47 protein-coding genes and 2 pseudogenes (2 of these 49 cut by a window edge) are annotated in these 57,671 nt (G+C 43.8%); 17 read left to right on the top strand and 32 right to left on the bottom strand.

Features of this window, described 5'->3' with window-relative positions:
* The 6 genes and pseudogenes from G541_RS0101505 to G541_RS0101475 form a co-directional block, all read right to left on the bottom strand.
* On the bottom strand, positions 1-1,939 hold the 5' portion of the coding sequence (locus tag G541_RS0101505) for a BglG family transcription antiterminator (RefSeq protein WP_027826249.1). The gene continues 83 nt to the left of window position 1, outside the view; the window shows 1,939 of its 2,022 coding nt (coding positions 1-1,939); its start codon is at positions 1,937-1,939; the stop codon falls past the left edge of the window.
* 791 nt (positions 1,940-2,730) lie between these two features.
* Positions 2,731-3,123 (bottom strand): annotated as a pseudogene (locus G541_RS09145) (IS30 family transposase); the annotation flags it as partial.
* A gap of 254 nt (positions 3,124-3,377) precedes the next feature.
* The gene (locus tag G541_RS09920; RefSeq protein ID WP_051174521.1) at positions 3,378-5,894 is read right to left on the bottom strand and encodes a MiiA motif-containing surface protein; all 2,517 of its coding nucleotides are present in this window, start codon (positions 5,892-5,894) and stop codon (positions 3,378-3,380) included.
* Positions 5,895-5,918: 24 nt separating this feature from the next.
* The gene (locus G541_RS10580) at positions 5,919-6,134 is read right to left on the bottom strand and encodes a YSIRK-type signal peptide-containing protein (protein WP_035162605.1); all 216 of its coding nucleotides are present in this window, start codon (positions 6,132-6,134) and stop codon (positions 5,919-5,921) included.
* A 74-nt stretch (positions 6,135-6,208) separates the two neighbouring features.
* Positions 6,209-9,295: a mucin-binding protein gene (locus G541_RS09130; RefSeq protein WP_081654758.1), complete on the bottom strand. Its 3,087-nt coding sequence runs from the start codon at positions 9,293-9,295 to the stop codon at positions 6,209-6,211.
* A gap of 425 nt (positions 9,296-9,720) precedes the next feature.
* Positions 9,721-10,332 (bottom strand): sugar O-acetyltransferase, encoded by a 612-nt coding sequence (locus G541_RS0101475; RefSeq protein WP_027826247.1) that lies wholly within the window; start codon positions 10,330-10,332, stop codon positions 9,721-9,723.
* Positions 10,333-10,453: 121 nt separating this feature from the next.
* On the opposite strand from G541_RS0101475, the gene G541_RS10110 reads away from it, so the two are divergent.
* On the top strand, positions 10,454-11,701 hold the full coding sequence (locus G541_RS10110; RefSeq protein ID WP_081654757.1) for a GNAT family N-acetyltransferase: 1,248 nt from the start codon (positions 10,454-10,456) through the stop codon (positions 11,699-11,701).
* A gap of 214 nt (positions 11,702-11,915) precedes the next feature.
* Here G541_RS10110 and G541_RS0101465 read toward each other — a convergent pair whose 3' ends face one another.
* From G541_RS0101465 to G541_RS0101445, 5 genes are all read right to left on the bottom strand, one after another.
* A complete protein-coding gene (locus tag G541_RS0101465; protein ID WP_009552533.1) occupies positions 11,916-12,680 on the bottom strand; it encodes an ABC transporter ATP-binding protein in 765 nt (254 codons plus the stop codon).
* The gene (locus tag G541_RS0101460; RefSeq protein WP_027826245.1) at positions 12,677-13,573 is read right to left on the bottom strand and encodes an ABC transporter permease; all 897 of its coding nucleotides are present in this window, start codon (positions 13,571-13,573) and stop codon (positions 12,677-12,679) included. Before G541_RS0101460 ends, G541_RS0101465 begins: the two co-directional genes overlap by 4 nt.
* The gene (trpX, locus tag G541_RS0101455; protein ID WP_027826244.1) at positions 13,570-14,562 is read right to left on the bottom strand and encodes a tryptophan ABC transporter substrate-binding protein; all 993 of its coding nucleotides are present in this window, start codon (positions 14,560-14,562) and stop codon (positions 13,570-13,572) included. Before trpX ends, G541_RS0101460 begins: the two co-directional genes overlap by 4 nt.
* A gap of 300 nt (positions 14,563-14,862) precedes the next feature.
* The gene (locus tag G541_RS0101450; RefSeq protein ID WP_027826243.1) at positions 14,863-15,270 is read right to left on the bottom strand and encodes a hypothetical protein; all 408 of its coding nucleotides are present in this window, start codon (positions 15,268-15,270) and stop codon (positions 14,863-14,865) included.
* Positions 15,271-15,314: 44 nt separating this feature from the next.
* Positions 15,315-16,709: an amino acid permease gene (locus G541_RS0101445; protein WP_027826242.1), complete on the bottom strand. Its 1,395-nt coding sequence runs from the start codon at positions 16,707-16,709 to the stop codon at positions 15,315-15,317.
* 115 nt (positions 16,710-16,824) lie between these two features.
* Here G541_RS0101445 and G541_RS0101440 point away from each other — a divergent pair, with 115 nt between their 5' ends.
* The gene (locus G541_RS0101440) at positions 16,825-17,577 is read left to right on the top strand and encodes an alpha/beta hydrolase (RefSeq protein WP_027826241.1); all 753 of its coding nucleotides are present in this window, start codon (positions 16,825-16,827) and stop codon (positions 17,575-17,577) included.
* 183 nt (positions 17,578-17,760) lie between these two features.
* Here the strand turns inward: G541_RS0101440 and G541_RS0101435 are convergent, their stop codons facing one another.
* The 3 genes from G541_RS0101435 to adhE all read right to left on the bottom strand — a co-directional run bounded on the left by G541_RS0101435 (position 17,761) and on the right by adhE (position 23,556).
* Complete coding sequence (locus G541_RS0101435; RefSeq protein ID WP_027826240.1) at positions 17,761-19,389, bottom strand: peptide ABC transporter substrate-binding protein; 1,629 nt, start codon at positions 19,387-19,389, stop codon at positions 17,761-17,763.
* 22 nt (positions 19,390-19,411) lie between these two features.
* Complete coding sequence (locus G541_RS0101430) at positions 19,412-20,308, bottom strand: proline iminopeptidase-family hydrolase (protein ID WP_027826239.1); 897 nt, start codon at positions 20,306-20,308, stop codon at positions 19,412-19,414.
* Positions 20,309-20,976: 668 nt separating this feature from the next.
* Entirely contained in the window at positions 20,977-23,556 is a 2,580-nt protein-coding gene (gene adhE / locus G541_RS0101425; RefSeq protein ID WP_027826238.1) for a bifunctional acetaldehyde-CoA/alcohol dehydrogenase, read from the bottom strand.
* Positions 23,557-23,800: 244 nt separating this feature from the next.
* Between adhE and G541_RS0101420 the strand changes: the two genes are divergently transcribed.
* Positions 23,801-24,382, top strand: a complete 582-nt coding sequence (locus G541_RS0101420; RefSeq protein WP_027826237.1) for a L,D-transpeptidase — start codon at positions 23,801-23,803, stop codon at positions 24,380-24,382.
* A 223-nt stretch (positions 24,383-24,605) separates the two neighbouring features.
* Here G541_RS0101420 and G541_RS0101415 read toward each other — a convergent pair whose 3' ends face one another.
* From G541_RS0101415 to G541_RS0101395, 5 genes are all read right to left on the bottom strand, one after another.
* Entirely contained in the window at positions 24,606-25,535 is a 930-nt protein-coding gene (locus tag G541_RS0101415) for a DMT family transporter (RefSeq protein WP_027826236.1), read from the bottom strand.
* 172 nt (positions 25,536-25,707) lie between these two features.
* Positions 25,708-27,381: a 1-deoxy-D-xylulose-5-phosphate synthase N-terminal domain-containing protein gene (locus G541_RS0101410; protein WP_027826235.1), complete on the bottom strand. Its 1,674-nt coding sequence runs from the start codon at positions 27,379-27,381 to the stop codon at positions 25,708-25,710.
* A 311-nt stretch (positions 27,382-27,692) separates the two neighbouring features.
* The gene (locus tag G541_RS0101405) at positions 27,693-28,871 is read right to left on the bottom strand and encodes an MFS transporter (RefSeq protein WP_009552557.1); all 1,179 of its coding nucleotides are present in this window, start codon (positions 28,869-28,871) and stop codon (positions 27,693-27,695) included.
* Between the two features lie 276 nt (positions 28,872-29,147).
* A complete protein-coding gene (gene thrB, locus G541_RS0101400; protein WP_009552559.1) occupies positions 29,148-30,011 on the bottom strand; it encodes a homoserine kinase in 864 nt (287 codons plus the stop codon).
* Positions 30,012-30,028: 17 nt separating this feature from the next.
* Positions 30,029-31,306: a homoserine dehydrogenase gene (locus G541_RS0101395; RefSeq protein WP_027826234.1), complete on the bottom strand. Its 1,278-nt coding sequence runs from the start codon at positions 31,304-31,306 to the stop codon at positions 30,029-30,031.
* 138 nt (positions 31,307-31,444) lie between these two features.
* Here G541_RS0101395 and thrC point away from each other — a divergent pair, with 138 nt between their 5' ends.
* Positions 31,445-32,938, top strand: a complete 1,494-nt coding sequence (gene thrC, locus G541_RS0101390) for a threonine synthase (protein ID WP_027826233.1) — start codon at positions 31,445-31,447, stop codon at positions 32,936-32,938.
* A 101-nt stretch (positions 32,939-33,039) separates the two neighbouring features.
* Here thrC and G541_RS0101385 read toward each other — a convergent pair whose 3' ends face one another.
* Complete coding sequence (locus G541_RS0101385; protein ID WP_027826232.1) at positions 33,040-34,239, bottom strand: MFS transporter; 1,200 nt, start codon at positions 34,237-34,239, stop codon at positions 33,040-33,042.
* 259 nt (positions 34,240-34,498) lie between these two features.
* Between G541_RS0101385 and G541_RS0101380 the strand changes: the two genes are divergently transcribed.
* On the top strand, positions 34,499-35,410 hold the full coding sequence (locus G541_RS0101380; RefSeq protein ID WP_027826231.1) for a DNA/RNA non-specific endonuclease: 912 nt from the start codon (positions 34,499-34,501) through the stop codon (positions 35,408-35,410).
* A gap of 157 nt (positions 35,411-35,567) precedes the next feature.
* On the opposite strand, the gene G541_RS09120 is transcribed toward G541_RS0101380, so the two are convergent.
* The 4 genes from G541_RS09120 to G541_RS0101360 form a co-directional block, all read right to left on the bottom strand.
* Positions 35,568-36,107: an O-acetyl-ADP-ribose deacetylase gene (locus G541_RS09120; protein WP_009552571.1), complete on the bottom strand. Its 540-nt coding sequence runs from the start codon at positions 36,105-36,107 to the stop codon at positions 35,568-35,570.
* Positions 36,108-36,246: 139 nt separating this feature from the next.
* Complete coding sequence (locus G541_RS0101370; protein WP_009552573.1) at positions 36,247-36,570, bottom strand: heavy metal-binding domain-containing protein; 324 nt, start codon at positions 36,568-36,570, stop codon at positions 36,247-36,249.
* 167 nt (positions 36,571-36,737) lie between these two features.
* Complete coding sequence (locus tag G541_RS0101365) at positions 36,738-37,676, bottom strand: Dyp-type peroxidase (RefSeq protein ID WP_027826230.1); 939 nt, start codon at positions 37,674-37,676, stop codon at positions 36,738-36,740.
* 165 nt (positions 37,677-37,841) lie between these two features.
* Complete coding sequence (locus tag G541_RS0101360; RefSeq protein WP_027826229.1) at positions 37,842-38,657, bottom strand: hypothetical protein; 816 nt, start codon at positions 38,655-38,657, stop codon at positions 37,842-37,844.
* 802 nt (positions 38,658-39,459) lie between these two features.
* On the opposite strand from G541_RS0101360, the gene G541_RS09915 reads away from it, so the two are divergent.
* The 4 genes from G541_RS09915 (at position 39,460) to G541_RS0101340 (ending at position 41,304) form a co-directional block, all read left to right on the top strand.
* Positions 39,460-39,744: a GNAT family N-acetyltransferase gene (locus G541_RS09915; protein WP_009552579.1), complete on the top strand. Its 285-nt coding sequence runs from the start codon at positions 39,460-39,462 to the stop codon at positions 39,742-39,744.
* 15 nt (positions 39,745-39,759) lie between these two features.
* On the top strand, positions 39,760-40,218 hold the full coding sequence (locus tag G541_RS0101350; protein WP_009552580.1) for a nitroreductase family protein: 459 nt from the start codon (positions 39,760-39,762) through the stop codon (positions 40,216-40,218).
* 235 nt (positions 40,219-40,453) lie between these two features.
* Positions 40,454-40,906 carry a LytTR family DNA-binding domain-containing protein gene (locus G541_RS0101345; protein ID WP_027826228.1) on the top strand — a complete coding sequence of 151 codons (453 nt, stop codon included), beginning with the start codon at positions 40,454-40,456 and terminating at the stop codon, positions 40,904-40,906.
* A 17-nt stretch (positions 40,907-40,923) separates the two neighbouring features.
* Positions 40,924-41,304: a DUF3021 family protein gene (locus G541_RS0101340; RefSeq protein WP_009552584.1), complete on the top strand. Its 381-nt coding sequence runs from the start codon at positions 40,924-40,926 to the stop codon at positions 41,302-41,304.
* A gap of 96 nt (positions 41,305-41,400) precedes the next feature.
* On the opposite strand, the gene treC is transcribed toward G541_RS0101340, so the two are convergent.
* Both treC and treR read right to left on the bottom strand, forming a co-directional pair.
* The gene (gene treC / locus G541_RS0101335) at positions 41,401-43,065 is read right to left on the bottom strand and encodes an alpha,alpha-phosphotrehalase (protein ID WP_027826227.1); all 1,665 of its coding nucleotides are present in this window, start codon (positions 43,063-43,065) and stop codon (positions 41,401-41,403) included.
* Positions 43,066-43,074: 9 nt separating this feature from the next.
* Positions 43,075-43,800, bottom strand: a complete 726-nt coding sequence (gene treR / locus G541_RS0101330) for a trehalose operon repressor (protein WP_027826226.1) — start codon at positions 43,798-43,800, stop codon at positions 43,075-43,077.
* Positions 43,801-43,976: 176 nt separating this feature from the next.
* On the opposite strand from treR, the pseudogene G541_RS09110 reads away from it, so the two are divergent.
* A pseudogene (locus G541_RS09110) lies at positions 43,977-45,906 on the top strand (PTS sugar transporter subunit IIABC).
* A gap of 86 nt (positions 45,907-45,992) precedes the next feature.
* On the opposite strand, the gene G541_RS0101320 reads toward G541_RS09110, so the two are convergent.
* Positions 45,993-46,451, bottom strand: a complete 459-nt coding sequence (locus tag G541_RS0101320; RefSeq protein ID WP_009552592.1) for an 8-oxo-dGTP diphosphatase — start codon at positions 46,449-46,451, stop codon at positions 45,993-45,995.
* Between the two features lie 238 nt (positions 46,452-46,689).
* Here G541_RS0101320 and G541_RS0101315 point away from each other — a divergent pair, with 238 nt between their 5' ends.
* From G541_RS0101315 to G541_RS0101300, 4 genes are all read left to right on the top strand, one after another.
* Complete coding sequence (locus G541_RS0101315) at positions 46,690-47,304, top strand: WxL domain-containing protein (protein WP_027826225.1); 615 nt, start codon at positions 46,690-46,692, stop codon at positions 47,302-47,304.
* A 21-nt stretch (positions 47,305-47,325) separates the two neighbouring features.
* Positions 47,326-48,357 (top strand): WxLIP family cell surface protein, encoded by a 1,032-nt coding sequence (locus G541_RS0101310; RefSeq protein WP_027826224.1) that lies wholly within the window; start codon positions 47,326-47,328, stop codon positions 48,355-48,357.
* Positions 48,358-48,367: 10 nt separating this feature from the next.
* A complete protein-coding gene (locus tag G541_RS0101305; protein WP_035162627.1) occupies positions 48,368-50,044 on the top strand; it encodes a hypothetical protein in 1,677 nt (558 codons plus the stop codon).
* Between the two features lie 251 nt (positions 50,045-50,295).
* Positions 50,296-51,561, top strand: a complete 1,266-nt coding sequence (locus tag G541_RS0101300) for a solute carrier family 23 protein (protein WP_009552600.1) — start codon at positions 50,296-50,298, stop codon at positions 51,559-51,561.
* A 161-nt stretch (positions 51,562-51,722) separates the two neighbouring features.
* Here G541_RS0101300 and G541_RS0101295 read toward each other — a convergent pair whose 3' ends face one another.
* Positions 51,723-52,085: a DUF488 domain-containing protein gene (locus tag G541_RS0101295; protein ID WP_027826222.1), complete on the bottom strand. Its 363-nt coding sequence runs from the start codon at positions 52,083-52,085 to the stop codon at positions 51,723-51,725.
* 67 nt (positions 52,086-52,152) lie between these two features.
* Here G541_RS0101295 and G541_RS0101290 point away from each other — a divergent pair, with 67 nt between their 5' ends.
* Positions 52,153-52,782 carry a DNA-3-methyladenine glycosylase gene (locus G541_RS0101290; protein ID WP_027826221.1) on the top strand — a complete coding sequence of 210 codons (630 nt, stop codon included), beginning with the start codon at positions 52,153-52,155 and terminating at the stop codon, positions 52,780-52,782.
* A gap of 51 nt (positions 52,783-52,833) precedes the next feature.
* A complete protein-coding gene (locus G541_RS09910; protein WP_081581120.1) occupies positions 52,834-53,364 on the top strand; it encodes a GNAT family N-acetyltransferase in 531 nt (176 codons plus the stop codon).
* 78 nt (positions 53,365-53,442) lie between these two features.
* Here G541_RS09910 and G541_RS0101280 read toward each other — a convergent pair whose 3' ends face one another.
* The 4 genes from G541_RS0101280 to agaB are packed head-to-tail and all read right to left on the bottom strand — an operon-like array spanning position 53,443 to position 56,760.
* Positions 53,443-53,886 carry a PTS sugar transporter subunit IIA gene (locus G541_RS0101280; RefSeq protein ID WP_009552608.1) on the bottom strand — a complete coding sequence of 148 codons (444 nt, stop codon included), beginning with the start codon at positions 53,884-53,886 and terminating at the stop codon, positions 53,443-53,445.
* A gap of 29 nt (positions 53,887-53,915) precedes the next feature.
* Entirely contained in the window at positions 53,916-54,719 is an 804-nt protein-coding gene (gene agaD, locus G541_RS0101275; protein ID WP_027826220.1) for a PTS galactosamine transporter subunit IID, read from the bottom strand.
* Positions 54,709-55,512, bottom strand: coding sequence for a PTS galactosamine transporter subunit IIC (gene agaC / locus G541_RS0101270; protein ID WP_009552612.1), 804 nt, complete (start codon positions 55,510-55,512; stop codon positions 54,709-54,711). The genes agaD and agaC overlap by 11 nt, the downstream gene beginning before the upstream one ends.
* A gap of 33 nt (positions 55,513-55,545) precedes the next feature.
* On the bottom strand, positions 55,546-56,760 hold the full coding sequence (gene agaB / locus G541_RS10105) for a PTS galactosamine transporter subunit IIB (RefSeq protein ID WP_081654756.1): 1,215 nt from the start codon (positions 56,758-56,760) through the stop codon (positions 55,546-55,548).
* 217 nt (positions 56,761-56,977) lie between these two features.
* Here agaB and G541_RS0101260 point away from each other — a divergent pair, with 217 nt between their 5' ends.
* Positions 56,978-57,671, top strand: the 5' portion of a protein-coding gene (locus G541_RS0101260; RefSeq protein WP_051012840.1) for a DeoR/GlpR family DNA-binding transcription regulator. Its footprint extends 74 nt past the window's final position; only the first 694 of its 768 coding nucleotides appear in the window; its start codon is at positions 56,978-56,980; its stop codon lies off the right edge, out of view.

Below are 57,671 nucleotides of genomic sequence, written 5' to 3'. Positions count from 1 at the left end.
GGGATAGTAATTTGGTTAGGCTAGCCAATGCCCGTAAGTGCGCGTCATTGTCTACCGCCGCCAAACAGATAAAGAGATTAACTGGGTGTTTTTCATCATCTAAGAGGTTGACATCGTTGGTTAGTTTCAATAATGCCATTCCCACTTCGTTGACCCCATCTTCAGGTCGGGCATGCGGCATCGCCACATGATCCCCGATATTGATGAAGGGCCCGAAATTCTTCACCTTATCAATCATACTATCGATATAACGGGCTTCGATCTTCCCTTGTTTAAGTAATGGTTGGGCGCTTAACGCGATTGCGTCCTCCCAGGATAAATCGTGGTTATCAACCACTTGAATTGTATCTGCGGTTAAAAGTTCTGCTAACATCGGTCGTGTATCCTCCTCTCGTCTTAGCCACTGGGTCATGCGTTTATTTAGCACTTTATAGAGTTTCTCTTTATTAACTCCAGGTTTAAACTCGATATATGGTTCCAAAGCGCGCACGATTTCGGCAACGTTTGGCAATGACATCCCCGGAATAAACCAATCTTTTTGGACCCGATTGAGGAGCTCGTTTTTTTCGAGCTGCGACATGATCGGGCGAACAACATATAGTTTTTTGGTTGTTTCTACCTTGATGGTTGAAAACAAGATGTCATAATCATCTGGCGCAACTGTTTCTAAGTCTGCCACAGTTGTCGCCTTTTTAAAGTTAATCGTCGGAAAAAGGCGGGCCAGTTCTGTCTGTAAGATCAGTGATGAACTTACTCCGTTAGGACAGATCACATACGCAGTTAAGTCTGCCCGCGGTGCGTTAGCACTAGCACTCATCAACGCCCCACCAAATAGGATAGTGAATAAAGAAACCTCTGCTTCTGGGATTTCCTTACCAGTCAGGTGCCGCAGTGGCCCTAATGACTTATCAGTTAACCGGTAGATTGCAGCGTATTCATGCTTGATGCTTGCTACTGCCACATTATCTACCTGAATCCCATGTTTGATCCGAAAATAAGCCGGTACCAAGTGACTGAAGATATTGAACATCAGCTCCCGGTAATTAGTAAACTTGATTGCCGCCCGTGATTCAAAATCATTAATGATATTAACCACACACTGCAACAGGAAATTAAACTCTTCATCCTGAATCTTGCCTTCACTGATTGTGATCAGATAGATCGCAAAAAGATTAATCTCATTGAATTCAATCTTAGGCCCAAGCAATGCCGTTAGCGTTGCTTGACTGGTCTGGTAGGCTGTTACTTTCTGCAGGTCAACTGCCTCATCGTGATATTCAAGTTCAAAATGATTAAACCTCTTCCAAGTCAACGCCGTAGCAATAACCATCCCTGCTTCGCGACTTGGAACCAACTTTAAACCATCTTCCGCCATCTTTTGGGCCAACGTATCTTTGATCCGCGCCACAAAATCAAACGGATAGTTCTCTCCTAGCCAATAATGCAATAAAGCATGACAATTTTTCTGTGTCAGGAGTGCACTCACATAGTTCCAGGCGATCAGCCTGATTGTGAGTTCAACTCCCCGAACATAAAATCCCTCCTTACGGTCATAGGCCAACTCGATTCCTTGATTTGCTAAACTTTGCCGCAACACCTTGATGTCGTGGAGAACTGTTCCTTTAGAAACATTTAATAATTGCTGAAAATAGAATACTGACAGGTGAGTAAAGTTTGAATAGGCAAATAGGTAGATAAGTTTCACCCGTTCTTCTTCATTAAAGACCAGTTCATTTAGTTCGACATTATCAAAGAACCTGAGCCACTCAACAGTAGTGACAGACTTCAACTTGAAGGAAAGACCCGAATCCTCCGTGATCCAGGCAGCCAAATCTCGTTGGATAACCTGGGGGTCAGCCCCCGTAATCTTAGCTGCCTGTGTATACGTCACTGGCTCACGCGTGTAATTAGCCAGCAAGTAATTGTACTTGTAGTTCATTGCCCTTCCTCCTACGTTTACATCTTACAATGTATCCCCTTACATTTTTGGTGCAGTTGGGTACAAATTCCATTTAGGAAATCGCTTTCTATTGTACCGAAGTCATTTAACAGAATTTTTTACATATGCTTTAATAAAAATTAAACGTTTTTTGTTTCATACTTCCCTTAGCTGTGATTCAATATCCTACAAACCATTTACTATAATAGAGGAAGCCTAATGAATCGGATAAAAGAAAGCATTAATATTAATTTATTACTTCTATCAATAAGTTTAGGATCATTTATAACAGCAATATTAATAATTATATCTCCTGTAAGTAAAATCCACTTGCCGAAAACACTTAAATTGTTTTTACGAATCATTCTCACTACTAGCATAGATAATTTAATTCGCGCAACAATTCTCATGCTAATTGGTTTATTCATATTGTTTATTTTAGCTATTACAGCTACTAATCAAACTTTGTATTTTTGGTGGATGATAACTGGGATCATTTCTTTTTTAAGCATACTAATCTTGGAAACTAGAAGTATATACATAATCTTAAATGCTGCATCTTATCTTGGTTAACTTTTACAAATGTTATGGTTAACAGTTCAATTATACTTCTGGATACTATGTGATTCTGAAAAAATTTTAGCAAAATTAACTTTTATTTGGGAAATTCTGGTTGTAGTTCTTGGATATATCCTTAAATAAGTGGGGGAGTAATATTCTTCAACAATTAAGTAAAGAGAAATCATTTATTATATTTGTTAATAGCAGATTACAATAAATAACTTGAACGATTATTGTTGTAAACATTCCAAAAAGACTTCAATCGGCGTACGCCAATTAAGACATTTAAGTGGTTGTGCATTTAAATGCCAGTTGATCTGAATTAGTTCTTCGTCACTAATAGTTTCTATTGATCTTCCTTTGGGAATGAAGCGGCGGAGAACACGATTGCGATTTTCATTACTGCCTCTTTCATGCAGAGAATATGCATGAGCAAAATAGACTTTCACCATGGTTTGATCTTCGATTGTTTGATAACCAGCAAATTCTTTACCATGGTCAACCGTTAGTGTCTTTAGCCTATCTTGAAGCTGGTTGGCTAAAGATAAGATAGTTCGGGTCATTGAGGAACTATCCCAACTTTCAAGACGTCTAACAACCGTTAAACGACTCTTGCGTTCAACTTAAATTCTACAATCTGCCATCTTGAAATAAAAAATTCCTCATCCATTTTCTGGATGAGGAATTGCCCTTCACCAATACGGTTTGACAAAGAGCCAGAAAAATGCCTTCCGAGTATGCTAGATGAATTTTCTATTTCATCTGTATACTCAGAAGGCATTATAACCGAAATTCTGAACGGTTCTTTTATTCAAAGGACTTATGTCACAGCCCCTTTTTGTGCCTCTTCAGACTAGTGAGTTATTCTGACTAACTACTAATCTTCTTTTCTCTTCTTGCTGCCGAGGCCAAACAAACCAAGTAAGCTCAGCATGATCAAGCCCAAACCTGTTGCCGCAGTAGCTGAAGCATCTTGCTCACCTGTTTGTGGCAACTTCTTCGCTGTCGTATCAGCGGTTGCTCCTTGAATCGATGCTGTCGTTCCTTGACCGTTATTCTTGGCATCACCAGCGTTAGCAACGTCACTTCCTTGCTTGGTTACCAACTGGCTTCCTAGAATAACGTCCTGGGAGCCATCAGGATAAGTGATCGTAGCCGTACCATCATTACCAATAGTTACCTGAGTCCCTTCTGGGAACTGGCCCTTATTGGCATTTTCGATACTTTCCTTAACCTGTTGCTTCTCTTCATCAGTCAGGTTATTTGGATCCTTGACTTCAACCTTAGTCCCTGGAACTGTTGGATTAGTCTTATCGGCATCTTTCTTAGCTTCGACTACCTGGTCACCAGGAATCGTATCCTGGGAGCCATCTGGATAGTTGATTGTGACTGTCCCATCATCGGCGACTGTGACTTCCGTCTTCTCTGGGAACTTATCTTTATTGGCTTCTGTGACCTTGCCTGCCACTTCTTTCTTTTCGTCATCAGTCAGCTTCTTTGGATTATCAACCTTGGTCGTGGCTGGACCCGTTGGATTAGTCTTATCGGCATCTTTCTTAGCTTCGACTACCTGGTCACCAGGAATCGTATCCTGGGAGCCATCTGGATAGTTGATTGTGACTGTCCCATCATCGGCGACTGTGACTTCCGTCTTCTCTGGGAACTTATCTTTATTGGCTTCTGTGACCTTGCCTGCCACTTCTTTCTTTTCGTCATCAGTCAGCTTCTTTGGATTATCAACCTTGGTCGTGGCTGGAACCGTTGGATCCAGCTTTTCAGCACTAGTCTTTTTGACTACATACACATATTCATCGTGATGATCAATAGTATATGTTCCAGTTACAGTATTTGCTTGATTGGTCGCCAAATTATAGTCCGTTGGTAAATTGACATTATAATTATACTTTTCTCCCAATTTACCACTAATCTTATCTGTTGCTACTTCTTCCCCATCTCCCGGCACAAAAAGAGAATTTTTACTCCCAGTTACATCGATATAATGAACTCTAACTTCAGACTTATCTTCACTACCATCCTTTGCATAATAGTAAACAATACCATCATTAGTTGATGTAATCTGATTTATATATGTGTACCATTTTCCATGCGAAATAAACGACATGCGATCGTTAACATTTAACTTGTTCCCCAAGTAACGTGTCGTATTATTAAGCACTTCACCATCATAATACGCAGTAACTCGAACCAACCCTTGAGCGTCAATTACTGTTTGCTTTATAACTACATGTTTATCAAGTCTAAAATCATACGATTCACCCACTTTATATGGGGAGATATATCCTGTGGTCTCTGGCGATTTTTTCAATGTATATCCATCAATAGTTGGTGCCTCTCCGGTAATTGTGTATTTCTGATAAGCAACACCTTCAAAAGATTTTGGCACTGCAATTTCGTCTCCCGTTGCTTGATCAATATAATGAATCGTAGTTGTCATTTTCGTTGGTATTGGAGTCATCACAAAGCCATTTCCCATTGAAGCTGGGTCTCCCTTAATTCCGGTATTGTGACCATATGCAAAACCAACCACCATGCCATATATATTATCGCCTTTTTCGATCCCATCAAGATCAATTGAAGCACTAGTCCCATCATAATTAGTAAAAATTGGAGTATGAGTAGTTCCACTATACTCAACCTTCTTTGATTCACCAGGTGCTACCACTGCTTCTTGTATAGTTTTCTTTCCAGTATGCAAAATTGTTACATATAAACTATTATCATTCAAATTATTTGAGCGGGCCAACAAATGGATAGCATGGTAATGTTCATTATAGTTAGCAACACCGGCAAAGTAGTATCTCCCGCTCTCATCGTTGGCAGTGTGGTTTTGTAAGATTTCCTTTACTATTGCTGTTGAAGAGTCCTGATACCACTTCAGGTTATTGTATACCCAGTTATCCGTGGGCTTATTACTTATCTCCGTTAACATGGGCTGGGAATCCAGCTTAATGTCTTGGTTTGACATCGGTAAGCTAGTCAAGGCTTCTTCATTGTTACTTGTGGTCACTAACGAAAAAGAATACCAAGGTAAGCTAGTCGAGGCTTCTTCATTGTTACTTGTGGTCGGATCAGTACTAGTTGGATTTACTACTGACGTAGTTTCTGTAGTATCCTTAGCATTGTTAGCTGGCTGCACTGCTTTGTCATCATTAATTGGAGCAGACTTATCCATACTATTTGATGATCCTACATTTGTGTTATTGGTTGATGGTACTGTCTCTTCATTGTTGGTTGAAGTAGCTTCTTTATCAACATTATCTGATGCTGTTGTGTCAGCGCTGTTGATAGAAGTGGACCCACTATTATTATTGGTCGCTGGCACTACACCTGTCTTATTGACTAAAGTCTGCTTATCATCATTGGTCGCTGGCACTACACCTGTCTTATTGACTAAAGTCTACTTATCATCCAAATTTATCGACGCCGTGCTGGTATCCTTAGCAGAGATTGCTGTTGTATTTGCCGAAACCTTAGTTTGGTCGATCAAAACATTAAAACCAAAAATTGTCACACCAAGAAGAACAGAAGCTACACCCACATTAAGTTTACGCAAACTATAACGTGGGATACGTTTTGTTTCTTTCCACATAAAATGATTGTTTCGTCCAGTCATTATAGATTCCTCCCTAAATTATTTCACACAGCATCAATGATCTGATGTGCTTCAATTCAAATTGACTTTTAAAATTACTGTCTCTCACGTTTCTTCCAGCCTAAACCTAACATCCCGAGTGTAGCTGTTAAGACGCCTAAGATTCCTAAGCGGTTTTCAGCTTCTCCAGTATGTGGCAACTTTTGAGCCTGAGCTGATTGAGCTACTGGCGCTGGAGCTTGGCTCCGAGTATTAACCGTTACATTGTCCTTGCCAGTTTTTGTTACCTGCTCTACGGTTTGTGGCTTTTGGCCCTGATCGTTAGTTTGTGGCTTTTGGCTTTGATCGTTAGTTTGTGGCTTTTGGCCTTGATCATTGTTTTGCTCTGGCGTAGTTGGCTTGTTAGCCGCGTAGTTGATCTCAACCGTTGTGTCTTGAGTATCTTTAGTAACTGTTGCTTCTTCGACTTGGGCCACGTCTGGAGTGTATCCCTTAAATTCTGGAGCTGAGTATGTTTCCCACTTAGCAGCAGACCATTCACCCGTAGATTTGATTTCCCCAGTAGTTGCGTCAAGAATCACTTCCCGTGTCAATGTTGCTTTTTGGATAACTGTTTGGTCAGTTCCGTTTGGCGCGTGGACAATAATTGTTCGAGTAATGTCCTTGGTTTCTTGCTTAACATCATCGACATAAACCTTGCGACTATCCTTAACTACTCGCCCATCAGCATAAGTATGACTGTAAGTGACAGTGTATACCCCCGCCTTAGTCAAGTCGACCTTATCAGCCGCAACAGCTGTAGCAGCCCCTGGAGCTTGGTATTCATAACTAATATCCACGTCCGTCTTTGGCAGCTTTTCTAGTTGATCGCGCGTCTTCCGCTGTCCTGCGTCATCAGCAGCATAAATCTCATCAATCATTGAAGTGGTGTCCCATGGCTTAGCATTTGGATCTGCCACATAGTGTTGATCCTTATTTAAAATAATAGCAGGCACAGCTTGAACTTGGATTACCCAGATAGATGGGTCATTCAAGACAGGTCTATCATCATCAACACGTTTTGCCAGTGGCAGGGTAACGTATGCATAGAATGGCATTTCCTGAGCTTTACCGTTATTGTTAGCATACTTGACCGTGTAACCATGGTTAGCAAAAATTTCTTGAATTTTGCTTAGGTCAATAAAGTATTGCGCAGAGCCATAAACAACCGGTGGTAAGTCCCCTTTTGGTAGTGAATCCATATTGAATGATCCCTTAAAGGTTGGGAAGTTACTAATTTTAAGGGCATCCCACCCATTTGGCATATCTTTGGAAATTTCCTTAACGAGCTTCCAGTCTGATTGACCAGGTTGTTCCCCCATGAACTCAGTCGGAAGCAAGACTACCTGCTTAACCTCGCTTAAGTCCTTCTTCACAGTTGTAAAGTAGAGTTTAATCCCATTGGCAAAGTTACCTCCACCATAATCGTTAACCTGTGGCGCAAAGGTTAGTGAATGAACCCGATCAGAAAGTTGCCCAATGTACTTAATCGGGATGACAAATTCGATTGTATCATCTGGTTTAAAGGCAGTCCCCGTCATGGAAATTTGCGTAGCCTTATCCCCAGAACCATTGTGGGCCTTAAGGTATTCTGCCCAGCCACTGTAATAGTTACCACCATCACCAGTACCGTTGATCCCCCAGCCATAAGACCAGCCTTGCTGACTCTTCAATTGTGGACCATTAGCACCAAGACGGCTCGTATCAATCGCTACAGTCTTGTTATCAGCAAAGTTGAACCACAACCCGGAACCAACTTCCTTGTCACCATTGTGGTAAATCAAATGGTATTCCAGAGTGTTTGGATCAATCTGATCAACATTGATGATCGACTCAGACTTATTATTAGCAGTTACATACCCAGTTACATAAGTCTTACCGTCTTTCCCCTTAGCTGTGTAATAAGCAATAACCTGGCCATGTGCCATCTTGTGCCAATCTGAAGCAGTAAGCAACGGATTATTGTAGACAACCGTAGTAGTTGTTGCCTTATCGGTTGTTGGCTTAGCTGGTGTTTCAATTTGAGCTGGATGTAATTCAATGAAGTCAAATCCCATATTAGCATTTGGCTGCCCGTAATCTACAACTTGAACATTGTTAAATTGCTTTGTGCCATCAGTTCTACCAATATATTTTAGGGGAACGGTTAATGCGAAGTTAGTCCCGGCCTTTAAATTGTTGCCAATTTTAAGAGCATTTATCTTACTCATATCTTGGCCTTCACTAAGCCATTCATCATAGGTTTTGTACTTCCCCCATCCTGGTGTTAACGTATAGGCTACTTTTTCACCTGTATCTGTAGTGAAAGTTAGACCATCCTTACCAATTCTACTGGTATCTAGTCGGAGCCAGTCTCCCCAGTTTACAATGAAATTTTGAACCCTATCCTTTAACACCTGATATTCAATATGTAATTCCAGGCTATTAGGATCCATCCGATTAGTATAGATTTCTGAATAAAGGCGCTTCTTAAAGTCTGCATAAGAACTGACGTAAATCTTTTGGTCAGTCCCCTTAACGGTAATGTAGACCTGGGCCCGCTCATTAGGTGTTTCGAGCCAATTTTTAGTCAAACTATCCTTATCATTACTGATAACCGTATTGCTCGAATTATCCGGTGTTGTTGGGTCCGGACTTGTCGTTGTGGTTGCTGGCGCCGCTGCCGGTTTTACGTTCTTTTGAACTACAGCTGGTTTTGCCGGTTGGGCCGGTGTTGTTGTTTGGTCACTAGCTTTATTTGTGCTAGTTGCGGCTGCTTTATCTGCTGGTTGTGCGGTGTTAGTTTGCGTATCCGCATTAGCCGCTTGCTGATTGTTTTGTTTAGCCGCATTGTCAGCTGATTGGACTGGCGTTGCAGTAATGTCTTTTTCAACTCCAGCTGTGGCAGTTGTGGTCGCAGCACTGGACCGCAATGTGTATTCCGATCCCTGTGTTACTGTATCTTTACTATCCGCCTGCGCTGTAGTGCTTGGTGTAGTATCACTGGCAACCGTGTTAGCTGATACTGCATGGTTGCTGTGCAGTAGGAAAGTAGTTCCTAATAAAACTGAAGCTACCCCTACAGACAACTTCCGTACGCCCCAACGTTGTTTTTGATCAGCAGCTTTTTGCTGATATAGTTGATGGTTGTTTTTTGAAACCATATCTGTTCCCCCTAACCAATATGTGCCTAGAAATCACTAAAAATTTAGGAATATTTTCCCACTTTTAGCGTACCCTAGATAAAAATAATTTGAACGATATCAAAGTATGTATTGCTGTTTTTCTTTGAAAAATTCTTAAATACCGCTCATAATTTTAAAAATACACCCTAATTTTTAAAAAATCAAAAATTTTGCCTCAAAATATTTTTATCTATAAACTACAATTGTAATCCTTTCTTGACTCACTAGTGCACCCACTATCGGGACAACGTTTGCGAAAAACACTTCACTAATATATGCATATATTATGGTATGCATAACATAAAAGTTACCCCGTGGCGAAAAATGCAATAAAAAACCACGAAGTTCTTTTCCGTGGAGCTTTTACTGCTCTCAGGATTAGAATCGTGGTTCCTTTTCATTACTTAATATGGCCAATCGGCTAAGCGGTCAGCTTCAGTAATCGTCCGCACAACCCGGGCTGGAACACCCAATACCAAAGAATTAGGGGGCACGCTCTTGGTAACTACGGCCCCAGCACCAACCACACTGCTAGCACCAATTGTCACCCCACCCAGGACAGTAACATTGCCCCCGAGCCAACAGTTGTCTTCGATCGTAATCGGAGCACCGTATTCATAGTCAAGCATCTTCCCCTGCCATTCACGGACATTCCGTTGTTCCGGAAGTAACGGGTGCTGGGGCGTCAAGAGACTGACGTTAGGGCCTAACATGACATTATTGCCGATCGTAACGGGACAAGTATCAAGCACGGTTAAATTGGTATTAGCATAAAAATAGTCACCAATCGTTGTAAACTGCCCATAGTCAAAGTAGATTGGGCCTTGGAAATAAACATTTTGCCCGTGTTTTCCTAGTAATTGATCAACAATTGCATTCCGCTGTTCACGGTCAGTGTCATAGAGTTGGTTGAAGTCATGACACAGGCGGTGACTTCGCCGTGAAAATGCGTGAATTTCGTCTGTTGCTGGCGTATACGGTTTGCCCGCCAGCATATTCTGGGTATTCTCTTCCATTACTTTCACCTCATTAGTTAATGATTATTTCTTCCTAATCCTAACATGGTTCACTGCTCCTGCCCATCCGGGCTGATTTCTTGTATACTAAGAACAAAGATTTTTCTAAGGAAGTGTTTTTTTGGCAACTATCCAACTCCAACTTAAGCCAACCCTTGCACCGAAAATTGCTGCTGAAGCGCAGCGCTTTTGTGCCTGGCTCAATGAAATGATCCCCCTTCCTGCCGACATCAAGCTCATTATCAAGGGGGACTTCACTTCAGCTACCACCCTCGTCAACCTTATTGCCCTCCAGGTAATTGCTCGTCGTGACACCTTAATGCACTCTGAAGCACTCTTTACCCCAGGGGAAGTCTGGACTTTAGCTGACGAATTACTCTACACCTATCAAGAAGATTATCCTGACTTTGAAGCAACTGCTGATATTCCGGCTGAACTGACCCCCCAACCAGCACCAATTTGGGTCCAGGTTGATCCAGCCATAACCAACGACGCCGTTAGGGCCGAATTGTACCGAACCGTCCAATGGTCTGAAACAACCGACCCTAGTATGCGGCCGATCACGGTTAATTTTTCCGCAACTGAACCGACTGCGGTTACTTTGCCAACTAACTCCCAACAGGACCTCCAGCTGACGGTAGCCGTTAACGCTCAGAATCTTGACCACACGCGGGTGGCCTTTTTCCAAGCCCTTGAACGCTACCGGGCATGGTTACAGGACCAGTTCTTTGGGACAACTGACCTTACAGTAGAAGAAAATGAAGCACTGATTACTGAAGGGGCTAATGAGAGCTTGGCAGAATATCACCACGCTTTTGCGCACGCCCTTCCCGCCCAGGGCGTCTATTTCCCGCCAACAGTTACAACCGAACGCTTAGTGTTGCGGGCTTTCAGCGAAGATGATGCGCCTGAGTTATATGAGCTGGCTAAAGACCCGGATATCGGCCCAATCGCCGGCTGGCCGGTGCATACTTCTGTGGCTAACAGCCGTGACAACATTACCGACTTTTTGCAAATTGAAGGCACCTATGCGGTCACTAACCAGCAATCGGGCAAATTACTCGGAGCCGTCGGCTTAAAATTAGGTGAAGATTCTGTCTCCCACTATGATGATGAACCTGAACTCGGCTATTGGATTGGCAAACCATACTGGGGCCAAGGCTTGATTCCTGAAGCGTCCCGCGCTTTAATCGATCTTGCCTTTAAGCAGTTACATTTCAAAGCCATCTGGCTCTGTCACCGCGCTGACAACCCGCAGTCAGCACGGGTTGCAGAAAAACTAGGCTTCACTCCCGTTTCAACCCGCCAGATCAAAGATCTTACTGGGAAGCTTGTTCCCGACGTAGTCAATGTATTACGGCATAAATAAAACAAATAACTATTAACAAAAAGAAACACTGGACAGAATTTTGTTCAGTGTTTCTTTTTTGAAAAATTTTTGGCACACCCAACCGTCCTTAGTCGATGAGACACGCAATATTGTACAATATGTGCTCTTGGGGCCTTTTATTAGGCTAAAAAAACTCCTGGCAGCACATATTTTACGATATGCCGGGTAGCAAAGAAAGCAGGTTACCTGATCTTCAATCGGCAAAGTAGCGCAAAATTTCTTTTTCAGTTAGTTGTTGTTTGGCTTCGTCCCGCACATCCAGCACGACTTGACCAGCATTCAACACCAATAGGCGGTTCCCATATTTCAGAGCATCTTTTAATTGGTGGGTGATCATGATACAAGTCAATTTCTCCTGGGCCACAACATCATCGGTTAACTGTAACAGGTCGCGACTGGTATTGGGATCAAGTGCTGCAGTATGTTCGTCCAGAAGTAATAGTTCTGGTCTTTGAATTGTTGCCATCAAGAAGCTCAATGTCTGTCGTTGGCCCCCAGACAAGTCCCCCACAAATGTTTGCAGTCGCTCTTCCAACCCGTTTGGTAGTTGGGCCACCCGCTCCTTAAAGGCGGCCATCTGCCCTCTAAGATGACGCATCCGCAATCCACGCCGTTGCCCCCGCTTGGTAGCTAACAGGAGGTTTTCAGCCACCGTCATCCGGGGCGCAGTTCCCAGCTTAGGATCTTGAAAAACCTGGGCGATAAACTTTGCCCGTTTGACTTCGGACATCCCCGTCAAGTCCCGCCCTTGGAGTAAGACCTGGCCACTGGTCGGCTGCAGGGTTCCATTGATTACGTTCAAGAGTGTCGATTTGCCCGCACCATTAGTTCCTAGTAAAGTAATAAAGTCTCCCGGCATAATTTTCAGATTAATATCTTGAAGAATAGTTTTTTCTTCTTTAGTACCAAGATTGACCCGGGTAGAAATATTTTTTAGTTCCAATAACGCTTCACTCATGGTCGTTCAACCCCCTTGTGCAGTAATTGTTTCACGTGAAACTTTGCTTGCAATAACGGTAACATCAGGCAAACTGCCAAAATCACCGCGGATAACAACTTAAAATCATTGGTATTGAAGCCTAATTGAAGAACTGCTAATAGGATCAGCCGGTAAAGAATACTCCCGACGACCACTGCTACTAACCGGGTTGTCAAACTTAATTCGCCATAAGCTACTTCACCAATGATGATTGCAGCCAGGCCGATAACAATCGTCCCAATCCCCATATTAACATCTGCATAACCACCATTTTGTGCTAGTAAACCTCCGGCTAGGCCGATCAACCCATTGGCTAACATCAAGCCTAAAATCTTCATTATATCGGTATTGATTCCCAAGGACCGAGCCATCTTTTCATTATCACCCGTGGCAATAAACGCCTGACCCAAATCTGTGTTTAAGAATAAAGCTAGGCCCACGATCGCCACCACTGCTACGACCAACCCCACGATAACACTAGCGAACCCCTGCGGAAGTTGCTGTAAACGCGGTAAATTCAGTAGGGTTGCCCGGTTAAGTAAGCCGACATTGGCTCTGCCCAGAAGACGCAAGTTGATGGAATATACCCCGGTCATGGTCAGGATTCCGGCCAATAAGATCGGAATGCGGCCCTTGGTATAAAGCAAACCTGTTACCAAACCCGTTACCATTCCCGCCCCACAAGCCAAGAGGGTTGCTAAGAACGGATTAACGCCATGAACTAAGGCTTCGACACAAACACACGCCCCAAAAGGAAACGTTCCTTCCACCGTCATGTCTGGAAAATCTAGGATGCGAAAAGTTAAAAACAAGCCTAAGCCTAAAATCCCCCATAATAATCCCTGTCCAATCGTCGATGTTACCATACTCATTGGATAATCTCCCCTCTCTTTTCTGCCGCGTCAACATACCGCTGTGGAATTGTCAGTCCTAGCTTCCGAGCTTGCTTGAGGTTGATTGTCGTATCAACTTTTTTAGTCTGTTCAACTGCCATGGTTGCGGGTTTTTCCCCGCGAAGAACTCGGGCAACCATCTTCCCGGTCACCACACCCATATCAAACTGACTAGAGCTAATGGTTGCCACACCAGCGGGCTTCATCATCGTTGCTACTGCAGGAAAAAGCGGAATCTTTGCCCCATCAACTGCTTTAGCTAAGGTCATAATCCCGGAAGCAACTGTATTATCTGTCGGCACATAAACTGCTTCGACTTGGCGCACCATGGTTTCTGCTGTTTGACTGATATCATTGGTTGACGTGATGGTGAAGGATTTTACGGTTACGCCATGGGCTTCCATCAATTTTCTGAATTCCTGGTATTCAGCAGTTGACGAATCATCACTTGATGTATGCAGGACACCAATTGTTTTCAAATTTGGCATAATCGCCCGGATCATTGCAACCTGCTGCGCGACTGGTTCTTGTTCTTTAGTTCCCGTCACTTTGCCTCCAGGATGTTGCAAGCTTTTTACCAAGCCTGTTCCTAATGGATCACTGATCCCCCCCATAACTACCGGGGTTGCCGTAGTTTGGTTAGCCAACGCCTGGACGGCAGGGGTCGCAATTCCCACCGTTACACGGGCATTTTTGTTCATAAACTTATCCGCCATTGATTTGAGGTTACTTTGATCGCCCTGGGCATTTTCAACGTCCAAGACCACGTTTTTCCCATCAACATACCCTTCTGCTTTCAACCCGGCAATAATGCCTTTCCTGATCTGGTCTAGCGCCGGGTGACTTAGGGTCTGCAAGATCCCCACAACAGGTCGCTTTTGTTGGGCAGTTTGGGCCTGGTGTTCACTGACAAAAGCAAACCCCAATACACCTAACAAGACAATGATGGTTGTAATTAATCTTTTCACTATTATCTCCCCTTCTTTTAAATCTCTTCCTGACCAGATCGTGGTATAGAAAAAGGCACCACCCTTTTACTGCAGGTGATGCCTAAAAAGCAAAACCCGCACGGGTAACATCCGTGCGGGCATGAAGATTTACCGGCACAGATACGATCTGGTGGGTCGTATCTGCGCAATGCAATACAACCCTAGTGCCGGCTTTGCCAACGATAGTTTACTTGTGGTTGTAAATTATTCATGGTAAATCTCCTTTCCGAATAAGAATTATTTTGAGTATAAGCTGATTCTTAGTCCCTGTCAACCAACTTAATCACTAATTTTACGCTTCTGCCACCGATAATAGGCTTGGGCAAAAATAAAGTAAGCCAAGACCATTACCAACACAGCTGCCCCGTTTTGAAGCATATTGGCTGAATCATGAAACGGAAAATAATATCCGCCTAAGTATAGTAACGCCGCCAGAACTTTCCCCATGTTGTTGGCTTCCAACTGGAGTAAAGCTTCACGTTTATTGGCGGTTAATTGAGTTCCCTGTTGCAGACGGTAACCGTGCAGTATCACTCCGTTTTGTAAAGCAAAACTCAAGTCCACTAACACGATAAATGCAGTGTAGATGTTGAGCCGGTAAATGCTCGTTCCGAGCACTACCAAGTCCAACAATAGCATCAGCCAATTGTACCGTGGTGTAAGGATCGCTTTAATTCTATTGTTCACTCTAATCCCCTATTTCTTAAATGTATTATAGTCTTATTCTATCATTAATCCGCCCTACTGCTCCGCCGGCGCGTCAACATGTAGTGCCCTGATAATAACAACAGGAACACTGCTCCGACCGTGACTGAAACCCGCGTTTCGGGATTGATGAACATAAAGACAACGATCAAGACTAAAAAGACGATCGCAATGTAGTTAGATAGCGGATAGAGGGGCATCTTAAAGGGATGGTCTGCCATTGCTTCTTGGTTCTGCCGCCGAAAACGCAGTTCTGACAGTAAAATCACAAACCACGGCACCATCCCTGGAAGCACGCTTGAACTGTACACAATCACAAAAAGATTCCCGGCTGTTTTACTCCAGCTTGTCACTACTAGGTTCAAAATAAAACCAATGAAAATCCCCGCCGCAATCGCATAAATTGCAACATTAGGAACTAAATGCTTAGATAGCTTTTTGAAGACCGCTGGAGCTTCATGATCGTGGGCCAATTTGAACAGCATGCGACTAGCGCTATAAACCCCAGAGTTCGCTCCTGACATAGCTGCTGTTAGGACCACAAAGTTGATAATCCCGGCGGCTGCAGTGATTCCCACTTTGGAGAAAGTCTCCACAAATGGTGAGCCAACTGCCTTAAGCTGATTCCATGGGTAGATTGTCACGATCACAAAGATTGCTCCGATATAAAAGATCAAGATCCGCCAAACGATGGACTTAACCGAAGCCACGATTGCATGCTTCGGTTCAGCCGCTTCGCCAGCAGTAATCCCGAGTAGCTCGATCCCTTGATAGGAACCCACAATGATCGACATCGAAAAGATAAAGCCCTTGAGACCACCAGGGAAAAAGCCACCATGACGCCAAAGGTTCGCTAAGCCCAGTGGGTGCCAGTTATTGCCTAAGCCGGCAAAAATTACCAACAAGCCTAAAACAATCATCATGATAATTGTTACGACCTTTATCATCGCAAAATAAAATTCCAAAGTTCCATAAGCTTTAGCTGAGGCAATGTTAGCCAAAGTCAATATGATAATCACCGCTATCCCCGAAACCCATGTTGGTAACTTAGGCCACCAATAATTTAAATATTCGCTAGCAGCAATGACTTCTGAAACACCTACGACAATGTACTGAAAAACATTGCTCCATTTAGTAAGATACCCGGCCAAAGGATGGATATAGTCGGTTGCATAATCCGCAAATGAACCTGTTCCAGGATTGAGATAAATCATCTCTCCCAATGCCCGCATGATCATGTACAGGAGTACACCAACAATAGCATAAGCGAGAAGAACGGATGGTCCGGTCCACTTAATGGTTGAGGTGGAGCCCATAAATAACCCCACTCCGATTGTCCCACCTAGAGCAATCATTTCCATTTGTCCAGATGTCAGCGTCCGCTTCAGCGATATATGATTAGGCTGTTTTTTCTCTCCCATGCTAGTCCTCCTATTTTCTTTAATAATATTTTTATTTTTACCATAGTCGTCTCATTATTTCAATTCCACTTCCGTAATAGATAGGATATAATTTGAAAAAAGGAGGCAAGATGTGATGGACGAAGTAGTAACACTTTATAACGCTGGACAAGCGCTTCGGGGAATTATTGAATATCCCTCAACACCAAGCGATACTGCAATTATCCTTTTTCACGGTTTCAAAGGCAATCGTGGCTACCAACCGGACGACCTCTTATCCCAATTAAGCCACGCTTTGGTGGCCAGTGGTTTCACCACGGTCCGGTTTGACTTTTCCGGTCGGGGTCATAGTGAGGGAAGCTACCAAGAAATGACTATTCCCCAGGAAATAAGTGAGGCGGACACGATCCTCACTTATACCCGCCAATTACCTGGTATCAAGCATATTTACCTACTGGGACACTCACTTGGTGGTGTTATTGCCGGTATGCTAGCAGGCTACTATCATGATTGGATTGACCGCTTAGTCCTGCTTGCCCCAGCGGTTAGCGTTAAAGAATTTGCCCGTCAGGGCCAGATCTGGCAAAGCAGGTTTGACCCCTTCCATATTCCCGAGCAAATCATGATCGACAACGTTCTAATGAACGGAAGGTTTCTTCGGACCGCACAAACCTTGCCGATTATGGAAACAACTGCGCAGTTTTCTGGGCCCATGTTAGTTATCCATGGGACAGATGATGTAGTGATCCCCGTCAGCGCGGTCAAAGAATACCAACGGTACTGCATGAACTGCGAAGTCCACCTCGTTCGGGGCGGAAGTCATACTTTTAAAGGAGAGAACCGTTCGTTAGTTGTCCAGCGCGTGACCGAGTTTTTAAGTAGAAAATAAAGGGAAATAGCCCTTGGGGCAAGGCGGGTGAGCTAAGCTAGGACGATGGCTGGCGCCTAGCGGCAGCCTGAGTTCGTACTTAGCTACTAGACTTGCAGCTATTTTCCGCGTTATTACTGCATAAAACAAGGCTGGTGAGAAAACAAAATTTTCTCACAGCCTTTTTAGTAATTTTAAATTTGATTATTTGGTGAAGGATGCCCGTGTATAATCTGTTTCACCAACTGAGTGCCACAATACACCCTTAACCTTAGGGTTAACTAAGTGACTTTCAGTCATTGTATACAGTGGAACTACTGGCATATCTTGGTTCAGTTGCTCTTGAGCAGCCCGCATATTTGCCCAGTACTTCTTTGGATTAGTCCCGTTAACGCCCTTAGCATCAACCAGTTGTTGATTGTAGTTATCGTTTGCATACTTACCATAGTTTTGGGGGTTATTCTTAGTTAATACATCAAAGTCACTGACTGGATCAGCAAAGTCCGCTAACCACAGAGCACTCTGCATATCAAAGTTCCCGTTAGCCAAACGATCGCTAACTTCCTTGGATGGAACAGCGTGAACTTCAACGCTAGCCCCAGCTAACTTAGATTCAACCTGTGATTGTACAAATTGGCCGACATTCTTGGTAACTGTCTGGTCATCACTGACTAAAGTCAATTTAACTTTCTTTTGTCCGAGCTCTTTCAACCCTTCTTGCCATAATTGCTGCGCCTTTTTTACATTGTATGTTTCTTTAGGAGCTGTTTCCTTGGCAAAATCTTTCCCTGTCGTCGGATCAACCGCCAACCGAGGGGCAACATACGTTGACGCTGCCTGAGAGCCGTCACTCAAAACTTTCTTTGCCAAACTGTCTTTATTTAAGACCAAGAACAATGCCTGGCGTAATTTAGCATTTTGGAAGGCCTTGTTGTTTGCTAAGTTCAGCCGTAAATAGTATGTTCCTGCCCGATATACGTGCCGTAAATTCTTATCCTTTTGCAGACCTTGAGCAGTCGTCCCAGTGATCTGGGCATCATCGAGCTGTTTTTGTTGGAATAACTGATGAGCCGTATTAGCATCCTTTACCACCCGCATATTCATTTGTTTTAAGTGGATATCTTTCTTATCATAGTAGTATTTATTTCTGACTAATTTCCAGGAGTCATTGCTTCCCGTCCAACCTTTAACCTGGAACGGCCCATTAGCAACCATATTTTTGCTGTTAGTCCCATATTTGCTTCCCGTTTGTTTTACCATGCGTGTATTTTGAGGGAAGAAGGCTGGCAAGACCATCATGCGGCTAAAGTATGGCATCGCATATTCCAAGTCGACCCGCAACGTATGCCGGTCAAGGGCTTTTACCCCTAAGGCTGAAGTTGGCATCTTCCCAGTTGAAACTTGTTCAGCATTCTTGATCCCCGTGAAGATATAATTATATCCTGACTTTGCAGTTGGTCCAGCTGACCGCCGCCATGAATTGACAAAGTCTTGGGCAGTTACAGGATCACCATTTGCCCACTTAGCATTTTTACGCAGATGGAACACATAAGTCTTCCCATTATTGGATGGTTTAACTACTTTAGTGGCCATCGCAGGGGCTGGATTACCTTTTTTGTCTGCGCGATAAAGTCCTTCCATGGTTTGTTCCAAAACATTCCATTGAGCTAGATTGGCAACATTTGAATTGTCTAGTGATTGAACATCCCCGGTTAACATCAACCGTAGGGTATTGTCGTTATTGGCTGTGGTATTCTTACTGGAGCAAGCGGCTAGTGCTAAAGCACTCAAGGCCACTGTTGCCCCCATCGCTGCTACTTTTGTTAATTTCATCTTTCTCTCCCCTTTTCTCTAACTAAAATTCGTTGTGTTCAACTTGACGTAAAAAATGTTTCAACGTTGCAAAAAATGCTGCTGGGTTATCTATTTGGTGACCATGTCCACCATCAGGGGTCAGGACTAGTCGTGCATGGGGCAATGTCTCTTTCATTCTTTGAGCTGCATCCAGTGGCATCGTATCGAATTCTCCGAAAGTCAACAGAGTTGGGGTGTTTACCCGGTGCAAGTCAGCCCGTCGGTCCCAGCCGTTAAGGGTTCCCACCATCACAAACTCATTATTTCCCTGGAAATAATTGTAAACAGCCGTTGCCTTCTTGCTAACAGTACGAACTTTGTTCTGTGGGTGGCGGACCACATACAGGCTATATAAACGGTCCAGTAATTCCTGGTACATAGGATCGTCAAAGTTCTCTTCATCTTCAACTTGTTTCATGTATTTTACTTCGCGTGGAGTAAGTTCTTTGTTCCGCAAATAATTGATATGCATTGTGTATTCCGCGATATTGTCGATCATGCTCATGATGACAAGTCCTTTGAGATGGTCTCCATACTTTAAGGCATATTCTTGTGCAAGTAATCCACCCCAAGAATGTCCTAGCAAATAGAAGTCCTCTAAGCCTAGCTTCTGACGTACTTCTTCCAGCTCAGACAAGTAGTAATCAAGGGTCAGATAATGTTGGTTTTCTGGTAACGAAAAATCAGGTTGGTCTGAATAATACGAACCCAATTGATCATAAGTGTATACAGTAAATTCATCACCTGGAAGGTTAGCCGCAAAATTGTCAAATCCTTCGTGGTTTCCTCCTGGTCCGCCATGGACACACAAGAGCTTAATTGCGCCATGACCTTCCTTCCGTGTAAACAAATGATACCCATTGTCCAGTGCCAATAAAGTTGTTCCTTGATGCTCCATAGTCAAAATTCACCTCATTAAAAATAATTCGATTTTAGAATGAAGTAAGATCTGGATAAAGAAAAAAGCCCTACGGAAACAATGTTTCCATAGGGCTTTTCAGCGGTACCACCTATTTTTAAGTTATGCCAACATTACTGACCATAACTCATCTCATCACGTGCGGCCCATCCTGGTAGGTTGACAGGCGATACGTTAGCGCTATAAAGGGCGCCCCCTGGAACTGCTAATGTCACAGTCCCGGCTCAAAGGTGATATTCGTCAACCGCCGTGTAATTTCTTCACACCAACCAGAAACTCTCTTGCTACCTGGCGGAGGACTACTGTCCTTATCTCAGCTATCTCATTCTATTCTAATGTCGTTGCCATAATATTATCACTATTTTATTATGTGTCAACTATTAATTTAAAAAAGTTTCTTTTATGATTAAATGCAAAAGTGTACAAAAAACAACCCTTGCGACAAATCGTTTAACCTAGTTAGGGACCATGGATTGCACTAAGTACGGCAACCTTCGCTTATATTTGAGCTCCTAAATTTATGTTTCTCCCCCACTATCCGTGTACTATCAGCGAATAAATAATAAGACTGGAAGAAAACGTTGTTTTCTCCCAGCCTCTGCATTGTTCCCAGTTACTTTATGTATTTCCTGGGAAATATTTACCTTTTAATAACATGCCTGCATTAATTCTTCTAACTGTTTAATCAACGGCGCCACTGGATTGGTGACCGTATTTTGATTGCCATATGCTTCAACTGCTAGGTCATGGAGGCGGTCTTCAAATTCTTGTTTGTCTACTCCATAGTCCCGTAGCCGCAATTTGATTCCAACTGCATGGGCTAAGTCACGGACAGCCGCAACTAAAGCTGCAATTGCTTCTTGGTTGTTCCGTCCCCCTAATCCCAAGGTCCGAGCAATTTCTGCATAGTCACTGTCAGCGCGATAAACCGCATAGTGGGGCCAGATAGCTAACTTTTGGGGTCTACGTGCATTAAAGGCGATAACATGGGGCAAAGCAATCGCATCGCCGACTCCACTCGGTACAGCAAATGCCGCCCCGAGAGTGTGGGCTAGTGCATGATCAATTCCTAAAAAGGCGTTGGCATATGCCATCCCGGCAAGCGTAGCTGCATTGTGCATCCGGCTACGCGCTTGGCGATCACCATGATAAGACGCTTCTAAATTAGCAAAGATCAACTTAATTGCTTGCAATGACCAACCGCGGGTAAAGTCTGTCGCCATTGTTGAAACATATGACTCCAGCGCATGGGCTAACGCTTCAAAGCCCGACCGTGCCACTAGGTCTGAAGGCATTGTGGCAACAAACTGATCATCCACAATCGAAACATCCGGGCTCAAAGCATAGTCACAGAGAGGATATTTAATGCCCGTTTGCCCATCCTTAATAATTGCAAAAGGCGATACTTCAGACCCTGTCCCTGATGTAGTTGGGATGCAAACCAACTGCACATCATGGTGCTTAGGGAAGCGAACAACCCTCTTTCTGATATCAAGAAACTTTTGGCGAGCTTCCGCAAAAGTCATTGTTGGATTTTCATAAAATAGGCGCATGGCTTTGGCAGCATCCATTACTGAGCCTCCACCCAGCGCAACAATTACATCTGGTTTAAAAATCTGCATCCGCCGCACACCATCAGCTACAACCTCTGTTGTTGGGTTACTAGTAACTGCTTCGAACACTTCATAAGCTTTAGCTCCACGCCGGTTACTGATAATATCTGTGATCTCAGTTGCAAAGCCTTGGTCAACAATTCCCTGGTCTGTTACCACAAAAAAACGTTCAACATCCGGCATATGGCCTAAATAGTTGGCAGCGTCATGTTCAAAATATGTTTTAGAGGGAACCTTTACCCATTGCATATTATCCCGTCGCATTGCAACAGTCTTGATGTTCAAAAGATCCCGTGCCGAAATATTATGTGAGATAGAGTTTGCCCCGTAAGACCCAGTCCCCAAGGTTAAGGATGGTGTCATGTTATTGTAAAGGTCGCCAATGCCTCCCAGTGCGGACGGATGGTTAACAATAATCCGACAAGCCGACATCGCTAAAGCAAACCGTCTAATCAATTCTTGATCTTCTGTATGGATAGCAGCAGTATGTCCCCGCCCCCCGTAATTTAAGAGCTCAGTACACAGTTCAAAGGCATGGGCTTGGGTCTTAGCACGATACATCGTAAAGACTGGTGATAGTTTTTCGGCTGATAGGGGATAATCACGCCCCACCCCAGTGAGTTCTGCCACCAAAACCTTAGTCGTAGCTGGAACCTTGAGGCCGCACATTTCTGCAATTTGCACTGCTGACCGCCCAGCAATTGGTCCTTGCACAGTCCCCCGCTTCGGGTCAATAAAATGTTCAGTAAACGTAGCTACTTTATCGGCAGGAATAAAGTAGCATCCCCAATCTTTGAACAAGGTTTTAACCTGTGCATAAACGCTATCGTCAACCACAACAGAATTTTCTGAAGCACAGACCATTCCGTTATCAAAGGTCTTAGATAGCATAATGTCATAGACTGCCCGCTTGAGATCTGCCGTCTGTTCAATATAGGCAGGACCATTTCCTGGTCCCACTCCCAGGGCCGGCTTACCGGTTGAATAAGCTGCCTTGACCATCCCAGGACCCCCTGTGGCTAAAACAAGTTGCACATCAGGATGATTCATCAAGGTTGAAGTTGCAGCTAAACTAGGTTGACTAATCCACTGAATAGCATTCCGTGGGGCCCCAGCTTTTTCGGCAGCTGCCGCTAAAAGCTCGGCTGTTTTAACACACGCCTTTTGTGCTTGGGGGTGGAATCCAAAAATAATTGCATTCCGTGTTTTGAGGGCGATCATCGCCTTAAAAATCACAGTTGATGTCGGGTTGGTCACCGGAGTAACACCAGCAATGACACCCACTGGTTCAGCAATTTTGAGTAATTCTTTTTCTTTATCTTCAGCAATGATTCCGACCGTTTTTTCGTGGCGCAAACTATTCCAGATATTCTCACTGGCAAACATGTTTTTAGTTGTTTTATCTTCAACGATACCGCGCCCCGTTTCTGCTACTGCCATCTGAGCTAGTTCATAGGCGTTTTGTTCACCTGCTGTCGCTAAAGCTTGGCAAATTTGGTCAACCTTATCCTGACTAAAATCTGCCATCTGGGCTAACGCTTCATGCGCTTGTTTTACTAAGCGATCAATCATAGTGGTCACATCTGTCTGTGGTTGCTCATTTTCTGCTGTCATCGGTATAACCCCCCTGGTCATTTGTTTGTGAATTATTTAACAAATTAAGCATACATGATTATCACAAAAATGAAAGCGCATTTTTGATTTTCACAAACTTTGTGGAAGGTGCAACCCCTATTTCCATGCGGAAGAAAACGATTTCTTTAAATGATTTGTGAAATTTAGCGAATTTCCTATTCCACCACAACCAGTAAGTTTAAGCTATAATTAAAGTAAATTATATGATTCGGAGTGAAGTAGCATGCGCAAACATAATCGTCCTCGGCGACGCGGATTAATTGGGCTCCTTCTGCTAGCTATCGTTATCCTGGGCGGAGTTTGGCTTTACCAGCGTGACCCGCTTGTTTTACCTTACGAAGCACGCGGAATGCGCCCCTTAACAACTAAGAGTTGGCAACAATCATCTATGACCAAAGATTACCCCAACCTCAGTCGGCATCCTAATATGTGGATTTTAGTTTCGACTAAGCGGCAACGTGTATATCTTATTGATGGTCATAAAACAATCTATGAGATGTATTGTTCCACTGGTGCTAAAAACCAAGCAACTCCAACCGGGACCTTTCACATCCAAGGAGAAAGAGGTCAATCTTTCTTCAACCCTTCGTCTGGCGAAGGTGCCAACTTCTGGGTATCATTCAAAAATCACGGCGAATATCTTTTCCATTCTGTCCCCATTAATGACCAAGGACAATACATCGTTGCTGAAGCCCAAGATTTAGGCAAGGTTGCCCGTTCACACGGGTGCGTGCGGCTTTCGATTCCTGATGCACAGTGGTTCTTCCAAAACATCCCTTATAACACTAAAGTGGTTATCCGCTAAAAATACGAAATGCAAAACCACCTTTGTGACAAATTGTTTGGTCAAGCTAGGATGATGGTGGGCGCAAAGTATAGTGCCCCGTGTATATCCTTGGCTCCTAATTTCCCATATTATTTATGTAATATTAGCGCATAAAAAAAGAGGCTGGAAAAATTCGTTTTTCCAGCCTCCACTGCTTTGGGACCCACAACTAATTAATAATATTTACTACCGACCATTTATTTTAATGGAGACTAACAAGTAAAACCCCAACAAACGCCACAGCCAGACCGCATAGCTTGCCGGTAGTTACTGGCTGTTTTTCAGCTTCAAATAAACCAAAATGATCAATCACAATACTAAAAGCGACTTGGCCAAACAGACCAAAGATTACCACTTTGGCCGTCCCTAACAATGGAATTAACCAGGCGACACTAAAAGTATAAATCGCCCCCAATAGTCCACCAGCGATGATCCATGGCTGTTCCTTTACTCCTTGGGGTAACGTCTGCAGGTTGTGCCATGGGGCACGCACTATCAACAGGATCAGGGTCAAAACAACCAGACTAAGCATAAATGAGATCACCACTGCATACAGTGATGAACCCAAAACTGATCCCAAATAACCGTTGACCGTCGCTTGCGTAGCAATCACCATTCCTGTCAAAACAGCTGCTAGCTGCCACAAAAAGCGGTGCTTACCAGCTGCCTGTGTCCGCGTAGTTTGCCCTTGCGCTAAGTTAGACCACACTACTCCCGCTATCAAAAGTGCTATCCCCACAATTTTCCAGGTATTAAGGGGCTTAATAGCTGCATTAAACCAGCCCAGTTGGTCAACTAAAACTCCCATCAGAATTTGACCACCGATCGTTAAAATAGTGGTTTGTACACTTCCCAGAATCGGGAATAACAAGATTAGCATTGTTACGCCGATGAGCCCTAAGATCCCACCAGACCAAACCCACCATGGTTCACCGCTAACTACCTGACTAGGAATGACAAAGGAATCATGAGTTACTACCATAGCCAAGATAAGGAATATTCCTCCGGTCAGGAAAGTCAACAAAGTTGCAAAATGGGGCGATTCAACGTAGTAACGTAGCCGGGAATTGACAGCTGATTGGGCAGCTAATCCACAGCCTGTAATGATTGGAAACAAGACTAAAAACAGCACTTACTGGGGCCTCCTTCAAAATTATAGGTGTCGCTTATTATAATTTTTATTCTTCATTTTTACCAGTTTTTTATTCCTTTTTAGCTAAAAAAAGTTTCTCTTCGCAATTAAAAAAGGTACGATCCTTGACCGAAGGTGTACTTCATTCGGAATCAGGATCATACCTTCCCTTTTAGTCTTTTAATAGTGTGGCAATATCGTTAACAATTAACTCTGGTGTCAAATGATAGCGCTGCTTGAGCTCAACCATTGGTACACTATCGTTGAATTCACGCGCTGCCCCATAGTTTTTAACGCGCATCGAAGTTGGTCCATAGAAACTAGCAACTTTTTGGCCCCAGCCACCATTTACTTCACCATCTTCTAAAGTTACCACCACAGTGTGGTTGGTGCGAAGAGCTGTCAATGTTGCTTCATCAAGGGTCGTTGCTGACAGGGGGTTAATCAGCGTTGGCTTAAAGCCTAATTGGTCAGTCAGCAATGTTTGGACTGCACGTCCTAGCTCGTAGAACCCACCCAGGGCCAGAATTGCTACCTTTTCGCCGGCATCGACTGCATATTTGATCTTACTATAATCTGTTTGTGTTGCTACCCCATGGACGACTGCTTGTCCTGGCTGGCGGATTGCAACTGGCCGATCTGTTTGTTGGAGGGCCCACTTCAACATTGCCTGTAGTTCTTCTGCATTGGTTGGGGCTAAGTATTCAACATTAGGAATGTTGCTCAAATAAGGGATATCAAAACCACCCTGGTGCGTTTTGGATCCACTTGTGATCGTACCGTTGCTGATATAAAGCACAACTGGCTGGTTGTTGAGTGCCATATCATGGACTAACTGGTCGTATGCCCGTTGCAGGAAAGTGCTATTTTCAAAAACAATTGGCCGCACACCATTTTGAGCTAAACCAGTTGCGTAGGTAATTGAAAATTGTTCAGCAATCCCCACATCATCATAATTTCCTGGGTACTTAGCCTGGAAATCCTTCAGCCCAAAGGCTCCCGGAATAGCAGCATTCAGCGCTAGAACTGGTAAACCAGCATCGATTTGTTCTGCCACTGTTTGCCGTGCCAAATCAGCATACTTTTCTACATTAGCAGCACCGGTACTTGTTCCCGTTGCCACATCAAATGGTCCATGCCAGTGGAATGCCATTTGGTGATCGATAGCTGCCAAATCGTTACCGTCAGCAACATATTTATAGTCTAGCCCCATTGCAATAAAGGGATTGTTTGGTGTCTGACCGTTAGTAGCCCGCAACTCAGCTAGACTAATGTACAGGCCCCCTTGGTTTTCATCAATTGACATCTGGTTGTCATTGACCACGATAATTAAATTGGAATGCAGTTTAGCGGCATTATTGAAAGCTTCAAAAGCCAAGCCCCCACTCATCGAGCCATCACCGATAAAGGCCAGAATATTTTCCTTACGTCCTTGCATATCCCGCGCCTTAGCCATCCCGATTGCCAGTGCAACCGAAGTGCCGGTGTGCCCGATTGCATAATAATCATGCGGACTTTCCTGCGGATTAGTGTAGCCGGTCACGGTTTGATACTGATCGGGATCAAGAAAGGCTTGTGCCCGTCCGGTCAGCATCTTGTGCCCATATGCCTGGTGCGAAATATCCCAAACAATCTTGTCAACTGGTGAGTTGAACACATAGTGATATGCAATCGTTGCTTCGGCCACACCAAGGTTGGGGCCTACGTGTCCACCAATTGCTGCATCTTTTTCAACTACCAATTGCCGGATTTCTGTCGCCAGTTGCTCCATTTCTTCCAGAGTTAACTGTTTAACATCAGCTGGTCCGGTGATTTTATTGAGCAAATAATCTGGGTGTTGATTCATTAATACCGCTTCCCTTCACTTACTTTTTGTAATTGCTATTATATTATACTCCCTGTTTTTATACTTGCAAAAAATAAGTTACTATACTAACCATTTATCTTTTCACATGTCCAAAAAAGCAGTACCATCTCAAGAATGAAAAGTTTCTCCACTGCGGAATATTTAATTCTTTTCCCATAAAAATACCCTCTGAGCATCAGATGCCTTTTACTTCATCTGTATACTCGGAGGCCATTATTGAAAGCTTCTCCCAGCCTCAAACTATTCAAACTAAGTTTTCACTGTTACGCATCATTGTTTCACGTGAAACATCACACATAGTGGCGCCGTCCGGCTAATAAACCCGCAACTGTAAAGACAACCACTGCGCCCAAAAGAACCACTAATCCTGCTTGCCAACTATGGGTAGCAGCATTGAGATGGCCCACAATAACTGGACCTGTCGCTGCCAATAAATAACCCGCAGACTGGACCATCCCTGAAAGGTTCCGTGTATCAGCAGCGTTGCGCGTTTTTAATCCAAACACGGTTAACCCTAACGGAAATGTCGTTCCGATTGCCATCCCCATTAGTAGAGCTACTAAGAGGTAGTACCAAACGGAGTTGACCGCGAAAAACAACATCCCGAGGCTTGCTGCAGCTGCAATTCCTGCAAACAAAGCAAACCACCGCCGCCGTAAATGCGAAAGCCGTGTAGCAACCACCGGAATTACTAATGCAAATGGCATCGAGAACAGTTGAAAGAATCCTGCTACTAAGCTAGCTTGATCCTGGGTTAGGCCTGCCGCTAAAGCGATTGCTGGTAACCAAGCAACAATACTATAAAAAACAAAGCTTTGAGCCCCAAAATAAAATACCAGGTACCAAGCTGTCTTGTTGCGCCACATGTTGGTTTCGCCTGGGGCGTCGGTTGTCGGAACAAGCTTTTCGGGCTGATTGTATTTAAGATTAGGGAGCCAAACTATGGCCGTCAATACCGCTACCAAACTGATAATAACAATAGCCACCTGCCAACTTGCAGCCTGTGATAATGGTGAAATGGTGTATGCACCAATAGCAGAAAAAGAAGTAATCGCAACATTATACATTCCAGTCGTACTGCCGATCTTATCAGGGAGCTTATCTGCGATAACTGCTGGCAGTAAAACATTGAACCCTGTAATTGCTAAGCCCACGAGAACTGTCCCCCCTAGTAGGGACCAGAAATTGAAAATCCGGACAAACGAGCCAACAATCAGTAAGAGGAGTGCTAACCCGATGGTTGCTTCATTACCGATCTTCCGTGCTAAAAGTGACACCAAAGGGGAGATAAACCCAAAGCATAATAACGGAATTGTTGTTAAGATTCCTAAGCTGTTGGGTGCAACCTGAAAGCTGGCAGCAATATCTTTAATAACCGATGGCAACGCCGTAATAGGCATCCGCATGCAGACCCCCACTAGGAGTATTCCCACCAATAGTAAAGAACTGTGGTTCTTTTTTTCTAACACTAAATCTCCCCCTCAAGCTAATTAATATAAACAAGTACTGATTAAAGTTTGTGAATTTTTTAACTTTTACTTACTTTTTGTTAGTGACATCTTCAAGTATACCATAGCGCTTTCAAAATACCAGTCTTAAGTTTATTTTCTGGTAATATCCTAATTCAAATTTATTTTGCCAAGAGCAGCACTCCACTATGGGGATTAGCCATTAAAAGAACCCACTGAAACTGGTGTACAAAAACACACCAATTTCAGTGGGTTGCTTTTTTAGCGATCTTTGGGTTAATCGACTACCCGAACTCCCGCTTGGTCAATTGTTAAGTCTAAGGTTGAAGCAGTCAGTCCTGACGCTTGCAAACTTTTTTTAAATTCACTTACCTGGGTAGCAGGAAGCAAGGTCATAATGGTAGGGCCCGCACCACTTAGATAAGTAGCGACTGCCCCGCTCTCATGTCCTAGTTTCCGGATACGACTTAGCTCCGGAACTAAGGCAGACCGTACTTGCTCGTGAAACTCGTCTGCCTCCATTAATTTACCCAAGACATCATAGCGTTGCCCAAAAAGAGCTGCTACTAACGTATTGGCCACTGCGCTAGCATGGACCGCCTGAGAAAACGGTAATTGGCTAGGAAGTACGGCCCGCGCCTTAGCGGTAACAACGTTGTATGGTGGAACATACGCTAATAACCTATACGGCGGAGTCGGGGCTTTAACTGCCACAAATTCATCTTCAATATTAGTTCCCACAACAATTCCACCTAAGATCGCAGGCGCAACATTATCTGGATGTCCTTCAATCTTGGCCGCTAATTGGATTTTTTCTTGCGCCGTTAACTGTAAATGAGCTAATTGGTTGGCCAGTTCAATCCCTGCTACAATCGCAGCGGATGAGGAACCCAAGCCGTGGGCTAGTGGAATCGCACTTGTTACCTTGATCTGATGGGGCGGAAGGCTGGAGACAACTGTAAGGGCCGCTTGGATGATCAAATTGTCACTTCCATGACTGATCGCAGGTAAATCATGGTCTACCTGCCACGTTGAACTTGCAGGTCCAACTGTTACTTCAAGGTAACGGTTAACCGCCAACCCGATCGAGTCAAAACCCGGACCAAGGTTGGCCGAAGAAGCTGGTGCAATAATCTTCATAACTTGACCCCTCTTTCTTATTCAATTACTCGATAAGCACAATGCAGGGTAATCGTTCCAAGTGCTGTCAATCTTTGCTGAAGCTCATGGAGTTGCTCTTTACTCATCGTGTGCGTAATAATCATTACTCGCGCCTGCCCATTTTCTCCTGCTTGTTGCACAATTTGCGAGAAACTTGCATTGATCTGGGCCATTACAGTGGTCAACTTTTGCATCTCCCCCGGTTGGTCTGGCAATGTCAACGCTAGGTAATACCGATCTTTAACTTGGGCTGGCGTAGCCAATGGGAGGGCTTGGGAATACCGATTAAACGAATTCCCATTGGTCTTTAAAATCATATTCTTCACTACCGTTGTAATATCGGACAGGACACTGTTGGCAGTCGGTAAAGCTCCCGCACCAGGACCATAGAACAGCGTATCGCCAACGGCCTGTCCCCGTACCATCACGGCATTATTTTCATTGTTAACTCCCGCTAGCGGGTGGTGCACACTGACCAAAGCTGGCGCCACCTCTACAAAAATACCCTGGTCAACCAACCGGGCTACTCCCACTAGCTTCAACACGTATCCAAAGGCCGTTGCCTGCCGAACATCCTGGGCAGCCACTGCATCAATACCGGTCGTTTCAAAATCCTCCAGGTTCACTTGCGTGCCAAAAGAGAATTGGCTAAGAATCATCATCTTGTAGGCTGCATCCTTCCCCTGGACGTCATTAGTTGGATCAGATTCAGCAAAACCTAATTGTTGTGCTTGCTTTAATGCCGCTGCATACGTCCAACCTTGTTGGGCCATCTGAGTCAAAATGTAATTTGTAGTCCCATTGACAATTCCTTTAACTTCAGTGATCTGGTCAGCCGCAAAACTGTCTGCAATCGTCCGTAAAATAGGAATACCCCCGGCCACACTGGCTTCATACATCAGATCACACCCATTAGCGCGGGCTAACCGAATCAGATCAGCCCCTTCAGTAGCAATGAGGTCCTTATTTGCTGTCACAACATGTTTATGGGCCTGCAACAACTGGGTAATTACTTCTTTGGCCGGATGGATCCCTCCCATTACTTCCACCACAATCTGAATTTCAGGATCAGAGAGGATATCATCCAAGTCAGTGGTTAAATGAACCACCTCAGCTACATCTTGGTGTTTCGCCAAATCACGTACCATCACTGTTTTGAGAACTAATCTCCGCCCTGTAACTGCATAAATCTTATTCGCATGTTCTTGAATCATCGCCAAGACACCGCTACCAACTGTTCCTAAACCGATCATTCCTAATTTGATGACATCCATATGATTCCCACCTTTCCCGTCTAAGTTACACTCACTTTTATAATTAAAAACTCACCTTTTCTTAAATTTTAACATAGTTTTTTAATTAATAAGGGTATAATATTAGCAAATACCTATTCGTTTTAAGGAGGCTTTCTCATGAACTACCGTAGTACCCGCGATCCTAACGCCCAATTATATACGGACGCTCAAGCCATCATTCAGGGCTTGGCCCCTGATGGCGGGCTGTTTGTCCCTGCTGCTTTTCCGCAACCACAGTTTGACCTCACCCGTTTAACAACTTCATCCTACCAGCAGCTCGCCCAAACCGTCCTGCAGTGGTTCTTTCCCCACCTCCCTACCGCAGCAACAGTACCTGCTGCTTATGGCGCTCAATGGGACCATCCTCGGATCGCACCGCTGACACCCGTCCATGCTGGGAGTTATTATCTAGAACTTTTTCATGGACCAACGCTGGCCTTTAAAGACGTTGCCTTGCAAGTGCTACCACATCTTCTGCAAGCAGCTAAGCACCAAACTAAGGACACTAAAGAAACAATTATCCTCACTGCTACTTCTGGCGATACCGGGACGGCAGCTTTACGTGGTTTTCGCAATGTAGCAGGAACCAGAGTTATTGTTTTTTATCCGCAACATGGAATCAGTCCGATCCAAGAGGCCCAAATGCGCAGCCAACAGGGAGACAACCTCCATGTAGTTGCTGTTAAGGGCAACTTTGATCAGGCTCAGACTACGGTCAAGGAGATCTTTAACGACCCTACCCTGGCTGCAGTTCTGGCCTCCCACCAGCAACATTTTTCTTCTGCCAATTCGATGAACATTGGACGTTTAATTCCCCAGATCACTTACTACTTTAGTGCTTACGGACAACTACTCCGGCAGGGAGTGATCCAAGCAGGTGACCAAGTCAACTTTGCCGTCCCTACTGGCAACTTTGGGGATATTTTGGCCGGTTACTATGCCGCAAAGTTGGGGCTTCCAGTCGGGCGCTTGATTTGTGCTTCAAACAAAAATAATGTCCTGACCGACTTTTTCGCTACGGGCACCTATGATAAACGCCGAGAATTTTTCGTAACCAATTCGCCTTCAATGGATATTTTGGTTTCTTCGAATCTCGAACGCTTGCTCTTTGATATCAGCGGTGGTGACGCTGAACTCGTTCAGCAACTCATGCATGAACTCCAAGACCAAGGTCACTATTCCCTGCCAACGGAACTACTGACCAAGCTCAAGCAACTTTTTGCTGCTGAATATGCCACCCCGGATGAAATTCAAACAGAGATCAACCGCGTCTTTAAAGAAGCTAACTATCTAATTGATCCCCACACAGCAGTCGGGTCCATTGCAGCCCACCGGTACCGTACTTTAAGTGGCGACCCCCGGCCATGTGTAGTCGTAGCTACAGCTAGCCCTTACAAATTCCCTGAAACTGTTTTACAATCTCTAGACAATACCGTGCCTAGTCAGAGCACCGGATTAGATGCAATTGAGCAACTTGCTCAACTTGACCCACGGCCTTTAACAGCTGGAGTTGAAGAACTCTTTACCAATCAACCGCAACCCGTCTTGACTACCACTCCCACCGCTATGCCCCGGATGGTCTTAGATGTCCTGAAGAAAACCGATAAATAATCACTAACAGAAAATGTGAGTTGGAAACAAAGATAAAGGCTGGGAGAAAACAATGTTTTCTCCCAGCCTTTATTTTTTCGTATTCTTTAATGAATTGCTTATTATTCCGCCTTTTGTTCAGGCAAATGGATGTGTACATTATTTTTACTTTGATATTTATTCGCTAAAGTAAAGACCACCACGATGGTGAGCAAGCCGTACACAACCCCAATATAGCCGAGGTTGCTCATTTTAGTGAATTGTACTGCTTCGGAAGCTGTAAACGAGCCCAGTGAAATGCCAATATTGGCAAAAATAGCATTCAATGATGAGGCCAAGTCTAATGATGCAGGATATTCTGATTCAGCAATATCCATGAACATCAACTGGGTAGATGACCCATAGCAACAGAATGAGATACACAGTAACCCAATAATTAACGCTGCGATCCACTTGTACTGGAACGTTACCCCTAAGGCGAGATATAACAATGTCATCACGATGTAAATCCACCGTAAGGTCAACATTCCCCCGTGGTCGGCAATATATCCACCAAACTTGTTGCCAATGATAAAGAAGACTCCCATCCCAAAGAGGATCCAATTTAACCACGCGTAGCTAAACCCCATAACATTGGTTGCTAACGGCCGGATGTAAGTATAGATCGTATAGTCAGAAGCACACACCAAAACAATCAGCGATGTGCCTAAAATCACCCGTTGGTCACGTAATAAAGTGAATTGTTTCTTAAAACGACTCCGCACTTGGGGGGTATCGCGGGGCAAAAGCCATAATAAAGCAGCAAAAACCGGAATGGTTAACAAGGAGATCATCCAGAAACTTTCTCGCCAAGAGAACAGGTGGCTGACAATAGTCCCAATAGGGATTCCAATAATTGATGCAATACTAAAACCCGCAAAAACCCATGAAACGATACTAGCCCGGCGATGACGGGGAGCGGTAAAGTTTACCATCACCATTACCAAGGAAATAATAGCCCCAGCAACCGATGCGGTTATAACCCGGGAAATAAACATACTCCAATAACCCGTAGCTAATGCTGACCAGGAATTTCCCACCAAGAAAATGCCGATTAAACTCAAAAGAACCCGGTGGCGTGGCCACCGACTAGCAACCGATGTAATGATCGGGGTGCAGATCGCATAAACTAGGGCAAAAATAGTCACTAAGAGTCCTAGTTTGGATAAAGGCTCATGAAAATCGCGGGCTACATCAGGGAGCACACCCACAATCATATATTCATTACAGCCCAACATAAAGGCAACAAAAACAAAAACAAGTGCTTGCAGACGATACTTCATTTAATATCTTTCCTTCGTTTTCGCAACGAAATTCCTTTCTTTAGATTGTATTGATAATCATTAACTTTTCCATTATACAGTTTTTTTGTCCTAATCAGAGAGAAGTCTTTTTTCTCTCATTCAAATACTAGTAACTTGCTTACGCGTTCTAACCATAATGTTACCGCACTATTAAGCAGGAGCAACTATTCCTTCCCTATTAGGCGAACGTATATTCTGGTATAATTGAATATATTAATATCCAAAGGAGAATATTCTTATGCATCGCTTACGCAAATTTAGTCAGCTTCTCGCTGGTTTAATGCTGGTGTTCACGCTAGCAGGATGTAGTAATTCTAGTAACACTTCTTCTGCCACCAGCAGTAGCACCCCAGCACAACATACTAGTCAAACTAGCTCTAGCAGCAGGATAAATAGCACCCAGAGCTCGGTTAGCTCTGAAACAACATCAAGCAGTAGCTCCGCCAATGCCAGTTCTCTGACCCTGCCTGCTACTGCGACTGTTCCTGACCAGCAGTTAGCATCAACTGTCCTCACTGACTCAGTTACGTCCCAATTGAAAGGGAATTTACAATGGAATAATGCTGGAGCATTCATTGTTAACAACAACCAAACTGATCTCAATGCTAACATCGCTAGTGCTCCTTATGCTGTCAACCAGACAGATAATCTAGGACGCCCAACCGTTGCCAACGCTTGGCTCAACCGTACCAGTCGGCAGTACCGGAACCGTCAGGAAACAGGTAACGGTCGGACTAATTGGCGTCCCTTAGGTTTCCATCAGGTTCTCGACCTCCCCGGAACATACAAGCATGCCTATGACCGGGGGCACCTCCTGGGCTATGCTTTAGTCGGCAATATTCGTGGGTTCGATGCTTCGGAGTCTAATCCCAAAAATATTGCCACGCAAACTGCCTGGGCCAATGAAGCGCGGGCCCAGTATTCGACCGGGCAGAACTATTACGAAGGCTTGGTCCGGAAGGCCCTTGATCAAAATAAGCAAGTTCGCTACCGGGTCACTGATATTTATGCCGGTGACAACTTAGTGCCTGCTGGGGCTCACTTAGAAGCCAAGTCACGGGACGGCGCGCTAGAGTTCAATGTTTTCGTTCCTAATGTTCAACCTAATATCACAATTGATTATGCGACCGGGTACGCACAACGCCGGTAATTTGATCAAATTAATACTACGAGGCTGGTGAAAAGTTACATCTCACCAGCCTCGTTGTTTATTTAATAATAGCCTATAAATAATGGAGAAAAATAACCACCAGCCTAAACGCTAGGACAAACACTTTGCTGCATAGGTTAATTCTTACTCCCTCATTTCAATAATTGACAAAGACTTGCTCATTAAAGGGGAGTAACCGTGCCGTATTTTTATAGACACGGTAAGCAGTCACGTTATAGCAGACCATTGTGACCTCTGTCACCACTTGGGAATTAGCTAGGAAATCATTCACTGTTTGCAACGCAATCTTTGTCGCCTCCTCTAGCGGATAATGATAAACACCGGTACTAATTGCTGGAAAGGCAACCGTAGCACAACCATGCTCTTCGGCCACCCGCAAACTATTGACATAGGAATTGCGCAATAGCTGGGGTTCGTTATTTTTTCCACCCTGCCAAACTGGACCTGGAGTGTGGATCACATACTGGGCCGGCAAACGATAGCCCTGCGTAAGCTTAGCTCCGCCAACTGGACACCCATGCAAAGTGCGACATTCTGCCAATAACTCGGGACCCGCAGCTCGGTGAATGGCTCCATCAACACCACCGCCACCTAGCAATGACGGGTTGGCGGCATTTACAATCGCAGTTACATCTAATTGGGTAATGTCACCCTGAATGATATTGATTTGCTTCATTTTTTATCCTTTCCTAAATTCTCTTCGCGTCTTCCTGCCCCTATTCTATCACACTAGATGTCTGTCCCCAGTTATATAGTAAAGGAGCAAGACGAAATCACTAATGAGATTGCGCCTCGCTCCTGGAACTTAATCTTTATTAATATTCGTCATCGAGAAAACGGACTGCTGTGCCATACGCAACGACAGATTGCATATCAGTCCCAATTGAGCCGGAATCAAACCGCATCATAACGATGGCATCGGCTCCCTTAGCTGCTGCTTCTTCTTTGAGCCGGTCAATGGCTTTTTGCCGGGATTCATGGAGCATCGATGTATATGCCTTGATTTCGCCCCCAACAATATTCTTCAATCCGGCACCAATGTTAGAAAATACATTCTTAGACTGGGTAGTAACGCCAAAAACTTCTCCAATCACCTCGTAATCTTTGCCTGGAATATGTTCAGTTGTTGTAATCAGCATAATTTTTCTCCTCTCGTTTACTAAACGGGTTATTAATTATTTCATTAATCAGTGTAACGTTATTGTAACATTAATGTAATTTAATAACAATGGATGCCAGTTTAAGAAAGATATAAATAACGGGATGCTCCTTCCATGTCCCTAGGTCACACCCCGTAGTAATAATATTATTTATATTCACCGTCAGCAATTGCATCCAATGTATCCTTGGATGGGATAAAGAACAGCTGACCACTCAAAATATCAGAGAACGATAACAGGTAATCACCTTGGTCAACCATTGCTTCCAGCATTTCTTTAGTAGTTGTCCAATGACGAGCATAGCCGATGAAGTATGTGCCTGTATTTCCGGAAGCCGGATCAGAGAACGGCACATTCATTCGCACAATCTTTTTCTCATCGCCAACATTTGATACCGCGCTGTGAGCGTTAGCGAATTTTTCTTCATCATCTAATTCTAAATCACTGAACTTTTTCCGCCCAATCGCTTTTTCCTGTGTTTCAGTTGAAAGTCTGTTCCAAATATCCATATGATGGCGCCATTTTTGCGCAAAAGCATACGAACCGTTAATAAACTCTGGATCTTCGTCCCCGATGATAGCATATTCAGCTGCCCGTTCTACTTCAGGAGCTTCGGTACCATCGATAAAACCAATGATAGCGCGCCCCTCAAAATAGCGGAATCCCTTAGTTTCATCCACCACAGTTGTAATAGGTCGCAAAAATTCCATGATCTGGCTCATCACTTCATATACTGTTGCCTCATCCTTGGCCCGCAAGTGGAAGAACAAGTCGCCTTTAGTAGCTGGCATGGTGTATTTGGGACCTGTCAGCGTCTGGTACGTTTCCAATTCTTGCGGTTTATTGGCATTAGGGAACAAGTAATCCCAGGCTGCGTTGCTGAGCCCCCAGGCCGCTTCGATCCCGCCCCGCTCATTCATCCGAATGTTCATTGACCGCAAAATGGCTTGATAACGATCGGCAAAATCTGTAATCACTTCTTGTTCATGGGCCTGATCTTCACGCTTCAATTCTAAAACTGTAAATAACACGTTTTCACCAGGACTCTTCCACACGCTTTGAGCCATGCTAGGATTAACTGTCATCACAAACTACCTCCTGATTTCAACTTTCTCTCACCGCACATTATAGCATACCATTTTAGAATTTTTAAAAATAAAACCCTTAAATATTTGCTAAACTTAACTACCAAAAAGAGCCGGATGAATCATCCAGCCCCTTGCTATTTGGAGGTAATTGCTATTATTACCCTATTCGTATGTTACCATTGCTTGGTCCTTCACCTTGGACTTGAGCAACCGCACCCGGTTCCCCTGAAGAACAGTATTGGACCGCGTTGTATCAGTAATCATCTTAGCAATATCTTCTTTGTCCAGATCAATTACCGGGTCAAGTAACTTACCGTATTTTTCTTTAAAACGTTGTCCAACATATTCATACAAACCAGGATTGAAGTCTGTACTCCCCAACCGTTGCTGTAAAACAGGCAATGGCTTGGTGAAAATTGTGGTAGCACTAAACCGTACTCCTTGACCATCCTCAGTGCGTTCACCATGCAACCCTAAATATTGCAAAATGAAGCTAAAGAATGTTCTTTCAACAATTCCTGGGATAATATTTTCGTCTTTAAACAAGCGGGCTAAGGCGTCTTCATAGACAGCCAACTTGCTCAAGTCCTTAGTTTCCATAGTGATGTCATCTAAAGCTTGGCTCCCCACACGGTTATATGGTGGCTTGACATTGAATTCGCCGTACCGAATCAAGTCTTTAGGACTGAGCAGGAATGCCTCCTTACCTTCTGCCCACATGAAATAACCGTGATCGGCCAATAATTTTTGCCCTTTTTCCGTTAGCTGATATGCGTCAGCAGTCTTTTCGAGTAAAGCAAGATCTTTAAACTTCTTGAGGGCTGCTAACATATCAACCCCATATTCCTGGGCAAAACGTGGTGGTACTTCATCGTTTTGCTTAGCCTTACTCAACCAGTCTAACAAAATAACCTCACCATAATATAGCCCGTAACTAAACTGTGGACCCCGTTTATCCTCGTTATTCACGTTTGTCATTTTTGTTACTACCTTCTCTATACTTTTTTCTGCGGTCATCCAACCGCTAACATCAATTATTTTACCACATAAAAGCGCTTTTCTCGGGACCAGGTTACTGAGAATTGCCCTCATCATGTTCTCATTCTCCCTGAAGGTACCTGTTCATTTAGTATTATTTTTCGCAATTAATTTACACTCATCAGCTCATTTCAATTACTATAATACCAATATTGTATCCGCTTTCTGTAAGATAAGATATTTATCAGTTAATATTCCATTTTAAGTCCTACATTCATAATTTAAATGTGATATACTAAAGGACGATGGGATGATAGGCAGCGAAAGACAGGCACATATCTGCTGTCGGATCGTCACTCTAATTATCTCACCATTTATAAGGGTTTGGTTCTCACCAAGCCAAACCTGGTTACGTCTTTCCAATGATTGGTAAATCGTAACCGATCCCTACTTCCTCTGGACACACAGGCACGTGTTTTAGAGGATTTTTTATTTATTAAAAATAAGTAAAGATAGCCTTTCCATTCTGTTGTTCGGTGCTTTTTTCCTGTACCGTTGGTCGTGGAGGTTATCCTCCAACACAGTACTTCATGTCCTGTGTTTTTTCTTACGACTTGCCGTGGCATCCTTGTCACGGCTTTTTAAGCATATTACTGGGAAAAGAATTGCTAGCAATATACAATAAAGTTGTAAAGCAACCATAAATTGTTAGTTATGGACTCATCCATCCTGTATAGCTTGTGGCCGTGATTTTTCATCACGGTCTTTTTTACAAATATCGCTTTTAGAAAGAAGGATCACTATGGACTACCAATGGCAAACAGATGTATTTACAGCATTCTCTCCCGCGCATGAAGCACTGGGAAAGATCACTTACCAGGATATGCCCGCTACACCCCACCCCACCTATCTCATCACACAAGTATGGGTTGATCCTGCCCACCGCGGGCAAGGGATCGCTGGGCAGCTGACCACGGCTTTTCTCACCGAAGTTCGGCAGCGTACAGGTTATGTCATCCCCCGGTGTCCATACGCAAAAGCCTTTATCGCTAAACATCCAGAATTTCAAGATCTCATTGCTAAATAAGAAAGGAGCCTTAGCATGGAATTAATGACAATGTTGCACGCCCGCAAAGCAGTACGTGAATACACAGGCCAAGTTACTCCTGACCAGCTGCAACAGCTACTACATGCTGCTAGCGCTGCTCCTGTTGGCCGTGGCAACTATGATAATTACCGCCTAACCGTTATTCAAAAACCGGAAATCCTCCAGCAACTCCCGGGGATCTATGACGCACCAACCGTTATTGTGGTTTCTGCGCGTGAAGTTCGAACAAGTAAGTACCTCTCAGCAGGAGCAATCATCCATAATATTGAACTAGCAGCTGAGGACATGGGCTTAGGTGCAAACTACAACCTCTACTGTGTTGCCAGTCTACCACCAGCGATCATTCCTGCTGGTTTTACACCCCTGTTTGCGATCACTTTGGGGCAAACGACAACTTCCTTCACCCCACGCCCAATCCCCGTTGACCGAATCAAAGCTAATATTGTTAAATAAATCAACTTTGTGGCTCCGAATCTACCGTTCGGGGCCTCTTTTTGTGCTTTTAACCCTTATGCATACCCGTTTGGCTTTTCTAATTACCACAAACCTCCTATCTTCGTCTATCATAAAAGACAGGAACTAGCAGTTAGCATTATCTACTTCCTGCAAGCCTAATAATCTATTTTAGCCATTTACCAGCAAGAGCAACGCACTGCCTAGTTTACGCAAATCTCAAGGAGGGAGTAACATGCATGTGTCATTCGAACCCGACACCAACTTAGGTCCTGACGAAATTTCGATCGCAGTTCGTGCCGCTGAACAAACACCAGCGATCACTGCCCTTATCCATGACATTCACCGCCTAGTAGGTAAGTCACGAACCGTTCTCCCGGTCAGAACTAACGACCGGGTCCTGATGCTTAAGTATCAAAATATTATTCTCATTGAAGTCAATCGTGAAGTTCTCACTATCACTACTACCGATCAAACGATTACTACGCGGGGGCATCTCCACCAGATCGTCCAGGAGCTCGGTCCAACCTTTGTCCAAGTTTCCCGCTACGCCATTCTCAACCTTGATCATTTACAGGCATTGGAGGCCGGTTTTAGCGGGGCCATGGTCGCTCGTCTGAGCGCTAACCACCGGACTACTGTCAGTCGCCGGTATCTTAAACAGCTTGAACAACGTTTGGGTATTTAAAAAAAGGGGGAACACCTATGTTAAAAAAAGCCATTCATCAGTTTATCATCGGTACAGGTTTTGTAGCTGTCGCTTATTTATGCCTAATTACTGCTGGTATCGGTCCCACTACTACCACCTGGTTTAATACTTTAAGTGTCTTAGGCCTAGGCGGAGTAATGGGTTTAACATCAATACTTTTTATATTTGATGAATACAATTTCTTTTTCCTGATAGCGCTGCATTTCATCACTACTGTTGGTATCGTCCGGATCATGATGCTGATCAATAACTGGAAGTTCTCGTTCGAAACATTTGTCATTATCATTTTGATCTACATCATCATCTGGGTGATTTATTATATCGACCAGTGGACCCAGGTACAACGGGTTAATGAAGCCTTACGCAAACGCCGGTAAATATTATATTCCTTACACAAAAAACACGCCCCTGCTTTTTCCCAGCAAGGGCGTGTTTGTTTCACGTGAAACATTCCATCCTGTAACTAAAATGGTTTATTGGGTTCGAAAAGCCAATGTTTCGTATGGTTGCAAGGTTAATTCTTCTGCCAAACTAGTAAGTACCCGGCCATAGTTGGTAACTACCACTTCTCCTGCCTTACGCAATTCGGCCGGAATGACAACTGTGGTTTCTTGACCATAGAAATTACTGAAAACAGCCAATTGATCTGGCCGTTCTGGTAATGACCGTACATATGCCAGCACCTGATCATGGTCGCGTAAGATGCTGTGGATCTGTCCATTTGAGACCAACTCATCTTGTTTACGTAATGCAATCAATTGCTGATAAAAAGCAAAAATTTCACCACTCGTCAATTCCTGATGCACATTGATCTTTGCTTGGTCTGTCGGCATCAACCATGGCTTAACCTGACTGAACCCCGCATACTGGCTAGCATCCCAATGCATCGGTACCCGGGAGTTATCGCGTGCCTTAGAATGGACAATCGCAAAAGCTTCCTGAGGATCCTGCCCTCCTGCTACCAGTTCCTGATAAGCATTCTGAGCTTCCACATCCACGTATTCCGCCATGGATTGATAACTCGGATCAACCATCCCTAATTCTTCTCCCATGTAGATATATGGCGTCCCCCGCATTAGGTGAATCGTTGCTGCCATCATTTCTGCTGATTTTACCCGGTATTGTCCTGGATCACCAAAACGATTCAAAGCCCACGGTTGATCATGGTTATTCCAGAATAAGGCTTGCCAACCACCACCTTGAGCGATTTCTTCTTGCCAGTCCAAGAGATAGTGTTTCAAAGCCTGAAAATCAAATGGTGTCTGCGTCCACTTTTGCCCATCCATATAATCTGTCTTCAAATGATGGAAAGCAAAAGTCATGGAGAGTTCGTGGTTCTCTGGTTTAGTATATGCAATCGAATTAGGGATTGTCGTTGAAGACATCTCCCCCACCGTGATCGCTTCAGGATCCTGCCCAAACGACTGCGCATTAAGTTCTCTAAGGTAGTCTTGGACCACCGGTGTATCTGTATAGAGCCGCTTTTCCTGTTCAATATTTGTAGAATCAACCAAAACAGTGTCTTTCCCTGTAACATTGATCACATCAAACCGGAAGCCATGCACTCCTTTTTGGCGCCAAAAGTTAACTACCTCGAACAATTCTTTTCTGACCGCTGGATTATGCCAGTCTAAATCAGCCTGTGTCTTATCATATAAATGGAGATAATACAGGTCGGTATCACCAAATTTACTCCAAGCAGGGCCCCCGAACTTGGACTGCCAGTTATTAGGATATCCCCCATCCTTCCCCGGGCGAAGGTAGAAGAACTTCTGGTAGTATTCATCGCCAGCCAATGCTTTTTGGAACCATTCATGGTCTGTTGAACAATGGTTGAGCACCATATCAAACATTACTCCGACGCCGATCTCTTTAAGCTTAGCAATCATTTCTTCTAAATCTGCCATCGTTCCAAAACGCGGATCAACTTGCCGGTAATTAGCAATGTCATACCCATTGTCATTTTGTGGCGAAACAAAGAACGGATTGAACCAGATCATATCAACATTGAGCTGCTTGATATAGTCTAATTTAGCAATAATTCCCCGTAAATCTCCGACACCGTCATTGTTTGAATCATAAAATGATTTCGGATAAATCTGATAGATAACCTTTTTTCCAAGTTCTTTAAATTCCATCTCTGCCTCCTAGAAATTTAATTTTTGCCGCCGGGCAAAATCTACAAACCGAAAACGATCTGGGCGGTGATATGACAACGTCAATTGAAATTCAGTCGTATCTGCCAAATAATTTCTGCTAATTACAACGACTGCTAGTTCTTGATCAAGTTGCAACAAATCATGGATTCGTTGATCTACTTTGATCACATTGACTTCTTTGGTTGCATATGAAATATCCAGCTGTAAGTCCTGTTCAAAGTATGCATAAAGGGACTTGGCAGCAATATCAGGCGTTAACCCGGTCACGGGTGGGCTTAGCACATAGTCCTGATCCAAAACATAAGGCTCACCATCAATCACCCGGAGCCGTTCGATCTCGTATCCTGCTAGATCTTTTTCTTCCTCAAAATAACGTTCAAAGTTCATAGGTAGCTTGGTTTGTTCCTTGAATTTCAGCAACTCCGTTGTAGCATTCATTCCTAGCTTGCGGTTAAGTTCTGCAAAACTCGTGATCCCAGAAAGCGGAAAAGTATACCGGTCCAGTCGTAAGACCTTTGAGCCTTTCCCCTTTATCTTTTGAATCAATCCCAAATCGAGCAGTTCTCCTAATGCTTTACGGACGGTTGCTCGCGAAGCACCGTATAACTCTGTCAGTTGATTCTCACTAGGTAAAAACGATTCTGCCGCATATATTCCGTGCTTGATCTTTGTTGCAATGTCTTGTGCAATCATATCCGCTTTGACACGCGCCATCTTCTCCACCCCATTTCTGTTATTATTATACCAACTTGTATACACAAGTAAACACTTTTAAAAAGATTGATATAGCAACTTTTGTAATCTCTTACATTTTATGTTGACAACTTGTACGTACAAGTATAATATAATGAACGAATATAAAGAAAGCGGTTTAACAAAGGAGAGATATTATGGCACAAACAAGTCAACTGCTTGCACCAGCAAATGGGACTGTGATTGCATTAGCAAAAACATCTGACCCCATCTTTGCCCAAGGTACTATGGGGCAAGGTTTTGGCCTGACCCCAACTGATGGTCAGGTTGTCGCCCCAGTAAGTGGTAAAGTTTCAATGGTTGCCGACAGCAAACATGCGATCGGAATTGTTACTAATGATGGACTCGAAGTCTTAATCCACATGGGGGGTTGATACGGTCGGTTTGGCTGGCAAACCATTCCAATTGAATGTCGTCCCTGAACAAGAAGTGCGTGCGGGAGATGCCATTGCTACTATGGATCTTGAGCAAATCCAAGCAAGTGGCCTTGACACTACCATCATGGTGCTTATTACCAATTCAGCCCAGGTCTTATCAGGCTTAGACCTAACTGAAGGTGCAGTTCATAGCGCAGCACCTGTGGCAACGGCCTTTTTAAAGAGCCAAGAAGAAGCGCATGATAGTTCCAAGAAACTCTCACATGCTGAATTAGCTAAGTTTATCGTTAAAAATGTTGGGGGCAAAGCTAATGTTAACAATGTGATCCACTGTATCACGCGGTTACGTTTCTACCTCAAAGATGAAGGTAAGGCTAATGATGAAATTTTGAAGAATCAACGGGGTATCCTTGACGTAATGCACGCTTCCGGCCAATACCAAGTGGTAATTGGCAACGAAGTTGTGCCAGTTTTCGAAGAAGTTGTTAAAGAATTAGGTGATCTCGGTGATGCCCCTGCCCAACCACAGACAGATGACGGCAAGAACCCTGTCTCCAAAGCGTTTGGCAATTTAATCGGGTTCATTACCGGTTCAATGAGCCCCGTTGTAGGTGTTATCGCTGCCGCCGGGATTTTAAAGGGCCTGTTAGCATTATTAACCCTACCGCAACTGGGGGCTTTGCTTGATGTCAAAAGCACTGCTTACATCACGTTGTCAGCTATTGGTGACTCAGCCTTCTTCTTCCTGCCAATCTTAGTCGGTTTCAGTGCTGCTAAACGGCTCAACTCTGACCCAATTATCGCTGCGGTTATTGGGGGCGTCCTCGCCTATCCTCAATTAATTGAATGGGGTAAAGCATTTAAGACAATGTTCGAAGTTGGGGGCTTTAAGTTCCAATTCCTGAACTACTCTTACTCAATCTTCCCAATGATCTTAGCTGCTTGGCTGGCTAAGAAGTGCGAAGATTGGCTCAAGAAAGTTTTACCAAGTTACCTCCACATGATTTTCATTCCTCTGATTACCGTTCTGGTTGTATCAGTAATCACTTTGGTCATTACTGGTCCAGTCATCCAAGGTATCGCTAACGGAGTAGCCGTTTTAATCAACTGGTTGGTTTCTGTTTCCGGTTGGGCCGGAGGTCTTATCATCGGTGGTTTCTACCAATTACTGGTTATCTTCGGGCTTCACTGGGGTGTTGTCCCACTAGTTGCACAACAGATTGCAGGGACAGGTCAAAGTGCTTTGAATGCTATTATCTGTTCAACTATGATCTCCCAAGGGGCAGCCGTTCTGGCAGTTGCACTCAAGTCCAAGAAGGAAGACACCAAAGAACTCGGCTTTGCAGCAGCTATTTCTGCTTTCTGCGGGGTTACCGAACCAGCTATTTACGGGGTTAACCTCCGGTATAGAAAAGTCTTCGTTTCTGGTTTGATTGGTTCCGCTGCTGGGGGCTTTATTACTGGTCTGTTCCACGGAACAATGTTTGGATTCACCGGCGGTTTGATTGGATTCTCATCCTTCTTCAATCCACAACATCCAACTGATTTATCTAGTTTCTATACATTCTTACTTGCTAGTGCAGTATCAATCATCGTCTCCTTCATCATCACTTGGGTATGGGGCTACAATGATCAAATGACTATGGGTAAGAAAGTTGCTAAAAAGCAACGGCCAGGTTCAACCAAGTAATATATCCTAACCGCTTTTACTAAACATCTAATAAAGAGAAAATCCGTACCATGTTCACTCGCTGGTACGGATTTTTTTGGTTTTGTCTAGTACACTGCTTCTTGCCGCTCTCCATCTGCACCGTAGTGGACAAAGTATTCCGTTAATTCTTCATCACAAAAAATATTCAACATCCCTGCAAAACCTTCAGCTAACGGGCGCTGCTTCAGCTCTTCTAAGGTCATCCATGTTAATCGCCCCTCAGCTGATTCCCTGAGCTTCCCACTCTGAACTTTTGCAATGTAACAAAAAACAATATAACGCCGATTTTGAGCATCATTGAACTGCTTCAAACCACATAAGCGTGGTGGCGTAATCTTTAGTCCCGTTTCTTCTTTGATCTCACGGACTACTGACATATTCACAGGCTCTCCCGGCTCAACATGCCCTCCAGGAAAGGTTAAGCCCGGCCAAGCAGGATCAGTTCGGTCAAGGACTAATACTTTGCCATCTTTTTGGACCATACACATATTAGTTAATGTTACTGGTTCGGTTCGATCTGCCATCATGATTCCTCCTCTTTAGGTGCATTCATTGTACCACTGTCAAAATATTATCAACCATACTCCAACTAACTTTTTATTATCATTAATATCATTTTTTATATTGATAAAATTATTAATTTTCTTTAATATAACCATCATTATAGAAAATTTAGCTAATTAAATATTTCAAAATTTAAATTTTATGCGTTATTATGGAGGTGGTAGTTTATCTCTTTTTGTTATAGAAAGGACGATTTACATGAAATTAACTAAACAATTGAGCCTTGCAACGCTCGCAACTAGTTGTTTATTATTCGGCGGAAGTTTAACTGCACATGCCGCTGACACAACTTCACAAAATAGTACTGCCACCTTGAATATCTCACAGGACGATCAGTCAGCCAAACTCTCCCTGGATGCTGTGCCAAGTTTTGCTTTCGGAACAGTAACTGCTGATCAAGTCTTCAATGGCGGCTCAGTTGAACAAGATCTTACCACCAACAATACTGTGAAAATTACCGACACCCGCTTAGATCAAAATGGCTGGAACCTCGCTGTTTCCCAAACAACTGCTTTTACCAATGGTAATAGCAAGATTGCTGGGACAATGGCTGTCACTCCAGGCACTTTCTCTTTTAACAATGGTACGGCTACTGGCTGGACTTGGGGACAAAACCCATTTAGTTTAACTCTTCCTAACGCTTCTGCCACCCAAATCGCCAGCTCTACTGGGGCTAACAAGGGGAGTGCCAGCGCTACTATTTCTCATGCTAAGTTTACCTTCTCCAGTCACGACTCTTTAGCAAGTGGTGACTACACTGCTAACTTGACCTGGAATTTAACTTCAGCACCAAATGTTGACGTAAGTAAATAATTTTTAGAGAAGGTTATCCAAATGAAAGTAAAAACATTTACCCAGGTTATCCTGACCTTGGTGCTCGGATTTTGCTTTCTACAGAAGCCGGCTGTTCAGGCCGCAGTCGCAAATGATGCGGCGCAATTTACAATTAGCCCTGTATATCCGCGGGAACAAAGACCGGATACTACGGGCTATTTTGCTCTTAAAACGCGCCCTAAAACGACGGTTCCTGTAAAAGTCAAAATCACCAACCTTAATTCTGACACCAACGTTGACTACATTGTTCGCGTAGGTAACGCAACAACAACGGATAATGGTGCCATCAACTATACAGATTTCAAGACTAAAAAAGATCCCACTGCTGCTTTCCAATTAACCCAGTTTGTTCCTAAAAAAGAACGAACTCAACAAGTAACAGTAGCAGCCCACAAATCAACGACTGTTTCTATTAATCTCCGTCTTCCCCGACAAAAGTTTAATGGAACCATCGCGGGTGGTATTTATGTTGAGCGTATGACTAATGCTCATGTTGATCCCAAGAGTAAACTTTCGGCACAGAATCACTTTGCTATGACATTGCCCGTATTGGTCAGTCAGCAAGAACATCCCGATCAAGTCGCCCAAATGAAACTTAAGGCCGTTAAGGTTCAAAAGGGGCCTAAAATCAGTGCTACCCTACGCAATACACGTCCCGTTTTATTTGGCAAATTAACGATCAATGCCCAGATTACCAAACAGGGACAGACAAAAGTCCTGGCCCAACGCCAAGTCCAAAACTACCAGGTTGCACCCAATTCAACATTTAACTTCCTGGTCACTGACCATGATCAGCTTGGAGCAGGTAAGTATACCCTAACGTTGCACCTCCAGTCCGGAAAACGGAAGTGGAATCTCCGGCAAAACTTCACGATCACGGGTAGCCAAGGTGTACCATTTACCAAACAAAAAGGCTGGTTGGGCCTTTCACAATTAATTTGGCTCTTGATTGGCTTTTTGGTCTTGTTGATCGTTATTTTATGTGGGATAATCATTGCCCAAAATAAACGTTTAAATAAGAAAAATAAGTAGTGTGAACATTATGCGAATTAGTTTTAAACCTTTTCTTGTCTTACTAAGTCTTATTTGTGGTATTGGCTTGGTCCTCAGTTTACCGCCGACAACAGTGACAAAAGCTGCGGATATCACGCCGATTAGCGGTTCGACCGTCACTTGGCCGACTACTGCTTTTGCGACTTGGACCGAGGGATACCGCGAAGCTGGCATCATTACCCGTAATAAGTATGGGATTATGCTAAATGATAACACTCCCATCGCTGAATACCGTGATGGGAACGATATCCATGTTAATTACAACATTTTAGCTCATATTAGCTGGAATAAAAGCTCTGCAACCCGCTACTATGTCGTAGCCGAAACTAACGGCCAGATTTCCGGTCAGGAGCTAGACAGTAGTAAGGTAACACGTTCCAAAGTTCAGGACTTCTCACGGACCGCGCTTTGGAATGTTAATTTTAACCTGGGAAATATTAAGGCTGATCGAATTCAATTGTGCATCTTCGATAATGACTCCTCATATGGTTTCTGGAAAACCAACGGGGTGGCTGATGATAGAACATACCCCTACGTCATGAGCACTCCGGTCTTAGGTTGGAATAGCGTCCAGCATGATACCCTGGGACAATTATCTGGTCACTATTATGCGGGGCAATCAATTTCTTATGAAATTACTGCCCCCCGTCTTCAAACAAGCTTTGAGAGTTTCTTTAGTATCGATGCTTTAAACAACGCAATTGACGGTCCCCAAGTTAGTCAAAAAGTTGTTGCCAATGCCCTCCAAACAAAATACATCCTCAAAACAGATCCCAGCGTTCTAAGCACCGCTATGACTGGAATCACAAATACTAGTGGGGATCAGTTTGGAATTCCCATGCAATTTGAATACCCCTTACCTTCCGCTCCCCAAGCAATTACGCTCCAATATGGTGGTCTCAAGGCAATGATCAGTACTCAAGATACATTGGCAAATAAATCTTTGAATACTGCGGATTATTTTGATCCTGCTATGCTCAAATTAATTACACAAAATTTAGGAACCAACCTAACTTACCACTGGTATTACACTACTGGTAAAGAGTTCAAAGATGTCGCCTCTGATTTTGGTTCTAATAAGGCTACTGGAACGTTGGGAGCCGACTGGATGACTTTAGCAGCCAATGACCGCTTTGTTCAGTACCTAGCACAACAGGAAAACACAGGCAACAAGGTTTATCTCCAGCTCAGAGTATATTCGGGTGATTCTTTGGTAACTGTCAGCAACCCTGCCCAGATTCAACTTCAGATTCCAGTACTAAAAGTCCCTGCAGTGATCGATTTTGGCAGTATCGCCGCAACAACGATTTACAACGGGGGTAGTAGTTCTTCACAAACAGCTGCAACTGATACTGTCAGTGCCTATATCCCTAACGCTAGCACTGCTAATTGGCAACTAACAGCGGCTATCACAACAACCGCAACTTCCCACCGCATTACGACACTCAACGGCCGCTTAGAGATCATGGGGCAAGTCCTTAGTACCACTCCTTCTACCGTAGCTAACTTCACACAGGGAAATGGAGCTACTGGCGAGTTTACGCATGCTCTCAACGCTAAAGTTTTGTGGGACGGGTACCACAATTCCCTTGATACAACTAGCAATTATCAAGAGAACATCACTTGGAACCTCACCCCTCAAACAAATGTTGCAGCTTCTCAGTAAACTGGTGGGTAATATTACTGTTCAGACATTAAAAATGGCAATAATAGCATTTCTTGCTTGACACTCTATGTAAAACACGCTAGAATGACTACAATTCAATAAGGTCCTTTAATGTGGTCCCGTGAGGCCTCAAAAGACAACGTGTTTCCTACTCCTTAGATCTATGGGAGTGGTAGATTAGTATAGCTTTTGGGCTCCTCGAGTTCAAAAGCTATTTTTACGTTTTAGGGCTAATTTTAGGAGGAATATTTATGTCACACCGCGATGATGTCATCCTTGACATCCACGAACGTCCTAGTTTTGGACAATGGATTGGTCTTTCCATCCAACATATGTTTTCCATGTTCGGTTCAACCGTCTTGGTTCCAATCCTGGTAGGTTTGAACCCAGGGATCGCCCTCTTCAGTTCTGGGGTTGGTACCCTCATGTACATCTTGATTACCCGGGGAAAAATCCCTGCTTACATGGGGTCTAGTTTCTCATTCATCGTCCCAATGCTGGCTTTGATGAAAACAACCGGTTACCCAGGAATTGCCCAGGGGACAGTGGCTGTGGGGATGGTTTATCTCATTGTTGCCCTGATTATCAGTTTCTTTGGTTCTGATTGGATCGATAAGGTCTTACCCCCAATTGTCGTTGGTCCAATCGTCATGGTTATCGGGCTTTCCCTGGCTGCTACTGCTGCTAAGGATGCCACAATGAACGGTAATAACTACGACTTGCGGTTCTTTGCTGTTGCAATGATCACCCTGTTAGTAACAATTGGTTTCAACATGTTCCTCAAAGGCTTCTTGAGTTTAATTCCTATCTTACTCGGGATTATTGCTGGGTATATCGCTGCTCTCTTATTCGGAATTGTTGACCTTAGTGGAGTGCAATCAGCCGCTTGGTTCAGCTTACCAAGCTTCCAAATTCCATTCATCAGCTACCACCCTCATATGTACTGGGGCGCAATCCTCAGCATGGCCCCAATTGCCTTTGTGACAATGACTGAACACATGGGCCATATCATGGTGCTCAACAAGTTAACTGATCGGAATTTCTTTAAGGATCCTGGCTTGACCCATACCTTAGCCGGTGACGGGACTGCTTCTATCATCGCTGGATTTGTTGGTGGACCTCCTGTTACTTCCTACGGGGAAAACATTGGTGTTTTAGCCATCACTAAGGTTCACAGCGTTTATGTCCTAGGTGGAGCTGCACTTTTTGCCATCATCTTCAGCTTTGTTGGTAAGTTAAGTGCTTTGATCGAATCCATTCCTTCTCCGGTAATCGGGGGGATCTCCTTCCTGCTCTTCGGGGTAATCGCATCCAGTGGGTTACGCGTTATCGTTGACAAGCAGGTTGACTTCAACAAGAAGCGTAACCTGATGATTGCTTCTTCCATCTTGGTTATTGGGATTGGTAATGCCTACCTCCAATTAGGTCAATACACTTTCTCTGGGCTAGCAGTTGCATCCGTCCTCGGAATTGTTTTGAACTTGGTATTACCAGACAAGGCTTTCAGCGAACGCTAAACAATTAAAGTAAGTATTGCCCAGGAAATATTTATTATGTCTGAAAGTGTGGGTTGGGACATAATTATGATTTCTCAGCAATATTGAGCTAAAAAAGTAGTGAATGCTATTATCAGCACTCACTGCTTTTTATATTATTTCCTTTAATTCTACACTCAGTATCAATGATTGGCGTCACTATCTGCTAGTAATTTCTCCTGTAAAACCACTGCCTGATTGTGTAACTCATCCTTGGCACTATACAGAAGAATTAAACAAACTTGCTGCTGAGCCATAGCTAGTAACTCCTGGTAAGCAGGATTATCTGCTAATTCCGCCTGGTACCGCACTTTAAAGTCAGCAAACTTTGCCGGATCATGAGCAAACCATTTACGCAGTTCGTTGCTCGGTGCGACTCCCTTCAGCCATTGGTCTAAATGCGCTTTTGCTCTAGAAATACCCCGTGGCCATAACCGATCAACAAGTACCCGGTAACCAGTAAGATCTGCTGGCTGCTGATAGATTCGTGCTATCCTAATTTGCATATATATTCCTTCTTCCCTGCTTTTCGTGCTAACCTAAGCATAAAACCTCTGAAAGGATGATGCAATCTTGTTGACCCCCTATCAAAAATTTTTCACTGGGCGTCCTACTCCCCGGATTGCCCAAGATCTTCTGGGAACTACCTTGTATTATCATGGTCCTAAAGGAACCGTTGGCGGATTGATTGTAGAAACAGAAGCTTACCTAGGTGAAAACGACTCTGCCTCCCACGCGTACAATGGACGGAGAACCGCCTACACCGAGTCCCTTTATGGTTTACCAGGAACAATTTATCTTTATCAAATTCGTGGCCATTACTGCCTAGATATTGCTGTTCAAGCGCAAGATGTCCCTCATGGGGTGCTAATCCGCGGTTTAGAACCGTGTCTTAATTCCGAGCAAATGGCTGCTAATCGGCGGCAAACTGGTTTTGCCATCAGTAATGGTCCTGCTAAACTAGTTCAAGCACTGGGAATCAACTCGCGCAAGCTAGATGGGCAACCTTTAGAAAATAATATCTTAACTATCGATATTGCCCGCCACTATATTCCACGAGAAATAGCCGTTAGCTCCCGGATTGGCGTTAATCTTAACAAGAAAGATGGCAACGCTCCCCTGCGCTTTTATGTTCAGGGAAATCCCTATGTCTCCCAGATGCGCAAACGAGATATGGATCTATCCAAGCATGGTTGGGACTAATTGTTCCAATTTACGCTATACTAAGACCTAAAAAAGAATGGAGTGGTAGTGATGCGTACCCGCCTGAGAAGAGCCACTATGGCTGATTTAGAACAGCTACAAGTAGTTAGTGTTTTAACCTTTTTCAACTCTTATAAGAGTGACGCTGATGTCCTCGATATGGCAATTTATACTCAGCATGAACTAAACCTATCTCATCTCAAAAACGAATTAGCTGATGAGGACAACGAGTTCTACCTCATTGAAGATCTCGATGAACATGTCATTTTGGCCTATACTAAATTAACTCGCACACCAGAGTTCGAAGGCGTCCGGCCCCAAAATAGCAATGAATTGTTAGAGATTTCTCGGCTTTATACCACTCGCGGTTTTGCTGGTCACGGCTTGGGCAAACAGTTGTTGCAGCATGCCGAAAAACGCGCCCAGGAACTGGGAATCCAAGAATTAGTGCTCTGTGCTTGGAAGTTTAACTTTGGCGGTCTAAAATTCTACAAGCGTGAAGGCTTCGTTACGGTTAAGGAGATGGATTATCCGTTAGGCTATGAGCTCCGTCCATGCCCAGTCATGTACAAGCACTTATGATCTTAATTTAAAAGAGGTCACCCAAGAACGTGTAATTCTTGGTGACCTCTTCTTAGTTTAATCAAACTAGTTTAGATGTTAAATGCCATCCTCTTCTTCATCAACAGGACGCGCTGTTGCTGCTGGACGAGATGAAACGCCAAATTCACGAATTCCCGCCTGAGCAGTAGTTACAATCTTAGCCGCTAAGTCATGAGAGTTGGCAAATTGATCCAATCCCATTAATGCATTTTCCAATAAGGAAGCTACATTGCAACCACAAACTACCGCGATATCCTGATCAGGATGCGTAGCCTTGAGAGTGGCAGCTTGCTTGTAAGGTGTTCCCCCTAACAGGTCACAGAAAAAGACTGTGCCTTGATCTTGGGTTAACGTTTCTTGAAGCTTATTAGTCAGGGTTTCTTCATTCATATCAGCAGTAAAGTCAACGTACTGGACGCCACTTACATTACCGGCTAACAATTGCACTGTTGAAGCAATCCCCGTGGCAAAATTACCGTGACCGGTCACTACAATTTGCATTTCTCTTCCTCCCTTGTTAATTCTGACAATTATAAGATTCCTAACCAGGAACAAATGATTGCCAACACGAATGTAATGATGATTAACATTACTGGGCTAACATTCTTCTTTTTAACCAGGTAATACAGTACGAACGTGTATCCTAATGGCAAAATGTTAGGGAAGATGTTATCAAAGAACTGCTTTTGAATTGAGATTGTAGTAGTTGATGTGACTGCAATTTTTGACTTAACCGTAATTTGAACGTAAGTTGCAATCAAACCACCAATAACGGTACATCCCAAAACGCTAGCAGCGTGGGAAACAATCGCTGAATCTTTCCGAATTTGTGAAACAGCCTTTGAACCTGCACTATAACCTAATTGAGCAATCGGAATCCGCGCTAAGAATAATAAGAGATAGACAATAAAGAACAACAGTGGTCCTAAGATACTGCCTTGCTTAGCAAAAGATGCAGTAATCCCCGCAACAATTGGTAAGATAGTGAACCATGTGATCGCATCCCCGATCCCGGCTAAAGGACCGAACAAGGCCACCCGTAATCCATCAATGGTTTCCCGGTCTTCGCCATTTTCTTCCAGAGATAATTCTAACCCCATCAACAATGGTGCTGCATAGTTGTTGGTGTTCATAAACTGCAGGTTTCCTTTGATCGCATCACTTAAACCCTTTTTGTCGTCCCCGTAAATCTTCTTGAGGGCCGGCAAAATAGCTAATGTCCAGCCATCAGCTTGCATCCGTTGGTAGTTCATCGCTGATTGGTTCCAGATTGACCGCACCCCAACCATCCGAATATCTTTCTTGGTTAATTTACCCGTGTGCTTAGATGCCATCTTCTTCACCTCCGTTAGCGACGTTTTCTTCTACTTCACGTAATTTTTGTTGTGTGTCCCGGTTATTCTTTGCCCGTTCAAATTCGATCATTGCCAAAGCAATCCCAATTACAGCTACTGGCATTAAGTTACCGAACTTGATGAAGCAAGCAGCAGTGAACCCAAGTAGCAAGTAAGGAACATATTTGCCCTTTAACATGCTCTTGAGCAACATTGCAAACCCAACAGCTGGCAAGATCCCACCAGCGATTTCAAAGCCGTGACTTAACCAAGTTGGCATAGCGTTGACTAAGCCCTTCATTGGTGCTTGGGCTGCATAGATACATAAGAAAGTGAATAAACCATAAACTACCGACACAATCACTGTTGGTGTGATTACCAACCGGGCAAACTTCCCGGTTTCAGCTTGATCAGCGTACTCATCCAACTTCTTAGTCAGCAATGAGAATGCTGAGTAGAAGAAGAGAATTATGTATTGCATCAAAATTGAAAATGGCAAGGACAAGCCAATCGCAGTGGTTGGTGTATGTCCTGTTGTGTGTGCCAATACTACCGTCATAATCCCCGCCATAATTGGGTTAGGTGGTTGTGTCCCCCCAACTGGAGTTAATCCGGCAAAGGCTAATTCAGTCAAACCACCAGCAACGATTCCGAGCCGTAGGTCGCCCAGAAGCATCCCGGTTACTGTGCAGACAATCATTGGCCGGAAAATATAGAAACCTTCCAACCAAAAGTCGGCCCCAGCAATAATGGCAAAAATAGAGACCATAATCCCTTGGGTCAGTGTAATCATTGTATTACCTTCTTTGCTGTTTTTTCTTATCGACTAGAACTTTTGTAAAACTTGTTCCTTATCTTCTGGAACATCCTTGATATAAACCTTCACTCCGGCATCAATCAGTCCGTTGATTGCATCCTTATCGGCTTGATCCATGTACACCTTCTTGGAGATTTGTTCTTTACCATCACTGTAATGCATATTACCAACATTCACTTCTGTAATTGGCACGCCCCCCTTAACTAGGGTCAAAACATCAGCTGGTGTTTTGACAACTAGAAAGATATGTTGCCGAGCGCTGGCTTTGTGGATAGTTGAAATTGTCTTATCCAAAGTCCAGAACCGAATCCCCACGCCAGCAGTTTCTGCTGTCGCTGTCATTAATTCCTGTTGTAATTCATCTTTAGCTGCTGCATCGTTGGCCACCAACAGTAAGTTAGCTCCGATTGCTGAGGTCCAAACAACCCCTACTTGACCGTGTACCAACCGGTTATCAATGCGAGTTAACACAATGTCAGGTGTACTCATCTTAAAACTTCCTTTCTCGTTATCATGCGTCATCAAGTGGAGAGGTAAGAGGCCCGTCACATACGCCTTTTCTAGGTAAACCATCCGGTCCCGATCATACCCCCTACGTTCGAAAACATATACATTATCATGAGTATGATCCAAGTAATGCTTTGTCTGTTTTGACGCCCGAACAACAGTCACACTGAGGGAAAAATTGCTTGTTGAAAAGCCGTATTTACGGCAAATTAAAGGAATAATCTCAGTGTGCTCAAGTTCGGAGAGGGTAATTTGTGGGAAACGTTCATATGCAATAAACACTCGCCGGTACATCACCCGTTGACTATCAGCGGTATAGGTCTTCTCAACTTTATAAAGATAGTCATCGTTGTTCAGTCCCATTTGCTGCTTGATGTCTTCATAGCGGTAGTCTGTTACCACCTGAAAACGATCAATCGAACTAGACGGATGGTACCCCATTTGCGCGATAATCTGTTCGATATTCCAAAAATCGATCCCCTGGTTACGCCGTTCCCGTGGAGTAACAAATGTTCCCTGCCCATGTTTGGTGTAGACATAATTACGCTTTTGTAATTCTGCTAACGCTTTACGGACGGTAATTCGGCTCACTTGATACTGCTCACCCAGGATCTTTTCTGATGGAAGCTTATCATTTTCATGCCAAGCACCTGCATCGACCTGATGCATGATTGCAACCATCATTTTTTGATACAAAGGAACAGATTTTTTTGCCACGAACTAACCTACTCTCTCAACTTGTTATGTTACTATAACAACAGTTATAGCATAAAACTCTCACCCCTCGTTGTCAACGTTTACATTAGCCTGTTTTTATGCTATTTTGGCTTTAGTTACTTATCCTAAATTGAATATTATTTTTATAGATTCACACCTGATTTTACATAACAATTTTGTGCCAAGGGAGCTGAACATCATTAATAAAAAGGACCGTTTGAAATTAATAAAAAGTGAGTTATTAAAACGCCACTCACTCAGTCTTCATGATATTATGCGTCTCACTGGGGCTTCACGCGATACGACCCGGCGAGATATCTTAACCTTAGTTGAACAAAACGATGCTGAACGTGTTTACGGTGGAATCAACCAACCTCACTCATTTAGTAGCCGTTTAGAAGATCTGAGTAACCGCTCGGTTGAAATGACCCCGGTCAAGGACAAGATGGGACGCTTGGCGGCCCAGATGATCGGTCCAGATGAGATCGTCTACTTCGACGTTTCTTCAACAATTAGTTTCATCCCCCGCCACCTCGACAACTCCCAAAGCCTGTTAGCTATTACCAATTCACTCGAAGTGGCCGAACAACTCCTCAGCAAATCCAAAGCTAAGGTGCGGATGCTAGGTGGGACATTGAACCGCGAAATGCGGTATACTACGGGAACTAAGCCCTTAATTGATATCGGGAGCTACCACTTTGATGTTGCCTTTATTAGCTCGATCGGGATGACCGAACGGGGGATGTATTATGCCTTTGATGATGAAATTGACTTCAAAAAAGCCATCATTGAACACTCTGATAAGGTTGTTTTATTGGTTGACAGTACTAAAGTTAATAAAATGCACAACTTTTTAGCATTGAACTTCAATGATATTGACATCATCATCACCAACAAACCTCTCCCCGATA

Source organism: Ligilactobacillus saerimneri DSM 16049 (genome assembly GCF_000423265.1).
Classification (GTDB): Bacteria; Bacillota; Bacilli; order Lactobacillales; family Lactobacillaceae; genus Ligilactobacillus; species Ligilactobacillus saerimneri.
This window is presented reverse-complemented; position numbering and strand designations above follow the sequence as displayed.

Excerpts from the sequence above, each read along its gene's own strand:
- G541_RS0101440 (WP_027826241.1), top strand. The coding sequence starts at position 16,825 with ATGGACGAAGTAGTAACACTTTATAACGCTGGACAAGCGCTTCGGGGA.
- treR (WP_027826226.1), bottom strand. The coding sequence starts at position 43,800 with ATGGCGCGTGTCAAAGCGGATATGATTGCACAAGACATTGCAACAAAG.
- G541_RS0101475 (WP_027826247.1), bottom strand. The coding sequence starts at position 10,332 with ATGGAAGAGAATACCCAGAATATGCTGGCGGGCAAACCGTATACGCCA.
- G541_RS0101370 (WP_009552573.1), bottom strand. The coding sequence starts at position 36,570 with ATGCTGATTACAACAACTGAACATATTCCAGGCAAAGATTACGAGGTG.
- G541_RS0101345 (WP_027826228.1), top strand. The coding sequence starts at position 40,454 with ATGCATGTGTCATTCGAACCCGACACCAACTTAGGTCCTGACGAAATT.
- G541_RS0101445 (WP_027826242.1), bottom strand. The coding sequence starts at position 16,709 with ATGGGAGAGAAAAAACAGCCTAATCATATATCGCTGAAGCGGACGCTG.
- G541_RS0101300 (WP_009552600.1), top strand. The coding sequence starts at position 50,296 with ATGTCACACCGCGATGATGTCATCCTTGACATCCACGAACGTCCTAGT.
- G541_RS0101420 (WP_027826237.1), top strand. The coding sequence starts at position 23,801 with ATGCGCAAACATAATCGTCCTCGGCGACGCGGATTAATTGGGCTCCTT.
- G541_RS0101435 (WP_027826240.1), bottom strand. The coding sequence starts at position 19,389 with ATGAAATTAACAAAAGTAGCAGCGATGGGGGCAACAGTGGCCTTGAGT.
- G541_RS0101340 (WP_009552584.1), top strand. The coding sequence starts at position 40,924 with ATGTTAAAAAAAGCCATTCATCAGTTTATCATCGGTACAGGTTTTGTA.
- thrC (WP_027826233.1), top strand. The coding sequence starts at position 31,445 with ATGAACTACCGTAGTACCCGCGATCCTAACGCCCAATTATATACGGAC.
- G541_RS0101380 (WP_027826231.1), top strand. The coding sequence starts at position 34,499 with ATGCATCGCTTACGCAAATTTAGTCAGCTTCTCGCTGGTTTAATGCTG.
- G541_RS0101360 (WP_027826229.1), bottom strand. The coding sequence starts at position 38,657 with ATGACAAACGTGAATAACGAGGATAAACGGGGTCCACAGTTTAGTTAC.
- G541_RS0101310 (WP_027826224.1), top strand. The coding sequence starts at position 47,326 with ATGAAAGTAAAAACATTTACCCAGGTTATCCTGACCTTGGTGCTCGGA.
- G541_RS09915 (WP_009552579.1), top strand. The coding sequence starts at position 39,460 with ATGGACTACCAATGGCAAACAGATGTATTTACAGCATTCTCTCCCGCG.
- G541_RS0101385 (WP_027826232.1), bottom strand. The coding sequence starts at position 34,239 with ATGAAGTATCGTCTGCAAGCACTTGTTTTTGTTTTTGTTGCCTTTATG.
- adhE (WP_027826238.1), bottom strand. The coding sequence starts at position 23,556 with ATGACAGCAGAAAATGAGCAACCACAGACAGATGTGACCACTATGATT.
- G541_RS09130 (WP_081654758.1), bottom strand. The coding sequence starts at position 9,295 with ATGGTTTCAAAAAACAACCATCAACTATATCAGCAAAAAGCTGCTGAT.
- treC (WP_027826227.1), bottom strand. The coding sequence starts at position 43,065 with ATGGAATTTAAAGAACTTGGAAAAAAGGTTATCTATCAGATTTATCCG.
- G541_RS0101350 (WP_009552580.1), top strand. The coding sequence starts at position 39,760 with ATGGAATTAATGACAATGTTGCACGCCCGCAAAGCAGTACGTGAATAC.
- G541_RS0101460 (WP_027826245.1), bottom strand. The coding sequence starts at position 13,573 with ATGAGTATGGTAACATCGACGATTGGACAGGGATTATTATGGGGGATT.
- G541_RS0101320 (WP_009552592.1), bottom strand. The coding sequence starts at position 46,451 with ATGGCAGATCGAACCGAACCAGTAACATTAACTAATATGTGTATGGTC.
- G541_RS09910 (WP_081581120.1), top strand. The coding sequence starts at position 52,834 with ATGCGTACCCGCCTGAGAAGAGCCACTATGGCTGATTTAGAACAGCTA.
- G541_RS0101295 (WP_027826222.1), bottom strand. The coding sequence starts at position 52,085 with ATGCAAATTAGGATAGCACGAATCTATCAGCAGCCAGCAGATCTTACT.
- G541_RS0101280 (WP_009552608.1), bottom strand. The coding sequence starts at position 53,886 with ATGCAAATTGTAGTGACCGGTCACGGTAATTTTGCCACGGGGATTGCT.
- G541_RS0101395 (WP_027826234.1), bottom strand. The coding sequence starts at position 31,306 with ATGGATGTCATCAAATTAGGAATGATCGGTTTAGGAACAGTTGGTAGC.
- G541_RS0101305 (WP_035162627.1), top strand. The coding sequence starts at position 48,368 with ATGCGAATTAGTTTTAAACCTTTTCTTGTCTTACTAAGTCTTATTTGT.
- agaC (WP_009552612.1), bottom strand. The coding sequence starts at position 55,512 with ATGATTACACTGACCCAAGGGATTATGGTCTCTATTTTTGCCATTATT.
- G541_RS0101315 (WP_027826225.1), top strand. The coding sequence starts at position 46,690 with ATGAAATTAACTAAACAATTGAGCCTTGCAACGCTCGCAACTAGTTGT.
- G541_RS09120 (WP_009552571.1), bottom strand. The coding sequence starts at position 36,107 with ATGAAGCAAATCAATATCATTCAGGGTGACATTACCCAATTAGATGTA.
- G541_RS0101430 (WP_027826239.1), bottom strand. The coding sequence starts at position 20,308 with ATGGAGCATCAAGGAACAACTTTATTGGCACTGGACAATGGGTATCAT.
- G541_RS10580 (WP_035162605.1), bottom strand. The coding sequence starts at position 6,134 with ATGACTGGACGAAACAATCATTTTATGTGGAAAGAAACAAAACGTATC.
- agaD (WP_027826220.1), bottom strand. The coding sequence starts at position 54,719 with ATGGCATCTAAGCACACGGGTAAATTAACCAAGAAAGATATTCGGATG.
- G541_RS0101365 (WP_027826230.1), bottom strand. The coding sequence starts at position 37,676 with ATGACAGTTAATCCTAGCATGGCTCAAAGCGTGTGGAAGAGTCCTGGT.
- thrB (WP_009552559.1), bottom strand. The coding sequence starts at position 30,011 with ATGAAGATTATTGCACCAGCTTCTTCGGCCAACCTTGGTCCGGGTTTT.
- G541_RS0101465 (WP_009552533.1), bottom strand. The coding sequence starts at position 12,680 with ATGAGTGAAGCGTTATTGGAACTAAAAAATATTTCTACCCGGGTCAAT.
- G541_RS0101410 (WP_027826235.1), bottom strand. The coding sequence starts at position 27,381 with ATGAATCAACACCCAGATTATTTGCTCAATAAAATCACCGGACCAGCT.